This is a genomic window from Bradyrhizobium sp. SZCCHNS1022, assembly GCF_032484835.1.
Taxonomy (GTDB): Bacteria; Pseudomonadota; Alphaproteobacteria; order Rhizobiales; family Xanthobacteraceae; genus Bradyrhizobium.
Genome location: NZ_JAUETT010000006.1, coordinates 114,146 through 171,636, shown reverse-complemented (window position 1 = coordinate 171,636; position 57,491 = coordinate 114,146). Strand labels below are relative to the sequence as shown.

The 57,491-nt window shown below is 62.9% G+C and carries 51 protein-coding genes, 1 tRNA gene and 4 pseudogenes (2 of these 56 running past the window's edge); 45 read left to right on the top strand and 11 right to left on the bottom strand.

What is annotated here, in order from left to right; translation table 11 throughout:
* Positions 1 to 487, bottom strand: partial view of a lipoyl(octanoyl) transferase LipB gene (gene lipB, locus QX071_RS28865; protein ID WP_315705758.1) — the 5' portion only. 236 nt of this gene lie to the left of the window's left edge; the window shows 487 of its 723 coding nt (coding positions 1–487); the start codon lies at positions 485 to 487; its stop codon lies off the left edge, out of view.
* Positions 488 to 551: 64 nt separating this feature from the next.
* Here lipB and QX071_RS28860 point away from each other — a divergent pair, with 64 nt between their 5' ends.
* The 4 genes from QX071_RS28860 to QX071_RS28845 all read left to right on the top strand — a co-directional run bounded on the left by QX071_RS28860 (position 552) and on the right by QX071_RS28845 (position 2,325).
* Positions 552 to 794: a FliM/FliN family flagellar motor switch protein gene (locus QX071_RS28860; RefSeq protein ID WP_315705759.1), complete on the top strand. Its 243-nt coding sequence runs from the start codon at positions 552 to 554 to the stop codon at positions 792 to 794.
* Between the two features lie 136 nt (positions 795 to 930).
* Positions 931 to 1,015: transfer RNA gene (locus QX071_RS28855), tRNA-Leu, on the top strand.
* Positions 974 to 1,993: a N,N-dimethylformamidase beta subunit family domain-containing protein gene (locus tag QX071_RS28850; protein WP_315727928.1), complete on the top strand. Its 1,020-nt coding sequence runs from the start codon at positions 974 to 976 to the stop codon at positions 1,991 to 1,993. The genes QX071_RS28855 and QX071_RS28850 overlap by 42 nt, the downstream gene beginning before the upstream one ends.
* The gene (locus tag QX071_RS28845) at positions 1,945 to 2,325 is read left to right on the top strand and encodes a DUF3363 domain-containing protein (RefSeq protein ID WP_315705795.1); all 381 of its coding nucleotides are present in this window, start codon (positions 1,945 to 1,947) and stop codon (positions 2,323 to 2,325) included. The genes QX071_RS28850 and QX071_RS28845 overlap by 49 nt, the downstream gene beginning before the upstream one ends.
* A gap of 232 nt (positions 2,326 to 2,557) precedes the next feature.
* Here the strand turns inward: QX071_RS28845 and QX071_RS28840 are convergent, their stop codons facing one another.
* Positions 2,558 to 3,664, bottom strand: coding sequence for a Fic family protein (locus QX071_RS28840; RefSeq protein ID WP_315705796.1), 1,107 nt, complete (start codon positions 3,662 to 3,664; stop codon positions 2,558 to 2,560).
* Positions 3,665 to 3,877: 213 nt separating this feature from the next.
* Here QX071_RS28840 and QX071_RS28835 point away from each other — a divergent pair.
* Positions 3,878 to 4,905, top strand: a pseudogene (locus QX071_RS28835) (type IV secretory system conjugative DNA transfer family protein); the annotation flags it as partial.
* Here the strand turns inward: QX071_RS28835 and QX071_RS28830 are convergent.
* Together QX071_RS28830 and QX071_RS28825 are read right to left on the bottom strand one after the other, a co-directional pair.
* A pseudogene (locus tag QX071_RS28830) lies at positions 4,906 to 5,295 on the bottom strand (hypothetical protein); the annotation flags it as partial.
* A gap of 179 nt (positions 5,296 to 5,474) precedes the next feature.
* Positions 5,475 to 6,671 (bottom strand): acetyl-CoA C-acyltransferase, encoded by a 1,197-nt coding sequence (locus QX071_RS28825; protein ID WP_315705797.1) that lies wholly within the window; start codon positions 6,669 to 6,671, stop codon positions 5,475 to 5,477.
* 252 nt (positions 6,672 to 6,923) lie between these two features.
* Here QX071_RS28825 and QX071_RS28820 point away from each other — a divergent pair, with 252 nt between their 5' ends.
* A complete protein-coding gene (locus QX071_RS28820) occupies positions 6,924 to 7,553 on the top strand; it encodes a TetR/AcrR family transcriptional regulator (protein WP_315705798.1) in 630 nt (209 codons plus the stop codon).
* An 846-nt stretch (positions 7,554 to 8,399) separates the two neighbouring features.
* Here the strand turns inward: QX071_RS28820 and QX071_RS28815 are convergent.
* Both QX071_RS28815 and QX071_RS28810 read right to left on the bottom strand, forming a co-directional pair.
* A complete protein-coding gene (locus QX071_RS28815) occupies positions 8,400 to 9,851 on the bottom strand; it encodes a coniferyl aldehyde dehydrogenase (RefSeq protein ID WP_315705799.1) in 1,452 nt (483 codons plus the stop codon).
* A gap of 82 nt (positions 9,852 to 9,933) precedes the next feature.
* Entirely contained in the window at positions 9,934 to 11,499 is a 1,566-nt protein-coding gene (locus tag QX071_RS28810) for a choline dehydrogenase (RefSeq protein ID WP_315705800.1), read from the bottom strand.
* 218 nt (positions 11,500 to 11,717) lie between these two features.
* Between QX071_RS28810 and QX071_RS28800 the strand changes: the two genes are divergently transcribed.
* From QX071_RS28800 to QX071_RS28785, 4 genes are all read left to right on the top strand, one after another.
* On the top strand, positions 11,718 to 11,870 hold the full coding sequence (locus tag QX071_RS28800; protein WP_315705801.1) for a hypothetical protein: 153 nt from the start codon (positions 11,718 to 11,720) through the stop codon (positions 11,868 to 11,870).
* A gap of 172 nt (positions 11,871 to 12,042) precedes the next feature.
* Positions 12,043 to 12,873, top strand: a complete 831-nt coding sequence (locus QX071_RS28795) for a helix-turn-helix transcriptional regulator (RefSeq protein ID WP_315705802.1) — start codon at positions 12,043 to 12,045, stop codon at positions 12,871 to 12,873.
* Between the two features lie 449 nt (positions 12,874 to 13,322).
* The gene (locus QX071_RS28790) at positions 13,323 to 14,522 is read left to right on the top strand and encodes an ABC transporter substrate-binding protein (RefSeq protein WP_315705803.1); all 1,200 of its coding nucleotides are present in this window, start codon (positions 13,323 to 13,325) and stop codon (positions 14,520 to 14,522) included.
* 135 nt (positions 14,523 to 14,657) lie between these two features.
* The gene (locus QX071_RS28785) at positions 14,658 to 16,460 is read left to right on the top strand and encodes an AMP-binding protein (protein ID WP_315705804.1); all 1,803 of its coding nucleotides are present in this window, start codon (positions 14,658 to 14,660) and stop codon (positions 16,458 to 16,460) included.
* An 11-nt stretch (positions 16,461 to 16,471) separates the two neighbouring features.
* Here QX071_RS28785 and QX071_RS28780 read toward each other — a convergent pair whose 3' ends face one another.
* Complete coding sequence (locus tag QX071_RS28780; RefSeq protein ID WP_315705805.1) at positions 16,472 to 16,978, bottom strand: helix-turn-helix domain-containing protein; 507 nt, start codon at positions 16,976 to 16,978, stop codon at positions 16,472 to 16,474.
* 231 nt (positions 16,979 to 17,209) lie between these two features.
* Between QX071_RS28780 and QX071_RS28775 the strand changes: the two genes are divergently transcribed.
* From QX071_RS28775 to QX071_RS28750, 6 genes are all read left to right on the top strand, one after another.
* A complete protein-coding gene (locus QX071_RS28775; RefSeq protein WP_315705806.1) occupies positions 17,210 to 17,842 on the top strand; it encodes a 2-hydroxychromene-2-carboxylate isomerase in 633 nt (210 codons plus the stop codon).
* 424 nt (positions 17,843 to 18,266) lie between these two features.
* The gene (locus QX071_RS28770) at positions 18,267 to 19,004 is read left to right on the top strand and encodes an SDR family oxidoreductase (protein ID WP_315705807.1); all 738 of its coding nucleotides are present in this window, start codon (positions 18,267 to 18,269) and stop codon (positions 19,002 to 19,004) included.
* An 11-nt stretch (positions 19,005 to 19,015) separates the two neighbouring features.
* Entirely contained in the window at positions 19,016 to 20,197 is a 1,182-nt protein-coding gene (locus tag QX071_RS28765; RefSeq protein ID WP_315705808.1) for an acyl-CoA dehydrogenase family protein, read from the top strand.
* Positions 20,198 to 20,220: 23 nt separating this feature from the next.
* Positions 20,221 to 21,351, top strand: a complete 1,131-nt coding sequence (locus QX071_RS28760) for an acyl-CoA dehydrogenase family protein (RefSeq protein WP_315705809.1) — start codon at positions 20,221 to 20,223, stop codon at positions 21,349 to 21,351.
* Between the two features lie 15 nt (positions 21,352 to 21,366).
* A complete protein-coding gene (locus QX071_RS28755) occupies positions 21,367 to 22,554 on the top strand; it encodes an acetyl-CoA C-acyltransferase (RefSeq protein ID WP_315705810.1) in 1,188 nt (395 codons plus the stop codon).
* A 22-nt stretch (positions 22,555 to 22,576) separates the two neighbouring features.
* Complete coding sequence (locus QX071_RS28750) at positions 22,577 to 23,581, top strand: nitronate monooxygenase family protein (RefSeq protein ID WP_315705811.1); 1,005 nt, start codon at positions 22,577 to 22,579, stop codon at positions 23,579 to 23,581.
* 323 nt (positions 23,582 to 23,904) lie between these two features.
* Here the strand turns inward: QX071_RS28750 and QX071_RS28745 are convergent, their stop codons facing one another.
* Both QX071_RS28745 and QX071_RS28740 read right to left on the bottom strand, forming a co-directional pair.
* On the bottom strand, positions 23,905 to 24,708 hold the full coding sequence (locus tag QX071_RS28745) for an SDR family oxidoreductase (RefSeq protein WP_315705812.1): 804 nt from the start codon (positions 24,706 to 24,708) through the stop codon (positions 23,905 to 23,907).
* Positions 24,709 to 24,711: 3 nt separating this feature from the next.
* Positions 24,712 to 25,173 carry a tautomerase family protein gene (locus tag QX071_RS28740; protein WP_315705813.1) on the bottom strand — a complete coding sequence of 154 codons (462 nt, stop codon included), beginning with the start codon at positions 25,171 to 25,173 and terminating at the stop codon, positions 24,712 to 24,714.
* Positions 25,174 to 25,297: 124 nt separating this feature from the next.
* Between QX071_RS28740 and QX071_RS28735 the strand changes: the two genes are divergently transcribed.
* The 14 genes from QX071_RS28735 (at position 25,298) to QX071_RS28670 (ending at position 40,456) form a co-directional block, all read left to right on the top strand.
* Entirely contained in the window at positions 25,298 to 25,891 is a 594-nt protein-coding gene (locus QX071_RS28735; protein WP_315705814.1) for a TetR/AcrR family transcriptional regulator, read from the top strand.
* Between the two features lie 477 nt (positions 25,892 to 26,368).
* Positions 26,369 to 27,538: an iron-containing alcohol dehydrogenase gene (locus QX071_RS28730; RefSeq protein WP_315705815.1), complete on the top strand. Its 1,170-nt coding sequence runs from the start codon at positions 26,369 to 26,371 to the stop codon at positions 27,536 to 27,538.
* 482 nt (positions 27,539 to 28,020) lie between these two features.
* Complete coding sequence (locus tag QX071_RS28725) at positions 28,021 to 29,199, top strand: alkene reductase (protein ID WP_315705816.1); 1,179 nt, start codon at positions 28,021 to 28,023, stop codon at positions 29,197 to 29,199.
* A gap of 40 nt (positions 29,200 to 29,239) precedes the next feature.
* On the top strand, positions 29,240 to 30,403 hold the full coding sequence (locus tag QX071_RS28720; RefSeq protein ID WP_315705817.1) for an acyl-CoA dehydrogenase family protein: 1,164 nt from the start codon (positions 29,240 to 29,242) through the stop codon (positions 30,401 to 30,403).
* 135 nt (positions 30,404 to 30,538) lie between these two features.
* On the top strand, positions 30,539 to 32,050 hold the full coding sequence (locus QX071_RS28715; RefSeq protein WP_315705818.1) for an ABC transporter substrate-binding protein: 1,512 nt from the start codon (positions 30,539 to 30,541) through the stop codon (positions 32,048 to 32,050).
* Positions 32,047 to 33,066: an ABC transporter permease gene (locus QX071_RS28710; protein WP_315705819.1), complete on the top strand. Its 1,020-nt coding sequence runs from the start codon at positions 32,047 to 32,049 to the stop codon at positions 33,064 to 33,066. The genes QX071_RS28715 and QX071_RS28710 overlap by 4 nt, the downstream gene beginning before the upstream one ends.
* On the top strand, positions 33,063 to 33,929 hold the full coding sequence (locus QX071_RS28705) for an ABC transporter permease (protein ID WP_315705820.1): 867 nt from the start codon (positions 33,063 to 33,065) through the stop codon (positions 33,927 to 33,929). Before QX071_RS28710 ends, QX071_RS28705 begins: the two co-directional genes overlap by 4 nt.
* Complete coding sequence (locus tag QX071_RS28700; RefSeq protein WP_315705821.1) at positions 33,926 to 34,924, top strand: ABC transporter ATP-binding protein; 999 nt, start codon at positions 33,926 to 33,928, stop codon at positions 34,922 to 34,924. Before QX071_RS28705 ends, QX071_RS28700 begins: the two co-directional genes overlap by 4 nt.
* A complete protein-coding gene (locus QX071_RS28695) occupies positions 34,921 to 35,709 on the top strand; it encodes an ABC transporter ATP-binding protein (RefSeq protein WP_315705822.1) in 789 nt (262 codons plus the stop codon). The genes QX071_RS28700 and QX071_RS28695 overlap by 4 nt, the downstream gene beginning before the upstream one ends.
* Positions 35,710 to 35,732: 23 nt before the next feature.
* Positions 35,733 to 36,308, top strand: coding sequence for a helix-turn-helix domain-containing protein (locus tag QX071_RS28690; RefSeq protein ID WP_315705823.1), 576 nt, complete (start codon positions 35,733 to 35,735; stop codon positions 36,306 to 36,308).
* A 251-nt stretch (positions 36,309 to 36,559) separates the two neighbouring features.
* Complete coding sequence (locus QX071_RS28685; protein ID WP_315705824.1) at positions 36,560 to 36,691, top strand: hypothetical protein; 132 nt, start codon at positions 36,560 to 36,562, stop codon at positions 36,689 to 36,691.
* Positions 36,692 to 37,446: 755 nt separating this feature from the next.
* Positions 37,447 to 37,767 carry a hypothetical protein gene (locus QX071_RS28680; protein WP_315705825.1) on the top strand — a complete coding sequence of 107 codons (321 nt, stop codon included), beginning with the start codon at positions 37,447 to 37,449 and terminating at the stop codon, positions 37,765 to 37,767.
* 119 nt (positions 37,768 to 37,886) lie between these two features.
* A complete protein-coding gene (locus QX071_RS28675) occupies positions 37,887 to 39,512 on the top strand; it encodes a 3-(methylthio)propionyl-CoA ligase (protein ID WP_315705826.1) in 1,626 nt (541 codons plus the stop codon).
* Positions 39,513 to 39,592: 80 nt separating this feature from the next.
* The gene (locus QX071_RS28670) at positions 39,593 to 40,456 is read left to right on the top strand and encodes an alpha/beta hydrolase (protein ID WP_315705827.1); all 864 of its coding nucleotides are present in this window, start codon (positions 39,593 to 39,595) and stop codon (positions 40,454 to 40,456) included.
* Positions 40,457 to 40,569: 113 nt separating this feature from the next.
* On the opposite strand, the gene QX071_RS28665 is transcribed toward QX071_RS28670, so the two are convergent.
* Positions 40,570 to 41,622, bottom strand: a complete 1,053-nt coding sequence (locus QX071_RS28665) for an AraC family transcriptional regulator (protein ID WP_315705828.1) — start codon at positions 41,620 to 41,622, stop codon at positions 40,570 to 40,572.
* 389 nt (positions 41,623 to 42,011) lie between these two features.
* Here QX071_RS28665 and QX071_RS28660 point away from each other — a divergent pair, with 389 nt between their 5' ends.
* The 12 genes and pseudogenes from QX071_RS28660 (at position 42,012) to QX071_RS28605 (ending at position 52,601) form a co-directional block, all read left to right on the top strand.
* A complete protein-coding gene (locus QX071_RS28660) occupies positions 42,012 to 42,857 on the top strand; it encodes an enoyl-CoA hydratase/isomerase family protein (RefSeq protein ID WP_315705829.1) in 846 nt (281 codons plus the stop codon).
* Between the two features lie 2 nt (positions 42,858 to 42,859).
* Positions 42,860 to 44,086, top strand: coding sequence for a CaiB/BaiF CoA-transferase family protein (locus QX071_RS28655; protein WP_315705830.1), 1,227 nt, complete (start codon positions 42,860 to 42,862; stop codon positions 44,084 to 44,086).
* A 28-nt stretch (positions 44,087 to 44,114) separates the two neighbouring features.
* The gene (fahA, locus tag QX071_RS28650; protein ID WP_315705831.1) at positions 44,115 to 45,437 is read left to right on the top strand and encodes a fumarylacetoacetase; all 1,323 of its coding nucleotides are present in this window, start codon (positions 44,115 to 44,117) and stop codon (positions 45,435 to 45,437) included.
* Positions 45,434 to 45,943, top strand: coding sequence for a (2Fe-2S)-binding protein (locus QX071_RS28645; RefSeq protein WP_315705832.1), 510 nt, complete (start codon positions 45,434 to 45,436; stop codon positions 45,941 to 45,943). Before fahA ends, QX071_RS28645 begins: the two co-directional genes overlap by 4 nt.
* Positions 45,940 to 48,339, top strand: coding sequence for a xanthine dehydrogenase family protein molybdopterin-binding subunit (locus QX071_RS28640; RefSeq protein WP_315705833.1), 2,400 nt, complete (start codon positions 45,940 to 45,942; stop codon positions 48,337 to 48,339). Before QX071_RS28645 ends, QX071_RS28640 begins: the two co-directional genes overlap by 4 nt.
* Positions 48,336 to 49,193, top strand: coding sequence for a xanthine dehydrogenase family protein subunit M (locus tag QX071_RS28635; protein WP_315705834.1), 858 nt, complete (start codon positions 48,336 to 48,338; stop codon positions 49,191 to 49,193). Before QX071_RS28640 ends, QX071_RS28635 begins: the two co-directional genes overlap by 4 nt.
* A 59-nt stretch (positions 49,194 to 49,252) precedes the next feature.
* Positions 49,253 to 50,428 (top strand): CoxG family protein, encoded by a 1,176-nt coding sequence (locus QX071_RS28630; RefSeq protein WP_315705835.1) that lies wholly within the window; start codon positions 49,253 to 49,255, stop codon positions 50,426 to 50,428.
* Positions 50,429 to 50,564: 136 nt separating this feature from the next.
* Positions 50,565 to 51,380 carry a crotonase/enoyl-CoA hydratase family protein gene (locus QX071_RS28625; protein ID WP_315705836.1) on the top strand — a complete coding sequence of 272 codons (816 nt, stop codon included), beginning with the start codon at positions 50,565 to 50,567 and terminating at the stop codon, positions 51,378 to 51,380.
* 102 nt (positions 51,381 to 51,482) lie between these two features.
* Positions 51,483 to 51,589, top strand: a pseudogene (locus tag QX071_RS28620) (IS630 family transposase); the annotation flags it as partial.
* Between the two features lie 60 nt (positions 51,590 to 51,649).
* On the top strand, positions 51,650 to 51,922 hold the full coding sequence (locus tag QX071_RS28615) for an ABC transporter substrate binding protein (RefSeq protein ID WP_315705837.1): 273 nt from the start codon (positions 51,650 to 51,652) through the stop codon (positions 51,920 to 51,922).
* A gap of 83 nt (positions 51,923 to 52,005) precedes the next feature.
* Positions 52,006 to 52,301 (top strand): annotated as a pseudogene (locus QX071_RS28610) (NAD(P)/FAD-dependent oxidoreductase); the annotation flags it as partial.
* 87 nt (positions 52,302 to 52,388) lie between these two features.
* On the top strand, positions 52,389 to 52,601 hold the full coding sequence (locus tag QX071_RS28605) for a hypothetical protein (protein WP_315705838.1): 213 nt from the start codon (positions 52,389 to 52,391) through the stop codon (positions 52,599 to 52,601).
* A gap of 255 nt (positions 52,602 to 52,856) precedes the next feature.
* Here QX071_RS28605 and QX071_RS28600 read toward each other — a convergent pair whose 3' ends face one another.
* On the bottom strand, positions 52,857 to 53,657 hold the full coding sequence (locus QX071_RS28600) for a DeoR/GlpR family DNA-binding transcription regulator (RefSeq protein ID WP_315705839.1): 801 nt from the start codon (positions 53,655 to 53,657) through the stop codon (positions 52,857 to 52,859).
* Between the two features lie 273 nt (positions 53,658 to 53,930).
* Between QX071_RS28600 and deoC the strand changes: the two genes are divergently transcribed.
* From deoC to QX071_RS28585, 3 genes are all read left to right on the top strand, one after another.
* Positions 53,931 to 54,926, top strand: a complete 996-nt coding sequence (gene deoC / locus QX071_RS28595; RefSeq protein WP_315705840.1) for a deoxyribose-phosphate aldolase — start codon at positions 53,931 to 53,933, stop codon at positions 54,924 to 54,926.
* A gap of 10 nt (positions 54,927 to 54,936) precedes the next feature.
* The gene (locus QX071_RS28590) at positions 54,937 to 57,321 is read left to right on the top strand and encodes an aldehyde dehydrogenase family protein (protein ID WP_315705841.1); all 2,385 of its coding nucleotides are present in this window, start codon (positions 54,937 to 54,939) and stop codon (positions 57,319 to 57,321) included.
* Between the two features lie 165 nt (positions 57,322 to 57,486).
* Positions 57,487 to 57,491: the beginning of an RbsD/FucU family protein gene (locus QX071_RS28585; RefSeq protein WP_315705842.1), read on the top strand. 454 nt of this gene lie beyond the right edge of the window; 5 of the gene's 459 nt are visible here — the first part of the coding sequence; it begins with the start codon at positions 57,487 to 57,489; its stop codon lies off the right edge, out of view.

Genomic DNA, 57,491 nt, shown 5'->3' with positions numbered 1-57,491 from the left:
TCGCGGCGATCTTGTCCTCGTAACCGTCGCCCTTGTCCGGGCGCTTCACCCAGACGCCGACACGGTCCTCGCGCCGCTCGCCGCGCACGTTGAACGCGGCGAGCGTGCGGATGATCAGTTCTTCGAGCGCCGCCACATAGGCGCGGACATCGGGCCGTCGCCGCTTCAGGTCGAGCATTACATAGGCCACACGCTGGCCGGGACCGTGATAGGTGACCTGGCCGCCGCGGCCGGTCGAAATCAGCGGGAAGCGCGAATCGAGCAGGTGCTCGGCCTTGCCCGAGGTGCCGGAGGTGTAAACCGGCGGGTGCTCCAGCAGCCAGACCATCTCCGGCGCCTGGTGGGCCGCGATCGCAGCCACGCGCGCCTCCATGAAGGCGGCGGCCTCGGCATAGTCCACAGGCGCGTCCGAGATGCGCCATTCGACCGCGTCCGCAGAGCGGGCGGCAAAGGTCGTCAGGTCGAGGTTTTCGCGGCTGTTAACCATTGGCTAACCGTAACATGGTGTTCTCTCGGGCAGGAAATCCAGTCGTGACTTCGGTGGTCTTGCAGTGTCAACCCTCGATAAAGTGACCGTCGACCTCATGGTCGTTCTCGGGACCTCCAGCATGCCCATCCACCAGGTTCTGCGCCTGTCGCGCGGCGCCATCATCGAATTGGACGCGACCGAAGCCGACGAGGTCAAGGTGCTGGCCAACAATCTGCCGATCGCCAGCGGCGTGGTCCTGGTCGACCGCAACCGCATCGCGGTCGAGGTCAAGCAGATGCTGCCGAAATCCCCCGGCGGCGCGTAGGCGAGGAAAACCTCCACAAACCTCCCAATTGGGGAGAAGCAGGCCTTGTGGCCCCTGCACCGATTTGTTACATCGGCGCCACTGATCCGGACCGGCCCTGAGGCTGGTTCCTGGGGCCGGTTTCGGCCTTCCCTTCGCGCTCGTGGCGGAATTGGTAGACGCGCTGCCTTGAGGTGGCAGTGGGTAACACCGTGGGGGTTCGAGTCCCTCCGAGCGCACCACCCCCACGTTTAGGGTTGGAATCCTTATACTTTTTTCCGGAAGTTGCTGATCGGCGTCACGCCGACGCGCTGACGGACTGCAATTGGAAGGCGACCAAGGTCGTTACGCTGCCGCGCGAGCTCAAAAGTGGCTGCTATGCCATACGGCTGCGTTCCGGTAGCGGTGAGAGCCTCAGCGAGGAGCACGTTGTTTTTTTCGTGCGACCGGAAAAGCCGCGGGCGCGTATTGCATTCCTATTTCCGACGTTGACCTATCTTGCGTTTGCGAACGAGCGCTTGAGCTTCGACCATCCCGAACGCGAGGCATTGACCGGTCAGCCCGCCGTGCTGTCAGAGATCGATATAGAGATGTACAGGCGAGTCGATTTCGGTCGGTCGACCTACGATACGCACGCCGACGGCAGTGGAGTTTGCTACAGCTCCTATCACCGTCCAATCATGAACATGCGGCCGAAATACAGGATGCCGAGCCTCGACGTGCCAATGGGATTGGCTGCGGATCTCTCCGTCATCGCGTGGCTCGATCGGAGCGACTTCGAATACGAGGTTCTGACCGACGAAGACCTGCATCGCGATGGACCGGCGGCATTGTCGCCGTACGCCTGCGTTATCAGCGGTGCTCGGCCCGAATACTACACCGAGCGTATGCTGGACGCGACCGAGGACTATATCGCCGGCGGCGGCCGATACATCTATGCCGGTGGCAACGGATTCAACGCCACGGCAGGTCTTCGCGATGGCGAACCGTGGGTCGTGGAGTGTCGCCGCCGCGATGATGGATACAAGCCGTGGATATCGCGCTACGGCGAGCACTACATGGCCACGGACGGGATGCGCGGCGACCCGTGGAAAGTGCTCGGACGGGCGACCCAGAAGCTGGTCGGGATCGGCCTAGCGCCAGGACGCCGGAGGCGCTCGGCCCTGCCGGAATGGGCGCAGACGTCGAGACCGCGCTGCGGGCCAAACGGCAATGGTTGATCGAGCAGGGTCTGGCCCGTGAGCACGAGGGCCAAATGCGTTACGCGCGCGATCTGCTACGGACGCTGGAGACGATCGAGCTTCGTCGGGCAGCCGCTGACATAACTGTCCAAACCGGGCTTGAACGTCTGGAGGTTGGAACCGGCGACAGCATCAGCGGCGTCTGCAGGCGAATGCTGACACTCAACAGTGGCCGGTTTGCTTTGATCGAGCGCTCCCACGACTTCGCGCTGGTGCCGTGGCGGCCGGTGCTGGAGCGTGCGCGCGGCCAATTGGTCACCGGCCGCGTGGGCGGGGAGGGGATATTCTGGTCCGTCGGGATCAAACGCTAAAGGACGCTGGGTGTTGCGGGAGCGGGTTCAGTTTCCCCTGAAGCCGTTCGCGCAAATCCTTCCGAATGTCGCACAAGGTGCTGCGATTATTGCTGGTTATGCCATTCTCTTGCGAAGATCGTATAACCCGCGCGCGCGTTTTGGATCCTATCTCCGCCGGCTTGAGGTGGAGCCTCCGCTCTGATGCCACGCCCGAGCTTGCGTCCGATCCCGCGTCCCTTTGCGATTGGCCTCAGGAGGAGACGAGGGAGTAGCTCGTGCTCCGACCGCCACCTGGATCCTTGACGAGGACGTCCTGATCAACAAGGCCCTGAATGTCGCGCAACGCCGTGTCAGGCGAGCATTTCTCGATTTTCGCCCATTTGCTCGATGTGAGCTTACCATCGAGACCGTCCAGCAAGCGGTTGAGCATATCCCGCTGCCGATCGTTGATCTGGATTGTGGCGTGCCGTTTCCAGAAATCCGCCTTTTCGAGCACGGCTGCGAGAATGGTTTCGGCTTCAGTGAATGCGCGGTCGAGACAGCCCAGGAACCACTCGAGCCAAGGCGTGATGTCGAGGCTGCCCTTTTGCGTGCTCTCCAGCATGTCATAGTAGGTCTTGCGTTCCGCCCGGATCTGCGCCGACATGCTGTAGAAGCGCTGCGGAATCCCTTCCGAGCGGGCAAGCGACATGTCCGCGATGGCGCGGGCGATACGGCCGTTGCCGTCCTCGAAAGGATGGATCGTCACGAACCAGAGATGGGCGATCGCTGCCTTGATGATCGGATCGATCTTCTCTTCGGCGTTATACCAGTCAAGAAGCCCAGCCATTTCGGCGTTGAGCTTTGCGGCGGGTGGTGCCTCGTAATGGACATGCTCGCGTCTGTAGTCGCCGGAGACCACCTGCATCGCTCCCGCCGAGGCGTCGCGCCAGGCTCCCACGGCGATCTTCTTCATATTGCTGCGGCCAGTTGGAAACAGAGACGCATGCCAGCCGAACAGCCTCTCTGCCGTGAGTTCGGTTTTGAATTTCTGGGTGGCGTCGAGCGTCATCTCGACGACGCCTTCGACGTTGCGATCAGCGGACGGCAAGGCGCCCGCGTCCATGCCGAGCCGACGGGCGAGTGACGAGCGCACCATGTCCTTGTCGAGCTTCTCTCCCTCGATCTCGCTGGACTTGAGAACCTCCTCGGTGAGGGTGGTGAGGGCGGCTTCCTCCTGCTGGGGGAAACCAAGGGCCTGCATGCGGCCGATGAGTTGCCCCTGCCGCAGCCGGACAGCTGCAAGCTGCTTGGCCAAGGCAGTGGCATCCCAGGAAAACCGAGGCCATTCAGGCAGCTGATGGATATAGACTGTCATTCTCCGCATTCCTTGCGGAGAATATGGAGGTCTATCCCCGCATCCGCAAGAGTATTCTCCGCAAATCTTGCGGAGAATAAGGTTGGCATTCTCCCGCGCGATCGGCCTGAGAACGGTATCATAAAACCGTAGCGCTCCCCCTTGCGGTTCAGCAAGGCCCCGCGGACTCCGCCGGGAAAGAGGGACGACAGCGGGATCCGCTCCGCTCAGCGAATGTTTCCAGCAAAGATCTGTGTCGGTCAGATCACGATCGTGTTCGGGATCGTCATCGCGTCAAGCTGGGGCGCAACGCAGTGGACGGCAGCAGCTCTCGGATTTCAGGACCGGCTCGGTGCGCCCTGGTTCGTCATCGCCGATTATCCGGTCTATCTGCCGTGGCGATTGTTCGAATGGTGGTTCGCATACGACGCTTACGCGCCCGAGATTTTCGAACGGGGTGGTGCGATCGCGGCTGCAGGCGGGGGAGCCGGCGCGCTGTTCGCAATCCTCAACTCGGTCTGGCGTGCGCGACAGAACCAACTGGTCACGACCTACGGCTCGGCGGCTGGGCCAGCGCTGGCGAAATTCGGGCCGCTGGCCTGTTCGCTGCCAAAGGCGTGTTCCTCGGACGATTTGATAACAACACCTGTGTCATGATGGGCCCGAACACGTCATGTGCTTTACGCCGACGCGCTCGGGCAAGGGTGTTGGCCTTGTCCTGCCGCCGCTGCTGTCCTGGACGTCGTCGGCGGTGGTGCACGACATCAAGGGCGAGAACTGGGAACTGACGCCCGGTTGGCGCTCGACCTTCTCGCATTGCCTGCTGTTCAATCCCACCGACCCAAGAAGCGCCCGCTACAATCCGCTGCTTGAGGGTCCGTAAGGGGGCGGCCGAAGTTCGCGACGTCCAGAACATCGCCGATATCCTGGTCGATCTGGAAGGTGCGCTCGAACGCCGAACGCATTGGGAAAAGACCAGTCACTCGCTTCTGGTCGGCGTCATCCTGCACGTTCTCTATGCCGAAAAGGAGAAGACGCTCACCCGGGTCACCGAGATCCTGGCCGACCCGGCGCAGTCCTTCGAGAAGACGCTTCGGATCATGCTGGCAACCAATCACCTGGGGGCCGAAGCCGAACCAAAAGCGCATCCCGTCGTTGCCGCGACCGCGCGGGAGCTTCTCAACAAGTCCGAAAATGAACGATCGGGCGTGCTCTCGACCGCCGTCAGCTTCCTTGGCCTCTATCGTGATCCCGTCGTGAGCCGGCATCACGAGTAGATGCTCGGTGGTGCCGTGCTCGCGCTCCCGAATGAGCGCCGCGCCCGTCAGCACGATCGAGAGCATCGTGATGTTGGACATCAGGTTGTTGATGGCGCCGAACCAGGCCTGCTTGAGCTCCTGGTTGAAGCGCGCCCGGAGGTCCAGATCCACTTGCGGTGCGTCTGCGCTGCGATATCGCCTGAGGACCTCGCTGACCTCGCTGGCGAGGATCGACTGAATGTAGCTTGCGCCGGTAAATGCCTGTGATACGCGCGTCGCATCGATGTTGAGCTGAAGCGCGGGAGATTTCTTCGCCCGCAGGTCGCGCTGGAAGTTCGGCGGAGTGTCGAGCGCGAAGGTGTCGATGCCATTGTCCATCCGCGGATCCATCTCCGGTTGGGTGAGGGGGGCATAGCGCTTTCACGCGCCTTGAGTGGAATAGGAACGTTTAGGGGCGCATATCGAAGGTTCCCCATATTGCTGCGAATGCCAAGCAGCATATAACTAAAGAAGAATATGCTTCCTCCCAAGCCGAATTCGCGTCGGATGCGGACCTCCTCGACGTCCCCAGATCAGCGGACGATGCGTTCGACCGCGATGGCGGTTGCCTCACCGCCGCCGATGCAGAGCGAGGCGATACCGCGTTTCAGATTCTGCGCCTCCAGCGCATGCAGCAGCGTGACGATCAACCGGGCGCCGGTAGCGCCGATGGGATGACCGAGCGCGCAGGCGCCGCCGTTGACGTTGAGCTTCTCCCGCGGAATGCCAAGATCCTTCTGCGCCGCCATCGCTACAACGGCAAATGCTTCGTTGATCTCGAACAGGTCGACATCGCCCACGCTCCAGCCGACCTTGTCGAGCAGCTTCCGTATTGCCGGGATCGGCGCCGTAGTGAACCATTGCGGCTCCTGGCTGTGGGTGGCGTGGCCTTTGATCTCGGCAAGCACCGGCAAGCCGTCGCGATCGGCGAGCGAGCGCTTTGCCAAAATGAGCGCGGCGGCGCCGTCGGCATTGGCCGAGGAGGCGGCCGGCGTGATGGTGCCGTTGGCGCGGAACGCCGGCTTCAGGCCGGGAATCTTGGCAGGGTCCACTTTGAGCGGATGCTCGTCATTGGCAATGATCCGCTGCCCGGCCTTTTCCGTCAGCGTGATCGGCACGATCTCCGCCTTGAACGCGCCGCCCTCGACCGCCTTTCGCGCGCGGGTCAGCGTTTCTATGGCGTAAGCGTCCTGGTCGGTGCGGGTGAACTGATAGACCTCCGCGGTGGCCTCGCCGAAATCGCCCATCGATCGGCCGGTCTCATAGGCGTCCTCCAGCCCGTCCATCATCATGTGATCGATGATCCGGTCGTGCCCCGCGCGATAGCCGGCGCGCGCTTTCGCCAGCAGATAGGGCGCGTTGGTCATGCTCTCCATGCCGCCGGACAACACAATCTCGGCGGAGCCGGCCTTGATGATGTCGTGAGCCAGCATGGTCGCCTTCATGCCGGAGCCGCAGACCTTGTTGACGGTGGTGGCGCCGGTGGCGTCAGGCAATTTGGCGCCGCGCGCAGCCTGGCGAGCGGGGGCCTGACCCTGTCCGGCCGGAAGCACGTTGCCCATAAACACCTCGTCGACCCGCTCAGGAGGGAGTTTCGCACGTTCCAGCGCGGCGCCGATCACGTGGGAACCAAGCTTGTGGGCGCTGAACGGCGATAGCTCGCCCATGAAGCGGCCCAACGGTGTCCGGACGGCGGACAGGATGACGACGGGATCAGTGGCTGCGGGCATGACGAGTTCTCCACTACAAGCGCTGTTGTTTATATGACGATAGTCATCTAAATTGGATCGTAATGCAATGAAATATTGCCGCCTCATGAGAGAAGCGCCGTTTCTGATTTGCCCACAGGACAGGGTTAAGGGAGCAGGGACAAAACTGGGCCCTTGGGTGAATTGCACAGGTCACTAGTTTGCGAACGTGGTGCGAGTTCCCATGCCTTGGAGCCGTTGCCAGTCGCTTTTGGAGTCTTCACGGAGCTGGCGATGCGTTACGCAAAGGATCACAAACGTCAAACCCATAACCGGATCGTTGAACATGCCTCTTACGGTCTGCGGCAAACGGGTGCTCAAGCGTTAAGTGTTCCCGACTTGATGAAACTCGCAGGTCTCACACATGGCGGCTTCTATAGCCACTTCGATTCGCGGGCCGCACTCGTCGCAGAAGCGATTGCTTTCGCAATGGATCAAACTATTGAGCGTTTGAAACGGTTGACGAACGAGAGTGTTAACCAGGAGCCCTTTGGTGCAGTTGTTGCCGATTATTTAAGTCCGCGGCATCGGGACGATCCTGAACGCGGTTGCGCGCTTCCAGCGCTCGCAGCTGATATCGGGCGGTCAGACCCGCGAGCGCGGCAGGCATTTTCCCGCAAGCTGGATCAAATGATCGACATCATGGCTAAGACGCTTCCAGAAGAGTCACCCCAAGACGCCCGTCAAATAGCCACGGGCGCCATCGCAGCCATGGTAGGTTCAATCTTGCTCTCGCGTGCCGTCGATAGCGCAAAGGCGTCCAGCAAGATTCTCGATGCCGGTCGCAAGACCGTTGGCTCACTTGGAGTTCGAAAACCCCGTAGCGCCAAAGCTTCTGTCGAACCAAATGGCTCTTTAGACTGAAATTGAAGACGGATCCGGCAATTGTCGAAGCCGTTTCCCGATGATGGTTGTTATGCTGGCGCCGGGGCGATTCCGTCGTGCCGGAAGTGCTTCGCAGCCGCTCTTTCCGCAGGTGTGAGTTGCAAAGCCCTTGAGCCGGCAAAACCGCGGTTCTGAAGTTCGCCAAAAGCCATTGCGAATATCCGCGCCGACATTCTCCCCGGACGGGGGCTGTAGTCGGGTAGCTAAGCGCCTCTGGACCTCGAAATGGATCGGATCGCCAAGGCTTGACGCCCTGGTTAACGACGGGGCCGCTCGATAAGCCTTTGCAGCTTGTATCGCTGTCGGGGTGTAACGGCCCTGGCTCGAACGTCCGACAGCTCGCAGACCGCGGATCAGGCAGGCCACGGCTATCACGGGCGCTCGGGTGTTCAGCTAGCGCCGGAATGCTTAGCCTCCCGCAACGTCGGCGGGGCTTTCGGCAGCTGCCAACAGATCAATAAACCGTTGGAAAATACGACGCATCGATACTTGGCGTCCTCTGCGGTCGCAACGAGTTTGATCGTTCACCCGTGCGTTCGATGAGCAGGTGCATAAGAAGGCCGCAGTTTCGTGCATGCCGCTTTCAAGCACACGCTGCGGGTCGCGATTCGGCATTGGTATCCGCCTCGTGCCCGGAGTTGCCTAACAAAGAAGCCGACCGGACGTCCAAGCTGACGGCCATGCCTTTGAGGAAGCGCCCAGCGGCAGGAGCTGAACCCGACCTTCTCGGTTCGCACGGCTCTGGCAGACCGTGACGCTTCGCAGGGGCTGCAATCGTTTGTTCCTCGCGGTCCCGCTGCGCGCCAGCACAGCATCAGTCGGTCGCTAGCCCTTTAGGAGGCCGCTCATGATCTTGCGATATTTGGGGCCATAGGGAGGTCGAAACATCGCAATGATCTCGCTTCCAGTCTGCCGATACACGGCCTTCTCATGCGAGAACTCGATGAAGCCGCGATGTCCATGATACGCGCCCATACCGGAGGGGCCGATCCCCCCGAACGGCAGATCGGGCATCGCAATGTGCCAGAAGATGTCGTTTATGGTTACGCCTCCTGCGTGAGTCCGCTCCAGCAGCATTTCGCTCTCGATCTTGTCGGAGCCGAAATAGTACAGCGAGAGCGGTCGAGGCCTCGCGTTGATCATGTCGATCGAGTCCTCGAATGTCCCGTAGCGCCTGATCGGCAGGACGGGCCCGAAAATCTCCTCCTGCATCACCGTCATGTCATCCGTCGCGTCGACGACCAGGGTTGGCGGCATTCGCCGGTGTTGCTGTTGCGAGAAATTCTCCTTTGCCGGATTGATCTCGACAATTCGGGCACCCTTCTTCCGTGCATCGTCAATCAGCAACTGCAATCTCTCATAGTGACGCTGGGTGATGACGGACGTGTAGTCCGGGTTATCCTTGAGGGTTGGAAACATATTGGCCACCGCCGTCGTTGCAGCCGTGATCAATGGCTCCACTTGGTCGTCGGGCGCAAGGACGTAATCCGGCGCGACGCAGACCTGCCCGGCGTTGATCATCTTGCCCATCATGATGCGGTTTGCCGTCTTGGCGATGTCCGCGCTTCGGCCGATGACAACCGGACTCTTGCCGCCGAGCTCGAGCGTGACTGGCGTCAGATTGTCCGCCGCAGCACGCATCACATGGCGTCCGACATTGGTCGAGCCAGTGAAGATCAGATGATCGAAAGGCAGGCTAGTGAATGCGCTCGCGATTTCGGTGCCACCGAGAAACGTCGAAATTTCATCTTCATCGAAATAGCTGTCGAACAACTGCGCCACCAAGGTTCCCGTCGCAGGAGTGTATTCGGACGGCTTGAGCATCACTCTGTTGCCGGACGCGAACGCGGCTGCTGCCGCGTCCATCATCAATTGCAGCGGGAAATTCCACGAGGTGACGATGCCAATCACACCCTTGGGCTGGTACCTAACGGTAGAACGCGCGCCGAGCAGAGACAGGATCGGTGGCGATACCTTGCGTCGCTGAGGCCGCATCCACTTCGCTACATTCTTGTGCGCCTCCCGGAGCGGCTGCACAGAGCCCACGATATCATACAGCATCCCCATGTCGCGAGAGCGGGCTCCGAAGTCGGTGTTCATGGCATCAAGCAGCTCGTTCTTGTGCGTCAACACCATGGAGATCGCGCGCGCGAGGCGGTCTCTGCGAAGCGATAATGACGGAGGACCAAGGCGCGTCTGCTCGCCCTTTTGGCGGTCGAGAGTGGCCTGCAGTCGGGCCCTTGTCTCTTCTGTGGAGGGATTTGCCGTCTTGTTCATCGTCGTTGCCTCTCGTTCAAATCGGTTTGCTCACGAGTGTCAGAGATCGGGGGGCGATACATCGCGGAAGTTCGCGATTGCACTAGTTCGGCGCAACCGCTGTGGCCGACGCGAAGCGATGGACCTGCGCGCGTTGGGAGACTACGGCGTCCTCAGCAATCGGCGCCTCCTCGCGCGGCAATGGCGATCGTCCGCGCACCATATCTGCCGCCTTCTCAGCGATCATGATCGTTGCTGCGTTCGTATTGCCGCCGACGAGTGTCGGCATGACTGAGGCATCCACGATGCGTAGCCGCCTCACGCCGCGGAGCGTCAGATCCGGTCCGACCGGCGCCTTTGCGTCCGCACCCATGCGTACGGTGCCGACAGGGTGAAAGATGGATTGCCCTGTTCGACGCGTCCATGCGTCGATTTCGGAGTCGGTCTGTACATCGACGCCGGGATGTACCTCGGGCCCGCGATACATTCTCAATGCGTCCTGCCCAACAATCTGGCGAACCATGCGGACGCCGTCGCGGATCGTGCGCCGATCCACCTCCGATGAGAGGTACCGTGGATCGATGATAGGCGCGGCGAAGGGATCGCAGGCCGCCAGGCGCACCTCGCCACGGCTCTCGGGGCGCAGCTGACAGACGTGAAGACCGAAGCCATGGCAATCGGTTCTAAGCGGTTTATGATCAAGGAGCATGACATTCGCAAAGTGTATCTGTATGTCCGGCCGATCCAGTTCTCTGCGGGATTTGAGAAATGCGCCCGCCTGGACGTGATTGGTGCGTCCCTGGCCGGTTCTGAACAGAAAATATTCCAGTCCCAGCAGAATTTTGCGATGCCCTCGGATGAACGAATGGGCGGTGATGGGCTTGGTGCATTGGTAGCTCATCACCACGTCGAAATGGTCCTGCAAATTCTGCCCTATCTCGGGCGCGTCATGGACGACGGAGAGTCCATGCCGCCGCAACTCGTCGGCAGGACCGATGCCGGAAAGCATCAGCAGTTGCGGAGTCTGAAATACCCCGGCCGAGAGGATCACTTCGCGTCGGGCGCGTACGGTCTTCACGACTTTCATGGGACCGGACGCGTATTGCACCCCGGTTGCCTCTCCGTTCTCGACGATGATCTGCATCGCCTGGGCATGCGAAAAGACGGCAAGATTCCTGCGCTCCCGTAGGGCCGGTTCGAGATAGGCTGATGCCGCGCTGCAGCGCTCGCCGTTCTTGATCGTGAGGTGGAAAGGCCCGAGCCCTTCCTGCTGATATCCATTGAAGTCGCGGGTGACGGGATGGCCGGCCTGTCGTCCGGCGTTGATGAAGGCGCGGTAGAGGGGATTGCCGTTCGGGCCACTGGAAACCCAGAGAGGTCCGCGATCGCCGCGCCAAGTATCGCCGCCACTCTCGTTATGTTCGGATCGCTTGAAGTACGGTAACACGTCGGCATAGCCCCAGCCAGTAAGGCCGGACTGCCGCCACTGGTCGTAGTCGCGCGCGTGACCGCGCACGTAGAGCATGCCGTTGATGGCGGACGATCCCCCCCAACCTCGTCCACGCGGCTGATACAAGCGCCGCGCATCCAACCCTCCTTGAGGGACGGTTTGGAACATCCAGTTGGCCGATCCCTTCTGCATGAAGATGTCGCCGACGGCCGCGGGCATCCTCAGCTTGATGGACTTGTTTCGCCCCCCCCGCCTCCAGAACTGCAACCTTGACGTTAGGATCTTCGGTCAGACGGTTGGCCAGAACGCATCCCGCACTCCCAGCCCCGACGATGACATAGTCGAACTCTGTCCCGTATTTCGGCATCCTCTCGCCTCCACCCAACTGGCTTATTGTTTTGCTAGACTGCATCGCGACGTTGCGCGGCATTCTTGATGTGAAGAGTGACAAAGAAAGTGCGGCCGTACATAGCGAACATTCGCTATTGGTGACCTGGCCGGACGATGCCTCGGCCTACGGCAAGGCTGTGGAAGGGCGTCGCGCGAAGAGCGCAAGCGGCGGCCTTGCCATCACCTCCGGCTGCGACTAGGCTTGGTGACAACGTCAAGCAACCCGCTGACGCGGGTTGGCTAGATCATCGGGGAAGCGATGCCGCTGAAGTGGTGTAGCCGACTGCATGTTCATGCCGGCCCGATCTTGCGACAGAAGAGCAGGTGCAGTCTCGGGTGGTATCGCTTCATTGCCGACGAAGGAGCGTGGTCGTGGACGGGGAGGCAGCCTGTTATCTGAAGCAGCAAGCGCTGCGCGCGTCCTTGCTCGATAGCCGCGGTGCCATCTCTTTCGCGCCGGCGCGGGACCTCGCTGCACATATGTTGCTGGCGATCGATGATCTGACGCTGGCGGGAAATATTGCGGCGCAATGGTTGCAAGAGCGAGTGCAGGGCGAGCGCGTCGACGGCAATATCGGCAGTCCTTCCGACGCCGTTTACGTCTGCGGACGCTGGGAAAGCGTTTCCGCGGCATCCGATGCATGGAGCGCGAAAGGGGCGACACTCGATAACACCGATCCCGGCATGCGATATCTTTGGAAGGCCAACGGCCCGCTGATCCTGGAAGCGGTCTCCAGCGAGACGGCGATCAGCCCAGCCGCACGTGCTGCACTGCTCGCCACCGGCACCAAGGCGAAAATGATCATGCCGATGAGGACCGCTGACGGAAGGCCGTTCGGGCTGATGTCCGTTGACAGGCTCACTGTGGCCAGCCGGACATGGGACATTGCCTTGGTCGATCTGTTCAGGTCGGTCCTGCATGAGGTCGTCTCACCAATTCTCGCAGCGGCGAAATCGTTGCACGATGACCAAGGTTCGCCGCCACGTGCCTTGAACGAGATATCGATACAACTGACGGAAGCGGAGATCCGCGTCGCGCGTCTTGCTGCCAAGGGGCTGGGCTACAAAGAGATCGCCAGAGACCTTCAGCGCTCGGTTCACACGATCGACCATCAGTTGCGCAGCATCAGAACGAAGCTTGGCATTTCAACCCATGCAAGGCTTGTCCAATTCCTGTCACGTCAGCTGCGCTTCCGGGCGTAGAATCTAGCCGGCCTCATCCGGCGCCCGGTTCATGTGGAGGCGCGGCCCGGCAGCGCAAAGGCCGTGGGCTCGTCGGGTCGCTGCGCATTGGCGCTTCTCGACCGGCGCGCCAGGCCGCCGAACTCATTCCAACTTGACTAGTTTCCACGCCGAGGCCTGTGAAGTCGCAGACGAGTTCAATAATGGAATGGGCTGTTCTCGGCGGAGCGAGCCGCTGAGAAGTGTGGGCACAGGGATTCTGCCTGCGCATTACCCCGCTCGCGAGGACGCAAATTCTCGTGGAGCCGGTGTTACATGGCTTTCCACGTACGAGAGCAGCTGGCTCACCTCCTCAAGTCGCGCAGCCAGCGGATGCTTGACGAGTTCTAAAAAAGAACCGTATATGACAGGAAGAAGACGCCACAACAAAGCGACCGCGGCAACAAAGGCGAGCGGCCAGGGAGGAGAACATGTCTGTGAAATGGAGTGTCCTTGCGCTTGCGGCGTTGTTGCTGTGTCAGCCCGCACTCGCGGCCGACGAGCCCGGCGTATCTGCGACCGAGATCAAGATCGGCGGCGTCTTTCCATTCAGCGGACCGGCATCTTCGCTCGGTCTGGTCGGCAAGGGGCTGATGGCTTACGTCCAATCCATCAATGACCGCGGTGGCGTCAGCGGTCGCAAGATCAATTACATCGCCTATGACGACGGCTACAGCCCGCCGAAGGCGGTCGAGCACGTTCGGAGACTCGTCGAGAGCGATGAAGTCGCCTTCCTGTTCGGTCAGCTTGGCACGCCCGGTGTCTCCGCGACGGCAAAGTACCTGAAAGGCAAAGCTGTACCCAGCATTGCGATCATAAGCGGGTCGTCCAAGTTCACGGAGGTTGCAAGCTATCCGCTGATCACTACGGGGCTGGTCAGCTACGACACCGAAGGGAAGATCTACGCGAAATATCTGACCAGGGCGCTGCCGAACGCCAAATATGCCATCCTCTATCAGAACGATGACCTCGGCAAAGATTACGTCAATGCGTTCAAGACCTTTCTCGGCGGTGAGTTCGACAAGAAGATCGTGACCGCCTCCTACGAGGTGACCGAACCCACGGTCGACTCGCAGGTCGCCAACCTGAAGAATTCCGGCGCAAAGGCCCTGGTGATCGCAGGAACGCCGAAGTTTGCAGCCCAGGCCATTCGTCAAGCCTATATGCTGGGTTGGAAGGCGACGGTCATCGTCAACTTTCCTTCCGGATCGGTTGGAGGAACGCTTGCCCCAGCCGGTCTCGACAAGTCAGTCGGCGTGATCGTCGGGAGCACCAACAAGGACGTTCTCGACGAGACGTACAAGGACGACCCTGCGATGCAGGCATATCGTGCGTTTCTCGACAAGTACTTGCCGGGTGTCGATATCACCAACGGCAGCTACTTGACCGGTTACCAGCAAGGTATCCTGCTCGAACAAATCCTCAAGCAATGCGGGGACGATTTGTCCCGCAAGAACATTCTTGCCCAGGCCAAGAACCTCCGCGATTTCGTCGTCCCGACCGCGCTGCCCGGAATTAAGGTCAATACCAGCGAAGCCCAGAATATGATCTGGACGCAGATGCGTCTGCAGCGATGGACAGGCACGACCTGGCAAGCATTCGGGGACGTGCTCGATACCAGGTCGGAATGAGTCCATACGGCCAAATTGACCGACCCGGCTCCGAGCTCGTCCGGCTCCGGGGCCGGCGGGTTGCCGGCCACCGACCTCAACAGAGATCCAGGCACGCGAGCCCGCGGCCTTTCCGCAGATTCAGGAGTTATTGTCATGTCGACGGGTTCACTGACGTTTGCGCCTAGGGAGGTCTCGATCGAGCGTCGCGCCGGGGGCACGCTGATCCTGCGCTCGCCCATCGACTGGAGTCCGTGCGACTGGCGCGTCACCGATTTCCTTCCGCGCTGGGCAGAGGCCGCTCCCGATCGGGTATTGCTTGCGCAGCGCAATGCGAACGGCGATTGGGACGAGATCACCTATCGCGAAGCGTGGGCGCAGGTTCGGGCCGTCGGGCAGAGCCTGATCGACATGGGTGCAGAGCCCGGTGACAAGCTCGCTGTTCTCTCCGGAAACTCGATCGAGAACGCCGTGATCTCGTTTGCGGCGATGTCGATCGGGGCGGTCCTGGCGCCAATCTCGCCAAACTACTCGCTGATGCCGGGCGGGATCGCGCGGCTCATGGACATCGCAAAGGTGCTGCGGCCGACCTTCGTCTTCGTCCAGAGCGGGCGTGACTTCTCCGCGGGCCGAGCGATCCCTGAACTGGCCGCAGCGACCTGGATCAGCGTCGATGGCGCGCCGAAGACGGTGCCGTTCCGGCCCCTGACGGCCACGGCCAGCAGCGAAGACTTTGAGGCTGCATCTGCCGCCGTATCTTGTGATGCGGTTGCAAAGGTCCTCTTCACATCCGGCTCCACGGGACTGCCAAAGGGCGTGCTCAACACCCACCGCATGATGGCGAGCGCGCTGCAGATGGGAAGCCTGCTCGCGTCGCCTTCGGAGGCGCCGGTTCAGGTCGAGTGGCTGCCATGGCACCATACCATGGGAAGCAACGTTATCCTGCATGGCATTCTCAGGAACGGCGGGACCCTCTACATCGACGACGGCCGCCCGCTGCCGCAGCTTTTTCACAAGACCATTGCGAACCTGAAGGAGATTTCGCCGACGGCCATGTTCAACGTGCCCGCCGGCTACAACCTCCTGTGCGACGCGATTGAGAAGGACCGCGAGCTTGGAGCCCAGGTGTTCAAGCGGGTGGACCGAATAACCTACGCCGGCGCAGCCATCTCGCAAGCCACGCTCGAGAAGCTTTATCGGCTGACCTCGGAGATAATCGGGCGGCGTATTCCCGTGATGTCGGGCTACGGCACCACCGAAACCGCGCCGACGATCAGTTCGACGCACTGGGCCACGGACCAGCCGGGGGAGATCGGTCTTCCCGCGCCGGGTCTGGAACTCAAGCTGATCCCACTATCCGATACGTTTGAGGCGAGGGTCAAGGGGCCCAACGTCACGCCCGGTTATCTCGAGAGACCAGACCTGACGGAAATGGCCTTTGACGAAGAGGGGTTCTATCGCATCGGCGATACCGTCTCGTTCATCGATCCGGAGAAGCCGGAACTCGGTCTTCGCTTCACGGGCAGGATTTCCGAGAACTTCAAGCTCGCGAACGGCACCTGGGTTTCGATCGGGAATATGCGCGCCTCGATCCTGGCGGCCACGCGCGGTGTATTGCTGGACATCGTCGTTGCCGGAGAGAACCGAGAATCCTGTGCGCTGCTCTGCTGGCTGAACCCGACCGAAGCGGCGCGGATCTCAGCGAACCCGTCGGCGGATTTGACCCGCGATCCGGCCGTGGCTCAATTCCTGAAAGATCGCTTTCAGGAGTATAATGAAACGATCGGAAGCAGCGAGCGAGTCTGTGCCTTCTTGCTGCTGAAGGACCCGCCGTCGATGGCGGCGGGCGAAATCACCGACAAGGCCTATGTCAATCAGCGCGCTGTGTTGAAGAATCGCGCTGAACAGGTGGACTTCTTGTACTCGGGCGAGGCGGGCCGAGACGTGGTACGGATGTGAGGGACGCTGCCTCAAGCGGTTCGGGATCGGGATTTCGCCTTTGGCCCCTCGGAGGCCTTTGTCGCCGGGGCAACGCGGGCGCCTGGACCCGGGTGGGTATGGACCTCTTTGGCGGAGAGCGGCTCCCCGCATTCGGAACAGACCATGACCGGGTCGAAATCCTTGCCGCACTTGCGGTGTTCGTGCAGCACCGGCCGGCCCCGTTCGTCCACCATGTGGGTGTCGCCCCAGTGCACGATCGCCATCATGATCGGATATAGGTCGAGTCCTTTTTGCGTGAGGATGTATTCGTAACGTCTCGGCTGGTAGGGAATACGGCGCAGAATTCCCTGCCGGACCAACTTCTTCAGCCGTTCGGCCAGCAAATGGCGGGTGATTCCGAGCGCCGACTGAAATCCCTCGAAGCGGCGCGTGCGCAGAAAGCATTCGCGCAGGATCAGAAGCGTCCAGCGATCGCCGATCACGCCAATCGTTCGGGCCATCGAACATGGCTCTTCCTCGAGCTCTTTCCACTTCATGCAGTCTCTCCAGCCGTCCGGGCAGGCGCCCCTCGAATCCGCGATGTGACGGGCCAAGCCGTGCATTCTAGATAGGTACTGAAACTCAAACAATCCCCTGCCAAATAACCGTCAAAAACCGGCATCCGGGTCGATTTGACAGTTCTATTTTAGAACTATAGAAACGGGACGAAAATCCGGAGATCTCTGATCGCCGGCACCAGCCAATGCAAGCTCTGGGAGAGAATGGCCATGTCGCTGAGGGTGGAATTCCAGTTCGATTTCGGCAGCCCGAATGCCTATTTGGCGGAACTCGGCATTCCCGCCATCGAGCGGCGGACCGGCGTGAAGTTCGAGTACGTCCCGGTCTTGCTCGGCGGCATCTACAAGGCGACCGGCAACATGTCGCCGTTCGATTCGCTTCGCGGCGTCAAGAACAAGCCGGAGTATCAGGCACTCGAGACCCAGCGGTTCATCCGTCGGCACAACATCACGACGTTTCGTCAGAACCCGTTCTTTCCGGTCAATACCCTGATGTTGATGCGCGGCGCCGTCGCGGCGCAGTTCGAAGGCGTATTCGAGCCGTATTTCCGTGCCGCCTATCATCACATGTGGGAAGAGCCCAAGAAGATGGACGATCCGGAGATATTCCGCAGTGCATTTGCCTCGTCCGGGATCGACATCGACAAGCTGATTGCACGCGCGCAGCAGGATGACGTCAAGAAGAAGCTGATCGATCTGACCAGCAACGCTGTCAGCCGCGGCGCATTCGGTTCACCGACGTTCTTCGTCGGCAAGGAGATGTTCTTCGGCAAGGACCAGCTCCGGGACGTCGAGGAGGCGATCCTCGAGCAGACCGGGCAATCCAAGCCTGCGACGGCCTGAAATCGCGCATTCACGGCGAGCCGGCGAGGCGGGGGGGCTAAGCCGCATTCTTTTCGGCGACGCTAAAAGCCCGTCGATCGAGCACGCTTGTCCTTGGCCCGGAAAGTCTTGCGCGTGCCGCGCTCGGCCGCGCGCCGGCTTGCCGGCTGCTGAATTCACTCTCAGTCGCTTCGTGGCTTGTTGTGCCGGCTTCGTGCGTTCGCCCGGACTGCAGATTGACAAGTTCTAAAAAAGAACGTTCAATCGCGTGCAGTACACCGCCGCAAAGCCGGCGCTCAGCATCGGGAGATCGGAAATGACTGGGCGCTCAGCGGCGGCTGAAATCGTCGGCGGCCGGATGATCGTGGATCAGGAACACCAATCGGCTGACGTGTTGCGGGCTCGGCTGCAGATTCGAACAGTTTAACCTCGCGGGAGATGGCCCTTGCCAAAGAGAAACGCGACCGCCGCCGTGATCGGCGCGGGTGACTATATCGGTGCCGAGATCGCCAAGAAGTTTGCCTCGGAAGGCTTCACGGTGTTCGCCGGACGCCGCAACGGGGCCAAGCTAGAGCCGCTCGTGAAGGAGATCGAGGCGGCAGGCGGCGAGATTCACGCGCACTCGCTCGATGCCCGCAAGGAAGAAGAGATCATCTCTTTCCTGAACGACGCCGACAGGCACGCCCCGCTGGAGGTCTGCATCTTCAATATCGGTGCCAACGTCAATTTCCCGATTCTCGACACCACCGAGCGTGTCTTCCGCAAGGTCTGGGAGATGGCCTGCTATTCCGGCTTTCTCGCTGGCCGTGAAGCCGCGCGCCTGATGCTGCCCCGCGGCAAGGGCAACATATTCTTCACCGGCGCGACGGCGAGTCTGCGCGGCGGCAGCGGCTATGCAGCGTTTGCCAGCGCGAAGTTCGGCCTGCGTGCGGTGGCGGAGGCGATGGCGCGCGAGCTGGGGCCAAAGAACATTCACGTCGCTCATCTCATTATCGACTCCGGTGTCGACACCGAATGGGTGCGGCAGCGCCGCCTCGAGGCGCTCGGGCCCGGCGCGCTCGACAACCCCGACCTCCTGATGCCGCCGGCGTCAGTCGCGGGCGCCTATTGGCAGCTCTATCAGCAGCCGAGGAGCGCCTGGACGTTCGAGATGGAAATCCGTCCCTTCGGCGAGAAGTGGTAGGGGCAGGTTTCATGGAGCTTGCACTTTCTCTCGAGGACGCCGCTTTCCGCGACGAAGTGCGCGCCTTCATCGCCGAGAATTATCCGGCGGAGATGCGCGTGCCAAATCCGGAGACCGATCTGACCAAGGATCAGATGCTGCTGTGGCATCGCATTCTCTACAAGAAGGGATGGGTCGCCCCGCTTTGGCCGAAGGAGTATGGCGGCCCCGGCTGGTCGATCACTCGTCGGTTCATCTTCGAGCAGGAGACGACGCGCGCGGGAACGTTGCCGCCCTTGGCGTTCAGCGTCACCATGGTCGGGCCCGTCATCTATACCTTCGGCAGCGACGCACAGAAGAAGAGATTCTTGCCTCGTATCCTGTCCGGCGAGGACTGGTGGTGCCAGGGTTACTCCGAGCCCGGCTCCGGCTCCGATCTCGCATCCGTTCGCACCAAGGCGGTGCGCGACGGTGACCATTACATCGTGAACGGTCACAAGACCTGGACGACCCTTGCGCAGCACGCCGACTGGATCTTCTGTCTGGTCCGGACCGACCCTGCGGCAAAACCGCAGTCCGGCATCTCCTTCCTACTGATCGACATGAAGTCGCCGGGCGTCACCGTGCGGCCCATCATCACCATCGACGGCTCGCACGAAGTCAACGACGTGTTCCTGGAAGACGTCCGCGTTCCGGTCGAGAACCTGATCGGCGAGGAGAGCAAGGGCTGGACCTACGCCAAGTTCCTGCTCGGCAACGAACGCACCAGCATGGCCGGGATCGGCCGCTCGACCCGCTACATCGCGCGGCTGAAGAACATCGTGAAGGCCGAGATCCCGAAGAGCGATCCGCAGCATCAGGAGTTCATGAGGGACATCGCCCGCGTCGAGCTCGACGTGTTGGCGCTGGAGGCGACCGAGCTTCGGATCGTTGCGCAAATGGCGCGCGGCATCGATCCGGGGCCGGCCGCATCGCTGTTCAAGATTCGCGGCACCGAGATCTTCCAGAACATCACCGAGCTCACCCATCGGGCGATCGGCAATTACGGCCTGGCCATCCGCGAGCCATTCGTCAGCACCAACCATTTCATGCCGGGCCCCGACTACGGCCACACGGCCTCGGAGAAATACCTCAATGCGCGGAAGCTCTCGATCTACGGAGGCTCGAACGAGATCCAGCGCAACATCATCGCCAAAGCCGTGCTCGGCCTCTAGCGACAGGGCAGGAAGAGGATCGGATGGACATCCAGTTGACCGAAGAGCAGGAGTTGCTGCGATCGAGCGTCCAGCGACTGCTGCGCGACCAGTATGATTTCGAGGCTCGGCGCAAGATAGTCGCAAGTGAGGAGGGCTGGAGTCGCAGGCAATGGGAGTCCTTCGCTGAGCTCGGTCTGCTCTCCGCCTCGTTCTCGGAAGAGGTCGGTGGCCTTGGCGGCGGGCCGCTCTCGACCATGATCACCATGCAGGAGTTCGGCCGGCACCTCGTCGTCGAGCCGTTCCTGGAGACTGTCGTGCTCGGCGGAGGCCTGATTGAGCATCTTGGTTCGCAGGAGCAGAAGAGCGCCTTCATCCCGGACATCATGGCCGGAAAGACCATCCTGGCCCTGGCGTGGACGGAGAAGGGGGCGCGGTTCGATTTCGCGGGCATTGCGACCGTCGCGCGCCGCGAGGGGCAGGATTACGTCCTGACGGGCGAGAAGACCGCCGTCCTGGCCGCGCCTTGGGCCGATCACCTCATCGTCTCGGCGCGGACCTCGGGTGATGCCGGTGACGCCGGCGGCATCAGCCTGTTCGTGATCGATCGCCGGGCGGCAGGTCTCGAGCTGCGGGGCTTCAAGACCATCGATGGCCGCCGTGCCGCCGAGGTCAGCCTGCGCGGAGTGCGGGGAACCTTGCTCGGTGGGGAGGGCGAGGGCATCGCAGCCCTCGAGGCCTGTCGTGACCGCGCCATCGGCGCGCTCTGTGCAGAAGCGGTCGGCGCCATGGGTGAGCTGAACGCCGCCACGCTGGACTATTCGAAGACCCGCAAGCAGTTCGGCGTCACGATCGGCAGCTTCCAGGTGCTGCAGCACCGCATGGTCGACATGTTCATCGCACATCAGGAGGCGCTGTCGCTGATGCAGCACTACAGCCTCACTCTGGCAGCCGGAGAGGCCGACACCTCCCGCCTCGCGTCCGGCGCGAAGTCGAAGATCGGCTATGCCGGCCGATTCATCGCCGACCAAGCGGTCCAGATTCACGGCGGCATGGGCATGACGGACGAGCTCAACGTCGGCCACTACTTCAAGCGGATTACGTCCATCAACATTCAGTTCGGGGATCCCGCCTATCACGTGTTGCGCTACGCCCAGCTCGAACAGGCGGCCTAAGGAGAGACATCTGTCATGACGGTCGAAGCAGTCATCGTATCCACCGCGCGCACCGCAGTCGGAAAGGCCTACCGCGGCGCACTCAACAACACCGACGGCCCGACCATGGTCGGTCATGTCATGGCCGAAGCCGTCAAGCGCGCCGGGATTGCGCCCGGTGAGGTCGAGGACGTCGTCGTGGGGTGCGCCATGCAGCAGGGCACCACGGTCATGAACGTCGCCCGCAAGGGCGCGATTCGTGCCGGCCTGCCGGTGACGGTGGCCGGCACCACCATCGATCGCCAATGCGCCTCGGGCCTGCAGGCAATTGCGGTCGCCGCGCGTTCGGTGATGCTCGATGGCGTCGAGATCGCGATCGGCGGCGGCATCGAATCGATCAGCTTGGTGCAGAACGAGCACATGAACCAGTTCCATGCCGTCGACGAAGAGCTGATGGCGATGAAACCCGAGATGTACATGTCGATGCTGGAGACGGCTGAGGTCGTTGCGGAACGCTACGGAATCGGCCGCGACAGGCAGGACGAATATAGCCTGGAATGCCAGCGCCGCGTCGGCGCGGCCATCGAACGGGGGCGCTTCGACCAGGAGATCGTTCCCATCACGACCAGGATGGCCATTCTCGACAAGGACACCAAGCAGGTCAGCTACCGGCAGATCACGCTGGCCCGGGACGAAGGTCCGCGCCCCGACACCACGGCCGAGGGACTCGCGAAGATCAAGCCGGTGTTCGAGGGAAAGACCATCACGGCCGGCAATGCCAGCCAGCTCTCGGACGGCGCATCGGCCTGTGTGATCATGAGCGACAAGGTCGCGGCCAGGAAAGGCCTCGAGCCGCTTGGCATCTTCCGTGGCTTCGTTGCCGCCGGCGTCGAGCCCGATGAAATGGGAGTAGGTCCGGTCGCCGCGATCCCGCGGCTCCTCCAGCGCCACGACCTGAAGATCGATGACATCGATCTTTGGGAGCTGAACGAGGCCTATGCGGTCCAGGTGATCCATTGCCGCGACAAGCTCGGCATCGATCCCAGCAAACTCAACGTCAACGGCGGTGCAATCGCGATCGGGCATCCCTACGGCATGACCGGCGCGCGCCTCACAGGCCACATCCTGATCGAGGGGCGGCGGCGCAAGGCGAAGTATGGCGTGGTGACCATGTGCATCGGCGGCGGCATGGGCGCCGCCGGCTTGTTTGAAATCCTTCACTGACGGGGAAAGCAGGAGATCTATCGTGAAAACAGCGATCACAGAACTGTTCGGCATCCAGCATCCGATCGTCCAGGGCGGCATGCATTATGTCGGCTTCGCGGAGATGGCCGCCGCAGTATCCAACGCCGGCGGGCTTGGCGTCATCACGGGCCTGACGCAGAGGACGCCGGAGCTGCTGGCGAAAGAAATCGCGCGTTGCCGCGACATGACGGACAAGCCGTTCGGCGTGAACCTCACGTTCCTGCCGAGCTTTACGGAGCCGCCTTATCCGGAATATATCGCCGCGATCAAGGAAGGTGGCGTCAGGATCGTGGAGACCGCGGGCCGCAGCCCGGAAGCATACATGCCGGCGCTCAAGGCCGCGGGCATCAAGGTCATTCACAAGTGCACCTCCGTGCGGCATTCGCTCAAGGCAGAGAAGATCGGCTGCGACGCGGTCAGCGTCGACGGCTTCGAATGCGGTGGTCACCCCGGCGAGGACGACATCCCGAACATGATCCTGCTGCCGCGCGCGGCCGATGAGCTGAAGATTCCGTTCATCGCCTCGGGCGGCATGGCGGACGGGCGCAGCCTCGTTGCCGCGCTGGCGCTGGGCGCGGCCGGCATGAACATGGGGACGCGCTTCGTCGCCACCAAGGAGGCGCCGGTCCACGACAACGTCAAGCAGGCGCTGGTCAAGGCAACCGAGCTCGATACCGTCCTGGTGATGCGCTCGCTCCGGAATACCGAGCGGGTGCTGAAGAACAAGGGCGTGGACCGCTTGCTCGAGGTCGAGCGCGAGAAGGGCGCAGGCCTGAAGATCGACGATATTCACGATCAGGTCGCCGGGGTCTACCCGAAGGTGATGGTGAACGGCGAGATGGATTCAGGCGCTTGGAGCTGCGGCATGGTCGTCGGCCTCATTCACGACATCCCGACCGTGAAGGAGCTGATCGACCGGATCATGGCGGAAGCCGAGAGCCTGATCCGTAGCCGGCTGACGGGCTTCCTGGAGGGTGACATCACGGGCGCGCGGAAAGTCGCGTAAGCGCCGAGCCCATCAGGACACGTGAAGACGCCCCGCCGTGGCACCCCGGCGGGGCGCTCGCGTGTTCGGCGTCCGTCATCGTCCGATGCGTCGCGAGCTTCGCGGCGCGCGTCTCGTTATGTCTGGAGCCCCATCGCCTGATGCCGGCTCAACACGCTTGATCCTGCGCTCGGCAGCAATGCTGCTTGCCGAGCGCAGGTGACCATTGCGAGCGTGCTCTCGTCTCGCATGGAAGCCTTTTTGTCACGCCTGAGGAATTCGAGGCCTCGGCGCCAGTTGAGTGGCTGGCGCCGAGACGCCGCAGACTGAGTGCGCCCGCTCTGTCAGCCAACCTGCTTGGCGTAGCGCGCCGCCGGTCGGCCGGACTGCGTCAGCGCGCGGATCAGCTCGCCGCGGGCGGCTTCGTAGGCTGTCCACGCCGACAGGTCCTGCAGCGCGGGAAGGCAGATCAGCTCGTCCTGATCCAGCGCCGTCAGCGCCGTGTCGACCAGTTCCTCCGCCGTCATGAATAATTCGTCGGGGAAGGGCGCTTGCTTCAGGCCGGAGGCTTCGAAAAACTCGGTGCGGACCGGGCCGGGAAGGACGGCCTGGATTTTCACCTTGGTGTTCGCCAGCTCACTCTGGAGCGAGCGGGTGAAGTTCAGCACATACGCCTTCGAACCTGAATAGCCGGCGCCGGTCGGGGTCGGCATCAGCGCGATGATCGAGGCGATGTTGATGATCGTGCCTCGGTCGCGGCGCAGGAAACCAGGCAGCGCCGCATGGGTCAGGCGCGTCAGCGCCTGCACGTTGATCTTGATCAGGTTGTCGAGCGCCGAGGCGGACACCTGAGCGGTCAGGCCGAGCGCGCCGAGGCCGGCATTGTTGACGAGAAGATCGATGTCCTCGCGCCCCTCGATCAGCGTGGCGACGCGGGACAGGTCGTTGCTGTCGCCGAGGTCGGCCGTCACGATCTCGACCGTGACATTCGTCTTGGCGCGAATGTTGCGAGCGGTCTCTTCGAGACGCTCGCGGCGGCGCGCGACGAGGATCAAATGATAGCCGCGGGCGGCGAGGCGCTCCGCATAGGCGACGCCGATTCCCGACGACGCGCCGGTGACAACTGCGAAACGCTGGTGATCACTCATTGATCAATTCTCCGATTGTGCGGCTGGAGCCGGGTCTTGGATGGGGTAGGGCACCGGCTTGTTCTCCTGAACCCAGAGCTTCTCGTGGTCGGAATGCGGTGGTGGCGGCGCGATGCCCTGGATCTGCCAGAGATCGAACGGGGTTTCGTCGATGTGGATTTCCCAATCGAATCCCCTGTCCTTGATGTAGGGAGCGAGAGCCATTTCGGCCCAGCTCAGCCATTTGGCTTTCCGCTCCTTGGCATCAGGCGGGAAGGACCGGGCGATATGGTCGACCCAGATCCGAACGAAATTGCTCGCCTCTTCGCCGCCCTTGTAGAACGAGTCCGGCGCCACCTCCTGAAACACGACGATGACGTAGAACTTCGGGAGCCCGCGATAGCAGCCGGTGATGCGCTCCGACAGAGCGCGCTTGTCGTCGGCGGTGAACGCTCCCACCGGATGATAGATCTTCCAGAACGGCATGAAACCTCCCTCGCGGCCCGTGGGGACCTATTATGATGATAATCATCATCATTGTTTCAGCGGTTGTCAATCTCCATTGATGACGTCTATCATTGTTATGGAATGGTACCGGAGGGATGATCGGGTGAGGATTACCGAGAGCCAGACGCTTAAGAACAGGCAGAAGGTGGTGGCGAAGGCGGCCCGGCTGTTTCGCGAGCGCGGTTTTGACAATATTTCCGTGGGAGGGCTGATGAAGGCCGCCGGCTTCACCCATGGCGGCTTCTACAATCATTTCGAGTCCAAGAGCGCGCTGGCCGGCGAGGCGCTCGCGCATGCGTTCCACGAGATGGAGCGTGTCCGCGAGACCATGCCGGGTCGCGAAGCTTTCGTGAGATCCTATATGTCGGACGCGGCCCGCGACGCGCCCGGAGCGACCTGTCCGGCCGCGTCGCTGGCTGGCGACATCGCGCGGCAGCCGGACGCCATCAAGAAGGTCTTTGCTGAAGGCATCGAACGCATGATCGACTGGGTGCAGAACGCGTCGTCGGCGACGCCCGTGGCGCGCGAGGAGGCGGTGGATTTGATCTGCCGCATGGTCGGGGCGCTGATGCTGGCCCGCGCCATGCCGGCGTCGAGCGATCTCGGGCGCGAATTGCTCACGACCGAGACGGAGCAGTGTCTGGTCGACCTCCCGAGATCTGGCGGCGAACATCGCCGCCGGCGCAAATCGTCGTGATGTGACTGCCAAGGGTCGCCGATGACCTTTGGTCGACCCGACGGCGCCTTGACAGCGTCCGCAGGCGCGTTCGCACGAGCATTCATTCGCAGCCCACCTGGATCACTGCATGGCAGGTCCGGGCCGCGGACTTTGACGTTGCGGCGCCCGTCATTAATAGTTCGATTTTTGAACTTACATGTCACCCGTGCAAGATCGTGGGTGACATTCATCGGTCGTCGTCCGTCAATTTCGTGCAGGTGACCCATATCGGAGGCCCACCCAGAGTTGACTGGTAGGACATAATGACGGTTGCTTGACGAGTTTTAAAAAAGAACTTTAAATGACTGGCATTGATATCGGTGCCAGCTGCAAGGCTGGGCGCCGGAATTCGGACGCCTTGCTCGTGACTGTCGCTTGGCCGACAGGCGGGAGAGGTCCGCCAGAAGCGACGGAGCACCGTTGCTCTTACAAACGATAACAAACAAGGAAACGTCCATGACCAGGGTGGGACTGCATCAATATCCTCCGATGGAGCAGGTCATTTTCGGCAAGCCAGCGGGCATCGCGCTGCGCGAGGAAGCCGAGCGGAAGGGCGCGCAGCGCGTCTTCCTGATCGCAAGCCGGACGCTGAACACGACGACGGACGAGATCGACAAGATCAGGTCGGCGCTGGGCGAACGCTATGCGGGCACTTTCGATCAGGTGCCGCAACACACCACGCGGGATTCGGTGGTCGAGGCCGCCGGCCATGCCGCGCAAGCGAAAGCCGACCTCGTTGTGGCGATCGGCGGTGGCTCTGTGGTCGACGCCGCCAAGATCGTGCTGATGTGCCTCGAGCACAGCATCACGGACGCGTCCGGGCTCGATGGTTTCGAGCTGGTCTCGACCCCCGAAGGGCCGCGTCCGGGGCCGTTCCGCAATCCCAAGGTGAGGATGATCGCCATCCCCAGCACGCTGTCGGGCGGAGAGTACAATGCCGGCACGCTGGTGACCGACACACGTCGCAAGCTCAAGCAGATCTTCGTGCATCCGCTGATGATGCCGATCTCGATCATTCTGGATCCGGCCATCACGGTGCACACGCCGAGAACCCTTTGGGTCGGATCGGGCACCCGGGCGATGGACCACGGCATCGAGGCGGTTTGCTCGCCCCGTGGCAATCCGCTGGTCGAGAGCGTCTGCCTGCGCGGTCTCCGCTATCTCTATGATGGTCTGCTGGCCTATGCCGACAACGCGGACAATCTCGAAGCCCGCCAGATGTGCCAGCTCGGATCCTGGCTGTCGGCCTTCGGGCTGCAATGCCGCGTGCCGATGGGAGCCAGCCACGCGATCGGGCACGTTCTCGGCGGGACCTGCGACGTGCCGCATTATTTGTGCACGGCGGTGATGATGCCGAGCGTGCTGAAATACAACAAGCCTGCGACCGGCGCCGCGCAGAGGCTCTTGGTTGAGGCGTGGCGCGAACCGGAGGCTGACGCCAGCGAGGTGTTCGCGCGCTTCATCGCCCGCCTCGGATTGCCGACGCGGCTGGTCGATGTCGGCGTCGCGGAGGATCGCTTCGGCCTGATCGGGAACAACGCGATGCTGTCGGTCTTCACGCCCGCCAACCCGCGAGCGATCAAGGGGCCGGACGACGTCGTCGAGATTCTTCGGCTGGCAGCATAGAGCGCGCGGCCTTCCCGCCGATCGACACGCGCTGCTCCACGCTGCCCGCGAATGCGTCGGTGGCGTGGGGGTGGCGGAGGTCGGCGCCGGGACTCTTTCCCCGACGCCTTGCATATCGAGAGTGCCCGGGCGCGGGAATGCGGCTTCCAGGTCGCTCCGGGGGCATGCCGCACGCGGCGAGCGACGACAAGCCGCCGCAGCAACGTCGGAGGCGAAGGACGCGGCGACGACATCCGAGCTGCCGGCCGTTCTTCTCGGAAATGCGGCCGTGGTGTTGTCGTTCAGAACTGATTGGACAGACCTTGGGGTGAATTGCAGGGGCGGGCCGTTCGTATGCTCTGCTCATCGGACTGTGTGCGTAGAGAGAGAATTCGTCTTCGAGCCGGTTGTCGGAGGTCATATCTTCTGCGGGCGTCTCCCAAATAAAAATCCCCCTCCACTTCCCGACGCCTTCCAAAAGAGAAAGAATGGTCTGTCTACTTTTGGAGGGCGTCGTGAAGCTGCTTGAACCCGTCCGGCTCGGCCGGCATGTTCTGAAGAACCGCATCGTTATGGCGCCGCTCGCCCGCGCTCGGGGAGACGAGCGTCGCGCGCCGAAAGACATCGTCGGCACCTATTACAGTCAGCGGGCGACCGCCGGGCTGATTGTTACCGAGGCTTGTCATGTCTCGCCGACGAGCGCCACCCGTGCGCGCGCCACCGCGAACCACGACGCCCATCAGACGCTAGCCTGGAAGCAGGTGGTGGACGCCGTGCATGCGGCGGGAGGAGTCATCTTCCAGCAGATCTATCACGTCGGGCGCAAATCACTCTTGTCCGGAATGCCCAGCGGGCAGCAGCCCGTGGCGCCATCGGCGATTGCCGCTTACGGCGGGATCATGAAGGAGGAGGGGCTCGAAGAGTTTCCCGTGCCGCGCGCGCTTGCGCTGCATGAAATTGCGCCGATCGTTGACGACCATCGCCGCGCGGTGCGCCGCGCTGGCGAGGCGGGCTTCGATGGTGTGGAAATCCTCGCAGGCAATGGCTTTCTGATCGATCAATTCTTGCGCGACTCCACCAACAAGCGCACGGACAGCTACGGTGGCTCGAAAGAGAACCGCGCGCGTTTCCTGCTGGAAGTGGTCGATGCGGCGGTCGCCGAGCTCGGCGCCGACCGCGTCGGGGTCCGCCTGTCACCGCATTTCCGCGCGGATCATATCGACGACTCCGATCCTGTGGGCACGTTCTCCTACGTCGTATCGGAGTTGAACCGGCGCGGCATCGCCTACATCCATCTGCTGGAAGGCACCGGCTACGACAATTCCGGCGATATTCCGTTGTATCAGCGGCTGGTGAAGAAGCCGTCGGCGGGCGGCGGCGGGGCAGGGCCGCGCAGCGGCGAGCCGTTTCTGGCGCCAATCCTGCGGCCACTGTTCCGGGGGGCGCTGATCCTGAACAGCGGCTATACGCGCGACAGCGCGGAGCAGGCCGTGCGCAGTGGCGCCGCGGACGCGATTTCGTTCGGCCGCCTCTACATCTCCAATCCCGACCTTCCGGAGCGCATCCGGCTGAACGCGCCGCTCGCCGAGCCGGACACCGCGACCTACTACACCAACGGGCCCGAAGGCTACATCGACTACCCGTCGCTCGGCGACCGCGTAGCTCAGGTCCCCGCGGCCTGACGATTTGACGTCTTCAGCTCAGCTCCGAAAGAATACACCCATGCTGTCTTTATCCGGTACGCCGTCCGACCCGATCCTGACCGATCAGTTGCTGTCCGAACTGCGTCAGGAGTTTGCCGCGACCGCCGCCCAGCACGACGCGGATGGAAGTTTTCCGTTCGCCAATTTCAGGAGGCTGGCCGAAGGCAGGCTGCTGGCACTGACCGTCCCCAAGAGCTTCGGCGGACTCGGCGGCGGGCTTTCCGAAGCCGCGCGTCTGGTCGCCGCGGTCGGGGCCGGCGAGGCCTCCACAGGGCTCGTGCTGCAGATGAACTGCATGATGCATCATCTGCTCGGGCGGCGTCAGCCGCCCGGCTACGACGCGATCGCGCGCGCGGCTGTCGCAGGCACCGGCACGGTGAACGCGCTTCAGGCCGAGCCGGACCTCGGCTCGGTGGTCCGCGGCGGACTGCCCGGTACGGTCGCGTCGCGATCTGCCGACGGGACGTGGCGGATCAACGGCCGCAAATCCTACGCGACCGGCAGTCCGATCGTCGGATGGTGGCTGACCTTGGTGCGCACCGACGAGGATACGCCGCGCGTCGGCACCGTCATCGTGCCCGCGGATTCGCCGGGCATCAGCGTGGTGCCGAGCTGGAATCACGCCGGCCTGCGCGCAACCGCCAGCCACGAACTGCGGTTTGACAATGTGGTCCTGCCGGCGGGCGTCGATCAGGCGCTGTTGCCGGCCGGTTCGCCGGAACAGGTCGCCGGTCGCGCGCTGGTCGACGAATGGTTCTGCCTGCTTACGGCGGCCTTGTACGACGGCATCGCGAGGGCGGGGCGGGACTGGCTGCTGCATTTCCTGCATTCGCGCGTTCCCAGCAATCTCGGCCAGCCGCTCGCCACGGTGCCGCGCCTGCAGGGCGTCGTCGGAGAGATCGAGTCGCTGCTGCTGATCAATCGCTCGCTGATCGACGACGCCATCCGGCGCGCGGAGGCCGCATCGGGGCCCGATCAGCTTCGCGCACAGCTGGTCAAGCATGTGGTCACCAACAATGCCGTGCGCGCGCTCGAACTCGCGCTGAGCATCACCGGCAATCACGGCCTTGACCGCGCCAACCCGCTGGAACGGCACTACCGTGACGCGTTGTGCGGGCGAGTTCATGCGCCGCAATCCGATTCTATTCTGACCAACGCCGGACGTGCCGCCTTGGCGGCCTGACATTCCGCTTCATCTCCAGAGAGTCCCATGATGCCCTCGACTGCCTGCTTTCGTGCGTGGACGGATCGGCGAACCGTGTGTGCGATGCTGATCGGCTTAGCGCTCGCGCCCGCCTTGGCGCGGGCGGAGACGCCTGTGGGGGGAGGCACCCTCATCGCGGTATCGAATCCCGGCGAGCCGAACGTTCTGACCACCGGCGTGGGGCAGGCGGGAGCGGTCCTCGCGGTGTCCTCGAAGATCTTCGACGGGCTGCTCCGCTACGGCGAGAACTTCGCACTCGAACCAGAACTCGCGACCGCCTGGGTGACCAGCGCCGACGGCAAGGAAATCCGGTTCACCTTGCGGCCGAACGTGCGTTGGCACGATGGCGTTCCGTTCACGTCTGCCGATGTGAAGTTCAGCTTCGAGCAGGTGTGGATGAAGGTCCATCCGCGCGCACGCGCGACCTTTGCGGCGGTCGAAGCGGTCGAAACGCCCGATCCGCTGACCGTGGTGTTCAAGCTCCGCAATCCGTCCGGCGTGATCCTCAGTGCGCTCAACAGCACCGAATCCACGGTGCTGCCGAAGCATCTTTACGAAGGCACCGACATTCTCACCAATCCGTACAACGTCAAACCGGTCGGCACCGGCCCGTTCCGGTTTGTCGAATGGGTGCGCGGCGAACGCATCGTGCTGGAGCGCAACCCCGATTATTGGGATACCGGCAAGCCCTATCTCGATCGTGTCGTCTATCGCATGATTCCGGACGCGACCGCGCGCTACGCCGCGTTCGAATCCGGGGCCGTGCATCTCGGGGTGCATTCGCCGATCTCGATCAACGATCTGACGCGGGCCGAGAAGAACCCGGCACTGCGCGTTGAGTTTCGCGGCTATGAATGGCTGGGTTCGTCGATCGTCGCTGAGTTCAACGTGCGCCGTCCGCCGTTCGACGATGTCCGGGTCCGCCGGGCTGTGGCTCACGCGATCGACCTGCAGGCATTCTCGCGCGTGACCATGCGTGGCATCGGCAAGCCGGGTACGTCGCCCGTGCTGTCGTCGCAGTCCAAGTTCTTCGTCGAGAGCGGCCTTGCGAGCTATCCGTTCGACCGCGCCAAGGCCGAGGCGCTGCTGGACGAAGCCGGGTATCCGCGCAAGGCCGACGGCAAGCGTCTGGAGATCACGCTCGACTGGCTGCCGTTCGGCGAAAGCTTCCTGCGCTTCGGCGAATTCCTGAAGCAGTCGCTGAAGGCGGTGGGTATCGAGGCGACCTTGCGGAGCCAGGATCTGCCGCAGTTCTTCCGCAGGGTCTATTCGCTCAACGACTTCGATTTCATCGTCACGCACCATTCTGGTTTCGCGGATCCGCAGATTGGGCTCGATCGCGTGTTCTGGTCGAAGGCGATCCTGAAGGACGTGCCGTGGTCGAACGGATCGGGCTATGCCAGCCCGGCCATGGATCGGCTGATCGAGGCCGCGCACATCGCCGCGACGGAAGATCAACGCGTCGCGCTCTACAAGCAGGTGCAGGCGCAGGCCCAGCTTGACGTTCCGCGGTTCACGCTGGCGGAAAACCGGCAGTACACCATCGTGTCGGCCCGGGTCCGAGACCTCGATACCGGGGTCATCGGCATCTATGATTCGCTCAAGAACACGTGGTTGGCGCCATGACATCCGCGGCGCCGGTTGCGGCGGGACCATCGGCGCGGCCGCATTCGACCGGCCGCTATGTCGGCCTGCGTCTGCTGCAGATGGTGCCGACATTGCTGCTGATCCTGATCACGGCTTTCCTGTTGCTCAAGCTCGCGCCGGGCGATGCGGCTCAGGTGCTGGCGGGAGACAGCGGCGGCGGCGACGCTGCCTATCTCGAGACCCTGCGCCAGCGCTTCGGGCTCGACCAGCCGATCGCGGTTCAGCTGTTGCTGTACGCTCGCAATGTGCTCACGGGCGAGCTGGGATTCTCGTTCCGCAACAATATGCCGGTTGCCGAGTTGATCGTCGCGCGGGTGGTGCCGACGCTGCTGCTGACCGGGCTCGCGCTGTTGGTCGCCGTCCTGCTCGGCGTCGCCGGCGGCGTCACCGCGGCGCTGACACGGGGCCGGCTTGCCGACAGGCTGATCGGAGCGGTCGCCTTGCTGCTCTACGCGACGCCCGGCTTCCTGCTCGGCATCGGCCTGATGATCCTGTTCGGCGTGGTGCTGTTGTGGCTGCCGACCGGCGGCTATGCCGATGCGAACGGAGCTGCGGAGGGATGGGCCCATGCGGGTAGCGTGGCGCGCCACCTGGTGCTCCCCGTGGTCACGCTCGGGATGCTGTATGCGGCGATCTACAGCCGGTTCACCCGCAGCGCGATGATCGAGATCTATGCCCAGGACTATATCCGGACCGCGCGCGCAAAAGGCCTCGGTCCCGCCCGCATCGCGTGGCGGCACGGCGTGCGCAACGCGCTGTTGCCGTTGGTGACGATCATCGGATTGCAGGCGGGCTCGCTGCTCAGCGGCGCGATCGTGGTGGAAACCGTGTTCGCCTGGCCCGGTTTGGGACGTCTGGCGTTCGAGGCTGTGCAGCAGCGCGACTATAACCTGCTGTCCGGTCTCGTTCTGTGCACCGGCGCACTGGTCGTGATCACGAACCTGATCGTCGATCTGCTGTACGCGACGCTCGATCCTCGTGTGCGCCTGCGATGACGCTGATCTCCGACATCGCTGCGCCACGGACGCTGCTGCGCCTCGATACGCTGCGGCGGCTGCCGTTCGCGCTGCGCTCGGGCCTCGTCATTCTCACGGCCGAACTCGTCATCGCCGTCCTGGCCAATTGGCTCTATCCTGGCGATCCGTTCGATCTTGCCGGTGCGCCGTTCCTTGCGCCGGGCGACGATCCGCAGTTTGCGCTCGGCACCGACATTCTCGGGCGCGACATTGCCGCGGGGCTGGTGCACGGGGCGCGGATCTCGCTGATCGTCGGCTTTTCCGCCACGGCGCTGGCGGTGACGGTCGGGACGACCGTCGGGCTGCTGTCCGGCTATCTCGGCGGCTGGGTGGATCATGTCCTGATGCGCGTGACGGAGCTTTTCCAGGTGATCCCGCATTTTCTGCTCGCGATCATCCTGGTCGCGATCCTCGGGGCGCGGATCGAATTCATCGTTCTGGCGATCGGCCTGACGAGTTGGTCGATGGTGGCACGGCTGGTGCGGGCGGAGACGCTGGCGCTCCGCGAACTCGACTATGTCCGCATCTGCGTCGCTATGGGCGGCGGCCCGGTGCGCGTGATGCTCACGCACATCCTGCCCAACGTGCTGCCGCCGATCATCGTGGCGGCCTCCATTCTCACGGCGCTCGCCGTGCTGACCGAGGCCGGACTTGCGTTCTTCGGTCTCAGCGACAGCAATCACATCAGTTGGGGAGGGATGATCGGCGCGTCGCGCGACGCGCTGCTGACGGCACCCTATATGACACTGATTCCGGGGGGCGTCATCGTCATGACCGTCATGGCGCTCAGCATGATCGGCGACGGCTTGACCGCGTTGCTGCGCCGCGGAGACGGCGCGTGAACGCGGCTCCGGTTCTCAGTGTGCGTGATCTGAAGGTTGGCGTGCGCGGCGCTCGCGGCGAGGTCGACGCTGTGCGTGGTCTCGATCTCGACGTCGCCCGCGGCGAGACGCTGGCGCTGGTCGGCGAGTCCGGCTGCGGCAAATCGTTGACGGCGCTCGCGCTCGCAGGCCTGCTGCCCGACGGTGCGCGGATCAGGTCCGGCACGATCGTGCTCGGCGGCGTCAGCATCGAGGGACTGCCGGAACGGCAGCTTCGCCGTCTGCGCGGGCAGCGCGTGGGTATGGTGTTTCAGGATCCCATGGCGGCGCTCAATCCGGTGCTGACCATTGGCGAACAGATCGTCGAGGCGATCCGTGCGCATCGCAGTCTCTCGCGCGCGCAGGCGCGCAGCGAGGCGGAGAGCCTGCTCGCACGGGTGCGGCTTCGCGAGGGCGCGCAATTGTTGCAAGCCTTTCCGCATCAGCTGTCAGGCGGGATGCGACAGCGGATCCTGGTCGCCATCGCGATCGCCAACCGGCCTGACGTGCTGATCGCCGACGAACCGACCACGGCGCTCGACGCCACCGTTCAGGCCGAGATTCTGGCGCTGCTCGACCAATTGCGACGCGACAGCGGCATGGCTCTGGTCCTGATCACCCATGATCTCGGCCTCGTCTCGCGCTGGTCCGATCGGGTCGCGGTGATGTATGCCGGCCGCGCCGTAGAAACCCGGTCGGCCGCGACGCTTGCCGACGCCGCGCATCCCTACACCCGCGCGCTGCTGGCCGCCCGGCCGCGCCGCCGTCCGCTGCGTGGTCCGCGACTGCGTCTTGCGGAGATCACCGGCCGCGTGCCGCTTCCCGGAGAGGCGATCAGCGGCTGCGCCTTCGCGGATCGTTGCGCCGCCATGACCGCATTGTGCCGCCGGCAAGCGCCGGAGACGCAGCGCCTCGGCGATGCCCGTGTCGCCTGCCACCATCCGTTTGCACCGAGCCGGGAGGTTGCCCTGCCATGACCCCGGCGCTGGCGCGAAGCGAGCCGCTGCTGCAGGCGGACGATCTGTCGGTCACGTTCGCCACGGCCGGGCGGCGCGTCGAGGCCGTCCGCGGCGTGTCGCTCGCGGTGCATCGGGGCGAGGTTCTGGCCGTGATCGGCGAATCCGGATCCGGCAAGTCGACGCTGGCCCGCGCCATCCTCGGGCTGACCCCGCCGCACAGCGGGACGCTGCGGCTGGACGGCGAAGTGGTGCCGCTCGCCGTCACCGCGCGCAGCAGGGTTCAGCGTCGCAAGCTGGGCATGGTGTTTCAGGATAGCGCTGCCGCCTTCAATCCGCGGTTCTCGGTGGCACGGATCCTCAACGAACCGATCCGGTTGCTCGGCGGCGACGCGGGCAGGGGCGCGGCTGAGGAACTGCTCGACGCGGTCGGTCTGTCCGGCGCATTGCTGGGGCGGCGTCCGCATGAACTCTCCGGTGGCCAGCGGCAGCGCGTTGGGATCGCCCGCGCGCTCGCGGGCAATCCCAAGGTCCTGATCTGCGATGAGGCGGTCTCCGCGCTCGATTTGTCGGTGCAGGCGCAGATCCTGAACCTCCTCGCCGAGCTGCTGCTGCGCCGCGGCCTCGCAATTCTGTTCATCACCCACGACATCTCGGTTGTTTCCTATCTTGCCGACCGGATTGCCGTCATGCATCAGGGAACGATCGTGGAATCCGGAACGGCAAGCGCGGTTCTCGATACGCCACGGGCGGCGTATACGCGGACCTTGCTGGCCTCCGCGCCTGACCCCATCCTGAGAGGCTAGCTCCGTCACGATTGGATTAGCTCATGGCCCGAGACCTCCTGCCTCCGATCGCCGAGCACATCATCGACGTCGCCGGCGGCCTGTTCTATCGTGAAGGCATCAACGCCGTCGGCATCGATCGCATCATCCGCGAAGCGGATGTGGCCAAGGCCACAATGTACCGCCATTTCGAGAGCAAGGACGATCTGATCGCGGCCTGCCTGACCCGCCGCCATGCCGCCGTCGTCGCGGCGCTCCAGGACGGGTTGCGTCGCTCGCGTGCGAAGGGGACCGACAAGGTCCTCACGATATTCGACCTGCTTGCGGTCAAGGCGCGATCCGAGACGTTCCGCGGCTGCGCGTTCATGATCGCCACGGCGGAGAGCGGTGGGTCGGAGACCGTGCGGAACATCGCGCGCGAGCACAAGGATGCGGTACGGGCGATCTTCTCTGATCTTCTTCCGGTCACCTGGTCGCATCGCGACAAGGTCTCTGCGCGGCTCAATCTGCTGTATGATGGCGCGCTCGCTCAGATCCTGATCTATCAGGATGGCTGGGCCGTGCGCACTGCGCGCGATTGTGCAAAGGTGATCCTGGAGGACGCTGCGCGCACAGCCTAGTTGGCTGCGGGCCCTGGGCGCAGGCGGCAGGCCCTTCGGCACGCCCCGGTCGAGGACAGGTCTTCCGGCCTCCTCAATCCGCGGAAGATGGTCGAAATTCCGGGAGAAGCAAGCTGATATCAGCTTCCCAGGACAGTGCATCAGGATGCTGAGAATTGGGACGAGGACCGACGCCAAATCCGCCCCATGGCTGTGCGGGTTCAAGTCCTGCATCACCCATCATCCGGCCGCGGCGTTCATGGATGGCGGCGATGTCCCTCGCCATCTCGTTGAGTGATACCGGCTACCGGCCGCCCCGCGAAGCGGTCGAGCTCGGCCGGTCGGAGTTTGCCCCGATCGTCGCGATGTGTGTCCTACCGACGGGTCCGGAGCACGTCGGCTAAGAACTCCTTTCGCGTGCTCCCACGTCCACGACTTCTTCGGCTTCTCGGCGTCGATTCTCATCTGCGTCTCGATCGTCGTGCTGGTGGCGACGGCGGCCAGGTCGTGCGCCGGTCCGCGCCGGGCCATCTTGGCGATCCGGGCGGCACGGGACCGCACCCCGTCGACGCTGAGGCCACCTACGTCGTCTCCCCCCTCAACGGCGGGTCCGAGGTCGCATCTATACTGCTTGCCGTGGAGGATCATGCATTTCGAACGATGGACGCGGCGCGCGCTCGAATTGGGAGCTTAGAGGAATTCGTTACGAGTTAACTGTCGGAGGGAAGCTAAAAACGCGCCTGGTTCAACCTGTCCAGCAGCAGCGCTTCCGGGAGAAATGGCGCGACAGCCAGATGCAATCAGAAGAGTGTTTGCCGAAGGGCTCGACCGCATGATCACATCGGTCGCAGATCGGTTACCGGAGTGAAAGCCAAGCTATTCGCTGCAGCAAGGGTTGGCGCACCGGAGCATTGGTCTGCAATCCAAACAGGCCGAATTTCCCTGCGTTGCGTTCCCCTTGACGGTCGATGACGATCAACTTTGCCGGTGGCGGCATGAGAGCCTCCAGGAGTGGCCGGCTCGCGCCAATGGATCTGCAAATTGGCATGAAATCACCTTCCGTTTTGAGATTATTCTTCGATAATTACCTCAAAATAGCAAAGGCCGCCGACGGAGTGGACGGGGCCAAAGCGCCGTCGCCGGTCAGGAGGAAGCAGACATGAACATCGATCGGCAACGGCTTGCGACCCATTCGCGCCATTCGCAAGGGGCTCGCTCAGGCTGCCTGAAGCGTCGGGAATGTAGATCTCTTCGAAGTCAATTCAATGAAGCTTTCGTCACCGCCGCGTTTACCGATCGTGGCGAACCGAAGATTCATGCGTCGAAATTCAATGTCGACGGGGACGTTGCCGCGCCTAACCATCCGATCGGCGCAACCGGCGCGATCCTGATCAACAAGGCGGCGTGCGCGCTCGAATGGACGCAGGGTGGTGGTTTCGTTGCGCCCAGGCCGAGAGAGGGGGATCGGGCTTTATTTTGAACGCCTGTGCTTTCAAGCGTTACCGACCCAGGCCCATTTGGCTTGTTCAGAGTTTCGAACGCTGTCCTTGCCTAACCAGAAAAGGGGATGCGATGTCCCAATACCCAAAGAGCCCTGTCATGGGCCAGATGATGAGCCAGCCTTTGCTCGTCTCGAGCATCATCCGGCACGCTGACCGCTATTTCGGCGGCAACGAGATTGTCTCGCGCCGGGCCGAAGGCGATATCCACCGCTATACATATCGTGACTGCCACGAGCGCGCGCGCCAGATGGCCAACGCGATCGAAGCGCTGGGAGTGAAGATAGGGGATCGTGTGGCCACACTGGCATGGAACGGCTACCGCCACCTGGAGTTGTACTACGCCATCTCGGGCTCCGGCGCGGTGATGCATACGATCAACCCCCGCCTGCACCCCGAACAGATCGTCTACATCGCGAACCATGCGGAAGATCAACTCCTGTTCTTTGACCTGACTTTCCTGCCCCTGGTCGAAGCCGTGGCTTCGCAGTGCAAGACGGTCAAGGGCTTCGTGATGATGTGCGACCGCGAGCACATGCCGCAGGCGAGCATGGTAACCAACCTGCTGTGCTACGAGGAGCTGATCGCCGCGGCGTCCGACCGCTATGAGTGGCCCCTGTTCGATGAAAATTCCGCGTCGAGCCTGTGCTACACTTCGGGCACGACAGGGAATCCGAAAGGCGCGTTATACTCCCACCGCTCGACCGTCCTGCATTCCTACGCGTCGGCGATGCGAGATGGACTGGATGTTTCCGCACGCGACGTCGTTATGCCGGTGGTCCCGATGTTTCACGTCAACGCATGGGGCCTGCCATACTCGGCGCCGATGACCGGCGCCAAGCTGGTGCTGCCCGGCGCGGCGCTGGACGGTAAATCGCTCTACGAATTGTTCGAGCAGGAAGGCGTGACATTTGCCGCTGGCGTGCCTACCATCTGGCTTGGTTTGCTGACGCATCTCGGCCAGAACAACCTTCAGTTCTCGACCTTCAAGCGCACGGTCATTGGTGGCGCCGCCTGCCCGCCCGCGATGATGAAGACCTTTCGGCATCAATATGGCGTCGACGTCGTGCATGGATGGGGCATGACCGAAATGTCGCCGTTGGGTACGACCGCCACGTTGCAGAACCATCACTTGAGTCTGCCGGATGCTGAGCAGGAGGCCATTCTCGAGAAGCAGGGGAATGTCATCTTCGGAGTTGACATGAAGATCGTCGGGAACGACGGCAAGGAGTTGCCCTGGGACGGCAGGACCTTTGGAGACCTGCTGGTCAAGGGGCCGTGGATCGTCAGCGGTTACTTCAAGGACGAGGGTGGCGATGTGCTGGAGGACGGCTGGTTCCCTACGGGCGACGTCGCCACCATCAGTCCGGACGGCTACATGCGGATCACCGACCGCAGCAAGGACGTGATCAAGTCAGGAGGCGAATGGATCGGCACCATCGAACTGGAGAACATCGCGATGGCGCACCCTGCGGTGGCGCAGGCCGTCTGCATCGGCGTGGCTCATCCGAAGTGGGATGAGCGCCCCCTGCTGGTTGTGGTGCCAAAGCCGGGAGCGGACGTCAGCAAGGAAGAACTGATCCGGTTCTACAACGGCAAGATCGCCAAATGGTGGACCCCTGATGACGTGGCTTTCGTCGAGTCGCTGCCGATCGGCGCCACCGGAAAGGTGCTGAAGAACCGCGTTCGCGAACAATTCAGGAGCTTCAATCTGCCAGCAGCTTGACCGCATCAATGCGAGAAAAACAGCAGCCGATCAGCCCTTGCGCACTGATACGAGTGCGCAAGAAATCTGGAGGAACCACAATGACCAGTTCAGCGCAAGACGGCAACAATCGCTCCGAGGAACCCACCTATCTGAAAATTTCCGACAAGCTCAGCCTGCGCTATCAAAAATCAGGAGATGGTCCGCCGCTGATCCTCCTTCATACCATCCGTACGCAGCTTGAATATTTCCGACATCTGGCGCCGCTTCTCGCAGAGAAGTTCACCGTTTTTGCCGTGGATTTGCCGGGCCATGGTCATTCTTCCGTCGACACGTCAGCGCCCTACGATGAGTCTTACATTCGAAACGGTATTGTGGCCTTTCTGAAGGCCATGGATCTGCGTAATGTGACCCTCGTTGGCGAATCGATCGGAGCCGTCATTGCCTTGACGTCGGCCGCCGATGCGCCCGAGCGAATCCGTGCGGTCTACGCACTCAATACCTACGACTACGAGACGCGATACGGAGACGGTATCCGCCGCGGCAACTGGTTTGCAAACCTGATCATCGGAAGCTTGCAAGTCCCGGTCTTCGGAGCGATTGGCGCCGCGATCGCCACCCCTTGGATGATTGGCAAGATTATGAAGGGCGGATACGCGGATCCTCGCAAATTGCCCGCCGACTTGGTGGTCCTCTTCCACAAGACAGGGGGGCTGCCCAATTTCCACTACGCCGAGCGAAGGGTGCTGGCGGCATGGCGCTCCTGGAGCAACGCGCGCGCGCATTATTCCGCCGTGCGAGCGCCTGTCACGCTCATCTACGGCGACAAGGACTGGTCACGTATTTCGGAGCGAAACCGCACAAAAGACGCGCTGCCAAACGCCCGCATGTTTACGCTTTCGAATACAGGTCATTTCTCGTCGGTCGAGAATCCGACGGCAATCGCGCGCATCGTTTTGTCGTGAAACTGGCGTGGTGTGCGAGGGCGAGCCGTGCTCACGTTGCAGCTGGCTTCGCGCAGAGCGGCCGGGCGAATTTGCTCCGGAGGGGTTGATGACCGTGATCGGATCAGACTGCGTCATCGCAAATCTGCGTCGCGGAAATCGCGTGGCGATCGCCCGGTCCATTTTTTGAAGGCTTTCCGAAAGTTAGACGGGTCTGAAAAGCCAACGCGCTCGCAGATATGTTCGACAGAGAGCGTAGTGCGTTCAAGGTACTCCACGGCGAGCGTCTTGCGCACGTCGTCGATGATCGATTGGTAGGACAGCCCCTCCGATGCCAGTCTACGGTTGAGCGTGCGCAGCGACATGCCCAGATGCGCTGCAATATCATCGATTTTTGCGAAGCGCCCCGGCCGATTGACGAGGGCGGCGCGGATCGAATCGGTCAACTCGGACCCCTGGGGCTGCTCCGACAAGACCTGCTCGCAGAAGCGCTGGCAGACCTTGGCCGCAGCGGGATTCGCGTTGGGCAATGGCAGCTGCCAGATAGATTCAGCAAAGTGCCACTCCATAGCCTCGGCTTCGAACTCGATTGGACAGTTGAAAGTCCGACCATAGGCTCGCCAATGGGGCGGTGCCGGGTAAGGCAACAGCATCCGCAATGAAGGAAACGGCCTCTCAAGCACGCGACTGAGGAAGGTAAGGTTCGAACTACGCCAGAACTCCGCGACGAATGGCAGGAGGTCGCCCAACGATTCTGGGTCGTGACTGCGCAGCTTGATCACGCCGTCCTCCACGCGTGACGTGATCTGCAGCACAGGTCCGGCCTGCCTGAGGTGTCGAAAGCTCAGGTCCAGCGCGTCCCCGAGAGTCCTACTGCTGGCCAAGGCATAGCCGTAGATGCCGAAATCGCTAATGCGCTGTCGAGCCCCCGCGAGCAGCGCAACATCGGATCGTTTCGCGAGACGCTGCGCGTTACGGTAGATGGCCAGACGCTGGTCACGTGTGATAAGCGACGCATCGTCATTGAAGTCCTTGCTTAGTACACCCGTTCCGCTCAGTACGGCGCGCGCAGTGATGCCTTGGCACTGCATTTCTTCGATCAATGCCCTCAACCCGAACAGGCTAAGTTTCCGCGCATGGCGTTCCCCTTGACGGTTGACGAACGTCAGCTTGGGCGGCGTCGACATAAAAGCCTCCGTAAGCGAAGCGAGAGTTGGCGGAATATGACCTGCATATTGGCATGAAATCACCTTTTCTTTCGGATGTCATTCGGCGTTAATCGCCAGACAAAAGAAAATGCTCCGATGGAGTGGGAGCGGTTGCCGGGGGGGGCGGGACGCCAACCGCTCCCTCGAGGCGCCGATCCAATGCCCCGGTGCGGGTCGGGAGGAAACAGGCACGAACATCTTTCAGCGATGCGTACGCGTCCATTGCGGCGATGCGATCCGGTGATCCCACGCCAGCGACGCTGTCGTTCGCAGGCGCGACGCGGAAATGCCCTTCTGCCGCTCCCCCGAGCCGCGCGCGTCCGACCCGTCAGGACGGCGCTGGCACTTCTCGACTCATATAGATGCACATGGAGACATACATGGAAAGTAGAAGCGCTGCGGCTGACGCGCAGGACACCGGGGCCAGCGAGTCTGCGTCTGCTATCTTAGGCGGCATCGTCGGCGGGATCATGCATGGTCGCGTCGCGGTGCTGACTATGCAGTACCCGCCGCACAACCTGTTCGATTTGGCGCTGAGTCAGGCCTGTATCGATGCGCTCGCCTGGGCGGAGGCTCAAGACGCGCGCGCGATCGTGCTGTCGAGTGCGATGCGCCATTTCTCGGCCGGCGCTGACCTCAACGCCATTAAGAACGGTCTGAGCGAGGAGGATGGGAAGCTGATGCTCAAACTGCTGCGCGCGTTTCGTGAGCACCCGGCTCCGATCATCGCCAGCGTGCATGGCGTGTGCGTAGGCGGCGGCTTGGAGATCGCGCTGGCCTGCGACTTCATCGTCGCGACCGCATCGTCGAAGCTGGGCTGCGTCGAGCCGATCGTCGGCCTGCATCCGCTGATGGGCGCCATCCAGCGTATTGCACAGCGCGCGGGGGAATCGCGGGCGAAGGAGATGGCGATGTTCGGTCGCCGCTATGACGCACAGACGCTGGAGCGATGGAATATCGTCAATCGCGTCGTTCCCGATGCGCGGCTTGAGTCGGCCACGATGGTGCTCGCGCAGGAACTTGCTGCCGGGCCGACTGTCGCCCACAGCGCAACGAAGAAGCTGGCCGCAGTGGCCGTAAGCCAGGGCGTCGAGGCTGCCGACACGGCCATGCTGGAGATCCAGAAGGCGGTCTTCGCATCGAAGGATTTCACAAACGCCGTGGCCTCCTACAACGAGCGCGGGCCGGGCTTTGCAATGTTCGAAGGACGTTGATCATGGCTGGAGCTCTTGCAGGCATAAAAGTCGTTGATTTCTCGCGTGTGCTGGCTGGTCCTCACTGTGCGAAAATGTTGCTCGATCTTGGGGCCGACGTCGTCAAGATCGAGCCTCCGGCGTCCGATTTCTCGCGCATGGCCTACCCGCGAAACGGCCAGATGTCAGGCTATTACGCGCAGCAGAATACCGGCAAACGAAACGTCTCGATCAATCTGAACGTTGCCGGCGCGCGGGAGATCGCGTTGCGCTTGTGCGACCAGGCCGACATCGTTGTCGAGAACTTCAGGCCCGGCACCATGGCCGCCTTTGGGCTTGACTACGAGACCATCCGCAAGCGCAACCCGCGCGTCGTTTATGCGTCGATCACCGGCTATGGCCAGAGCGGGCCCTGGAGTTCGCGCATGGCCTACGCGCCCACGGTTCATGCGGAAGCCGGCATCACTGCCAACACCGCCAAACAGTTCGGCGCGTCCGAAGGCGCCTTGCGCACCGACTCGCTCTCTCACGCCGATGTGTATTCGGGGCTTCACGGCGCCATCGCCATTCTGGCGGCGCTGCGGCACCGCGACCTGACCGGTGAAGGACAATATATCGATATCGCGATGGCGGCGGTTATGCTGTCGGTCAACGAGCGGGTGCATTACGACCTCTCCGACATCGATCTCGGCGACGAGACGCCCGTGCTCGGCGCGACCGACTGCCCCTTTTTCGTCGGACCCGGCGGCGAGACCTTCGTCAGCTCGATGAGCTTGGTCGGTAGTCTCTCGTTCCCGCTGTGGCTGATCGCGATGCGGCGGCTGGACATGGCGAGCGACCCGCGCTTCCTCACGCCCCAACTGCGCAAGCAGAACCTGGCGGCGCTTCACGACATCGTCCAGCAATGGATCTGGACCTTTGCCGACATGGCCACGCTGGATGCACAGCTGGATCTGGCCAAGATCGCGACCGGCCAGGTGCGCCACGTCAAGGAGATCGCCGCGAGCGAATGGGCGGCAGAGTGGTCTGCCGTCGAAAAGGTGTCGGATCGGGCCGGGGGCGAATGGAGGCTGCCAGGGCGCCCCTGGCGCTTCAGCCAGACAAGCGGCGAGGCAACGAAACCGCGGCTTCCGGCGCTTCAGGGAGAGCACAACGACGAGGTTCTCGCGGAACTTGGATTTAGCGCCGCCGAGATCGAGGCGCTTCGTGTGGCCAAGGCATTGGTTCAACCGAACCGAAATTCAGATTGAGCGCGCGTCGGCGGTACTGGAAACCATCATGACCATAATCATTGATCACACGCACGACCCGCGCGCGGAAAGTTGGGTGAGCAGCGCCAACCATTGGAGCGCCGAGTTTCCAATCCAGAATCTCCCATTGGGAGTCTTTTCCCCGGGCGGGGAAGCGGCGGCAAGGATTGGCGTCGCTATAGGCGACCAGATTTTGGATTTGGCCGCAGCAATGGACGGCGGTCTGTTGCCGGGTCTTCACGATCTGTTCGCGGCGCTACGCAGTGACCGGCTCAACTTGCTGATGTCGAGCGGCGCGGCAGCCAGGCGGGCGTTGCGTCATGCCGCCTTCGACCTCTTACGCGCCGGCCACGACAGCATCGCGACGGCGTCCAGCTTCCTGACGCCCATGAGCGCCGCGCGAATGCATTTGCCGGTGCGTATCGGGGACTTCACGGATTTCTTCACGTCGATCCACCATGCCCGTCGCACGGGAGAACTGTCGCGCCCCGACGATCCGGTGGCGCCCAACTTCAGGCATATGCCCATTGGCTATCACGGCCGGGCCTCCAGCGTGGTCGTGAGCGGGACGCCTTGTGTGCGCCCCAGGGGACAGGTCACGCCGCCTGCGGCGGCGGCGCTTGCGGTCCAAGACTACGGGCCGGCGCAATGGCTCGACTTCGAACTCGAAGTGGGGTGTTTCGTCGGTGCCGGGAATCCCCTTGGCGCGTCGATCTCGATCGACGATGCCGACGACCATATTTTCGGGTTTTGTCTGGTCAATGACTGGTCGGCGCGCGACATTCAGATTTGGGAAAGTTTTCCCTTGGGGCCTTTCCTCGCCAAGAGTTTCATGACGACGGTGTCGTCATGGGTGGTCACGCCGGAGGCGCTGGCCCCGTTCCGTGTCGCCGCGCCGACGCGGGGTGACGACGAGCCGCCGCTGCCCGCGGCGCTCACGTCGCCCAAGCATGCCGCGCAGGGCGGCCTCTCGATCTCGTTGCAGGTGCTTTTGCAAACGCCTGCCATGCAGGAACGAGGCATGGCGCCGGCAGTGCTGGCTAAGCCGCAATTCGGCGAGCAATACTGGACGCTCGCGCAAATGCTCACGCACCAGACCAGCAACGGATGCAATCTGCAGACGGGCGATTTGTTATCCAGCGGAACGGTCTCGGGCCCTGAGCGAGAAAACAGCGGATGCCTGGTCGAGCTCAATGCTGGGGGCAAGAAGGCCTTGTCGTTGCCCTCTGGTGAAACGCGCCTTTTTCTTGAGGATGGCGACACCGTGTGGTTGCGCGGCGAATGTCATCGGGACGGCTATAAGTCGATTGGATTTGGTGAGTGCATGGCCCAAATCAAGGGGACAACATGATACGCCAAAAGCTGACGCTCGCCGTCAACGGAGCGCCAGTGAGCGCTGAGATCGAACCGCGCGAGCTGTTGGTGCATTTTCTGCGGGACCATGCCGGGACGGGAACGCACATTGGCTGCGACACGTCGCAATGCGGGGCCTGCACGGTTCAGATTGACGGCAAGACGGCCAAGTCTTGCACGGTTCTGGCTGTTCAGGCCCAAGGCCACAACGTGACGACCATCGAGGGGCTGGGCACGCCGAAAACGCTGACGCCGCTGCAGCAGGCCTTCATGGAAGTGCACGGGCTGCAATGCGGGTTTTGCACGCCGGGGATGATCTTCGCCGGGCAGGCGCTGCTGGACCGCGTCCCGAATCCGACCGAGGAACAAGTGCGCGAGGCGCTGCATGGCAATCTATGCCGCTGCACCGGTTATCAGAATATTGTCAACGCGGTCCTGCTGGCTGCGGGGCATAGCCAGCAGGCGGCCAGCGCATCGGCCGAGCTCAACGGGGGTATGCAATGAACAAGCTCCGCGATGCTACGTTCGATGCTACGAAAGTCTCCTATGTCGGGCGATCCGTCACCCGGCGCGAAGATCCCAATCTCCTGAGCGGCCGCGGCCGCTACACCGATGATATTGAGATCAAGGGGCTGACCTGCGCCATGGTGCTGCGCTCGCCCCATGGCCATGCAGTGATCAAGTCGATCGACACCTCGGCGGCATTGGCCATGGAAGGCGTTGTCGGTATCCTGACCTATGACGACCTGCGCGGCAAAGTGGGCGACATCCGCCCCAACTGGGTGGTGGGCGAGGTCCACATCCCGGCCCATCCCCCGCTGGCCGATGGACGTGTGCGCTACGTCGGCGAAGCGGTCGCATTCGTTGTGGCCCAGACGCGCCAGCAGGCTGCCGATGCGCTCGAGGCCGTCGTCGTCGATTACGACGTGCTGCCAGCCGTGGTGGACGAGGAATTGGCCCTGCGGGACGGCGCGCCGCAACTGCACGCCAACGTGCCCGGTAACCTGCTGAGCACCTACCGGGCCGGCGGCGGCGACTACGCAGCCGCAGCCGAACAGGCCGACCATTTAGTGCAGGTGCGGCTGGTCAACAACCGGCTGATTCCCAGCCCCATCGAGCCGCGCGCGGTGCGCGCGGTGTTCGATGCGTCCGACGAGAAGCTAACCTTCTATCTGCCCTCGCAAGTGCCGCACATGTCCCGGCGCTGGCTGGCCGAAACCCTGGGCTGGCCCGAGCACAAGATTCGTCTGGTCGCGCCCGACATTGGCGGCGGCTTCGGGTGCAAGATGCACTTCTACGCCGAGGAAATCCTCGTTGCGTTCGCCGCCAGGCATTTCGGCCGGCCGGTCGGTTGGACCGAGACGCGCAGCGAGGCCCATATGGCCACCACTCACGGCCGTGCGCACACCGAATACGTGGAAGCCGCCGTTCGGAAAGACGGCCGAGTGCTTGGGATCAAGATGCGCTCGCTGGCCAATCTGGGTGCCTATCTGTCAAACATGGCGACCGGGATCCCGACCATCAACACGGTGTCATTCGCCTGCGGCAATTACGACATCCCCGCCCTGGACGGAGAGATGCGGCTGGTGACGACCAACACCACGCCGGTGGACGCCTACCGCGGCGCCGGGCGTCCGGAAGCCGCCTACCTCATCGAACGCACGATGGACGCAGTCGCCGCCGCACTTGACATGGACCCGGTCGAACTGCGCCGCATCAACCTGATCCGCAAGCACCAGTTTCCCTACCGCGCCTACGGACACCCGCTGTTCTTGTGGGACTCCGGCAACTACGAGGGTTGTCTTGAGGCTGCCGTGAAGGCGATCGGCTACAACGAGTGGCGCGGGAAGCAGGCGGCGCTTCGGGCTCAGGGGCGGTATATCGGCGTGGCCGTCACTTGCTACATGGAGCTAGTGGGCATGGCCAGTTCGGTCGTGCTCAATTGGATCGGCTTTAACCGTGGCGGTTGGGAAAGCGCGCTGCTGCGCGTCCATTCGGATGGAAAAGTCACGTTGTTCTCGGGGTCCATGCCGCAGGGCCACGGACACGCCACGAGCTATGCGCAGATCGTCTGCGACGTTCTGCAGTTGCCGCTGGACGATGTCGACGTAGTGCAGGGTGATACCGACCGGGTGCCCGTCGGTCACGGCACGTTCAATTCCCGCTCCATGGTCGTGGGCGGCTCCGCAGCCCACAATGTCGCGCGGAAAGTGCTGGCAAAGGCCAAGCTTATCGCAGCTTCCATGCTGGACTCGGAGCCGGATCAAATCCACCATGCGCAGGGCGTGTTCAGCGTTGTCGGCGAGCCGCAGCGTAGCGTCGGCTTCGGCGACGTTGCGCGCATGGCCTATGTGGGCTCCAAGCTTCCGCTTGGCATGGCGCCCGGTCTCGAAGAGACGGTGTTCTACCAACCGGAAGACATGGTGGTGCCGTTTGGCAGCCATGCTGCAGTCGTCGAGGTCGATATCGAGACGGGCGAGGTGACGATCCTCGACTACGTCGCGGTGGACGACGTCGGCAATCTCATCAACCCCATGCTTTGCCACGGCCAGATGCACGGTGGGATCGCCCAGGGCATTGGCCAAGCGTTGTACGAAGGCGCTGAATACGACGCGACCGGGCAGCTCTTGACGGGTTCGCTGCTCGATTACGCCGTACCCAAGAGCGACCAGATCCCGCCGATGCGCGTCAGCTTCCAGGTGACCCCGACCAAAGCGAACCCGCTGGGAGTCAAGGGCGTCGGCGAATCCGGCGCCGTCGGCGCACCGCCGGTCATCGTCAGCGCGGTTTGCGACGCGCTCAAGAGCTTTGGTGTCAAGCACATCGACATGCCGCTCACGCCTCCCAAGGTGTGGCGCGCCATCCGTTCCGCACAAGCTGAACAGAGGAGCAACGCATGATTCCGGCGGCATTCGGATACGTGCGACCATGCAGCTTGTCCGAGGCCCTGGCCCAACTCGTCGAATCGGGCGAGGGTGCCAAGTTGATCAGCGGCGGGCATTCGCTGCTGCCCATGATGAAGCTGCGGCTGGCGGCTCCCGCAACCTTGATTGACATTGCCGGACTGGCCGAACTTCAGGGCGTCACCGTCGGCGAGAACGAGGTCGTTATCGGCGCCGCGACCATCCACGCCCAGCTCGAACACCACGCCGAGGTGGCCAAGGCCCTGCCGCTGATTCCCGCCGTAGCCCACCTGATCGCGGACCCCATCGTCCGCAATCGCGGCACCTTGGGCGGCTCGCTCGCACACGCCGATCCTTCGGCCGATTGGCCTGCCGCCATGTTGGCCCTCGACGCGAAGATCGACGTCATCGGGGCGAAAGGCGCACGTTCGATTCCGGCTGATGCGTTCTTCAAGGGCCTGTTTGAAACCGATCTTGCGCTCGATGAGATACTCGTGCGCGTGCGCATTCCGGTGATTCCGGGCCGGCGCGTAGCTTACCGCAAGTTCCGCCATCCGGCCTCGGGTTACGCCGTCGTCGGCGTGGCCGTAGTGGTGGATTTTCAGGCCGAACGCTGCGCCGGAGGGCGGATTGCCGTGACTGGCTTCGCCGACCATGCCTTCCGCGCCAGCAGCGCCGAAGCCGCATTGGCAGGCTACGCCGGCCAACCGGACCAGGCGGAACGTTTGCTGGACCTGGCGTTCACCGGGACCATTCCGCTGGAGGACCGCTTCGCGGACGCCGACTACCGCACGCAGCTCGGCCGGACGATGCTTCGCCGCGCGCTGGCGGACGTCATGGCCAGCGATTGATCAGCAAGGCGACAAGGAGATTCGTTCAACTTCTTTTGGGGGACCTGAGGCCTGACCGTATGGAAATCATTGGAGAAAGACTGATCCCCGCGCCGATTGGCGCCACCTGGGAGGCGCTCAACGACCCCGAGGCGCTCAAGGCGTGCATTGCGGGGTGCGAGTCGCTGGAAGCCGTGGAGGCGGATACGTTTGTGGCCGTGCTGGCTGCCCGGGTGGGACCTATCAGCGCGCGCTTCAAGGGCATGGCGAGATTGAGCAATATACAACCGCCGAACAGTTATGAGGTGACTTTCGAAGGGCAGGGCGGGATCGCGGGTTTCGGCAAGGGATCGGCGGAGGTCTCGCTCACGGAACAGGGCTATCAGACGCTTCTGCGTTACTCGGCCCGAGCCCAGGTGGGTGGTCGCCTGGCGCAAGTCGGATCGCGCCTGATCGATGCCGCGGTAGGGAAAATCACCGAGGATTTCTTTTCGGCGTTTGAAGCGCGATTGAAGGCGGCATCGGGCAATGAAGCGGCGAACGAAAATTCCGTCCTCCGCCAGTCCTGGGCGTTCGTGCCTTCTCACCAGAGCCAGAGCAATGCCGCGTCGAAGAACGCCGCGCTGGTCTCGCCGCCAGTCCATGCCTTTTTGCGGCCACCCCTGACTCAGACCTTGGTGCACGATGCCAACGTTCAGCGCATGGCCGAGGCGCCGGCAAGGCGACGCCTTGTCAGGAGGGCGACGCCGATCGAGCTCGTCGGAGAAAGATTGATCGACGCGCCGTTGTTCGTGACGTTCAATGCGCTCAACAATGTTGAAGTGCTCAGGCGCTGCATTCCAGGATGCAAGAGACTGGACCAGGTGCGGGCGCACGTGCTGGAGATCGAGCTGGCGATGGGCGTCGGGCCGCTCAGCCTCGGCCTGGAGGGCACGATTCAAGTGAGTGACGTTCATGTGCCGACCAGTTATGTGCTGTCGTTCAAGGGCAGGCGCGGCACCAAGGGCTCGGGCAAGATTTCGCTGACCGAAGAGGGCAGACAGACCCGCGTGCGCTATGTGCTCCAGGCCGAGATCAGCGGTCATTTGGCCAGAGTGGGTTCGCGGTTGAACGAAATGGTTGCCGCGATCCTTGTCAGGATCTTCGTCTCGGCGTTCAAGGCCCGCCTGCGGGCGGAGGCGGCGGAACTGTCCACTGGTCGGAGCAAGATCGGATCGCCGGCTTCCAAATTGGGGGCGGCATCGTCTGGTGATTAGGGCAATGGTAAAAAGTCCTTGTGCGCCGGACATCCCATTCGTTTGGCTTGTTGGCTCAGTGTGGGGGTGGCGACCGCGCGTCAGATTTTAGCCTGCGATCCTCCATTTCTCCTGCATTGCGAAAAGGCCCATCTTCATGAAGGAAACCAAATTGAGCGATCAGCGAGTCAGCATCAGTGTGGATGACGACGGCGTTGCGGATGTCGCCATGGTTCGGGCCGACAAGATGAATGCGCTGGACGACGCGATGTTTGAGGCGCTTGCCTCCGCAGTCGACCGCCTGCATGCAGACCGGTCGGTGCGCGCCGTCGTCCTGCACGGCGAGGGGCGCGCCTTCTGCGCGGGGCTGGACAAGAGCCTGTTCGATCGGATTGTCGCCCAGGGCGCGGCCGCGATGGGCGATCTCGCCGAACGCACGCATGGCCTCGCCAATCTCTGGCAGCAAGTGTCGTGGGGCTGGCGGGAGCTGCCTGTGCCGGTGATTGCCGCGGTGCACGGTGTCGCATTCGGCGGCGGCCTGCAGATCGCGCTGGGCGCTGACATTCGCTACTTGCATCCCGAGGCGAAGCTCTCCGTGGCTGAGACCAAGTGGGGATTGGTGCCCGACATGGCGGGGTGCGTGATTTTGACGGAGCTCGCGCGTGCGGATGTGGTTCGCGAGTTGGTCTTTGGCGGCCGGGTGGTTTCAGGTGTTGAGGCACTCGCTCTCGGTCTTGCGACACGAGTAAGCGATGACCCCTTGAAGGAAGCTCGCGAGCTTGCGCGGCGGATCGCTGCCCACAACCCGGAGGCCGTTCGTGCAGGCAAACGCCTGCTCAACGCCGCCGCTCCTGTAGACGCCGGGCGGGTGCTGATGGTGGAGTCGTTAGAGCAGCAGCGGCTTCTCGGCAGCTCCAACCAGATCGAAGCCGTGCGGGCCGCAACGGAGAACCGTACGCCCGAATTCCGGTGACGACATCGCGATGCGGTTCGCGCCCCGTCAGAAGTCGTCCACGATTGCCCGTGGCGCGGATGCTGAGCGCCTCGACGGTCTCGCCTGGGTCGAACTGATGATGGCGCCAAACTCCTCTATCTGTCCCCCACCGTCCCGACTTCAATCCGATTGAAAATGCCTTCGCCAAGCTCAAGGCGCATGTGCGAAAGTCCGCCGCGCGCACCCTCCGAGGAACAGGATTGGCTGGACGGAGAGCAATCACCCGTCGGCCCCACCTTGCCAACCTCATGCTTGCCGTCCTGGTTGAGCTGGGCGCGATAACTCTGTTTCCCGAGTTTGCAAAGGTCGGCGGCTTCATGGCCTCCGGTACGAACCTTATCGATCTACTTTATCAAGCAGGCGTTCTGGTCGGGAAGGTTCTTGATGAGACAAAGGCTGAAGACTTGCCGGTCGAGCGGCCGTCGCGGTTTCAACTCGTAGTCGTTCTTAAAACGGCCAAAGCGCTCGGCCTTACCATTCCAACTTCGCTGCTTTTGCGTGCTGACGAAATCGTCGAGTGAGCTTCCGCGGACGGAATGCGATTTCGATGCCGATCAAGGCCAAGGGCGGTGAAACGACTCTGAACAAAACGTGGCGGGAATAGGCGACCATCCGCCTCACCCATGGGCGCGCGGTGGAGCTGCTCCCGGCGTTGAAGCAGAGCCAGATCACGGCGACTTGGGCGAGCTATATCGATTCTACGCCGGATGGAGTGCCTGCCATCGGCGAGCTCGCCGCGCTGCCCGGCCTGATTGTAGCGGCCATGGCTTCGGCATCGCCCCCGGCACCAGCCATCTCATCGCCGATCTTGTCACCGGCGCCACGCCGATCGTCGATCCCGAGCCCCACGAGCCCGCGCGTTTCGCGCGGCATGAGTCCAAGAAGGTCGCAGACTTCTGACGATCGGATGCGACTATGCGAGCGTCTGCCGGAAATGACGTCAGCCGGCTGACCTCACCGGATATCGATCGCTGCGCGAGAGGCGCGATGCGCGCCTTCACGATCGTCGCACCAGAATTCAACGTGTTCGAAATTCAAATCTGTTGCCGTGACGATGTGACCATCCGTAACAACCAATCGCGACGAGGACGGCGTGCGGTTTTGGGTAGCGTTCTTGAAACGTCTCGCAAAACAATGATGCCATCCTTCCCAAAACGGTTTGTCAGCCCGCTGATTTTGTTGGCTTCCCCGCTTCCCTAGCGGGAGCCAGCCAGGTTTGAACCTGCTCGTCCACCCATTTTCCGGCGACGAATTGCGAAGGAGCGGCGGCCTTCGGCGAACTATCGAGACTGACGTTCCGAGTAAGGTTCGCCGGCAGGAAAACAGAGCCTGGGGGCGCGATGTAGCGCCCCCGCTACCAATCGTGGCGATTTCTACGCCAAGCTACGACTGTGATTTTTGCCGAAGATGCGATGACCTCAGCGGCGCGGCAATTTGCCATGCGAAACGACGGCTTCAGCCCGTCCTGGTGACATACTCGACAGGGAGATGCTTGAATGGCTTGCGGTGTTCGCGCGATACGGCGCCACCAATGATGATTTTGGAGAACGCATGGAGGTCGGCGAAGAAGGCCGGCTTTAGGCTGTCGAGCTTGCTCGCATCGGCAACCAGAATGCTTTCGATCGCTGTTGCCATCGCCGCCTGTTTGACCGCCGTCTCATGAAAATTCGAGCAGCTCGCGCCCCGGGCCGCATGTACGCCGCCCGCCGAGATGAAGGCCTTGTTGATGCCGAGCCTGCGCAAATAGGACAGACCTTCTTCCGATGAGAAGGACTGCGATGAGGGATGATAGAGCCCGCCCACCAAAATCAGCTGCGTGGCGGGACGTCGCGTCACCAGCGCCGCCACGTTCATCGAATAGCAGATCACCGACAGCGACATGCCCTCCGGCAGCACCTCTGCGAGCGACTGCATCGTGGTGCCGCAGTCGATGAAGATGGTGTCGCCGTCCTGCAATGACGCCACCGCCGCGCGACAGGCGAGGCGCTTGTCATGGGTGTGCTGATCGATCTCCTGCTCGAGCGTGTACTTTGCCGCGCTCGGCGCGGCTGCATTCACGACATGGCCGCCAAGGCAGACCAGCGCGGCATCGGATGCTGCGAGATCGCGGCGCACCGTCATCTCGGAGACGTTCAGGAGTTGAGCCGCATCCTTCAGATGCAATGCGCCGTTTTCGGCGATGGCGCGCCGGAGCCGTTCCAGGCGCTGGGCGCGCGCGTCGCGCTGAGCTGCCGCGCCGATGGGGAGGTCGACCATGCTTTTCGATAACCTTGCCTTTGCTGGTTGACAATAGTCTCACATGATGTGAAAAATCCAACAAGAAGACGTTACGAATCTAACAAATCCGCCGGACGCAGAGACCGGCAGCATGGGGAGGCGGCGGCAGAGCCTGCGAATGCAGGGCTCGCAGTCGGGCTTCTTCAGGGAGGAAGCCGATGTTTCGATCCAAACATTCAGTGCGCCGCGCGGCCGGGTAGCGGGAGGCTGCGTTTGATGTCGCAGAGCGCTTCGATACCGGAGGCATCCCGCATGCCGTTGCGCGGACACGAGCGGCCGGTCTCGGTCCAGGCCGCCGCCCTCGCTCGCAATGCAGGCCGAGCCCTCGAGCTGGACTGGGTCGACGAAATCAGGGTGAATCTGTCGGCGGCAGAGCGGCGCATCGCGAGCCTGCCGGGCCGGCGCACGGTGAAGAACGAGGCGCAGGCGGCGTGGCTGCTGAAGGCGATCGCCTGCATCGATCTGACCACGCTTAATGGTGACGACACGGCCGGGCGGGTCAAGCGGCTTTGCGCAAAGGCCAGGGCGCCGGTGCGGGCCGATCTTCTCGATGCGCTCGGTTTCGCCGGCCGCAAGCTGCAGACGGGGGCAGTCTGCGTCTACCATCGTTTCGTGGCGACTGCGGTCGAGTCTCTCGACGGCTCCGGCATTCCGGTCGCTGCTGTCTCCACCGGCTTCCCCGCGGGCCTCGTGCCGCACGACGTCAAGCTCAGGGAAATCGAGGCCTCGGTGAACGACGGGGCCGAAGAGATCGACATCGTCATCACCAGGGAGCACGTGCTGACGGGCGACTGGCGCGCGCTATATCAGGAGGTCAGAGACTTCCGTGCCGCTTGCGGGCGGGCGCATCTCAAGACGATTCTCGCTACCGGCGACTTGAAGACTTTGCGCAACGTCGCCAAGGCTTCCATGGTCTGCATGATGGCAGGCGCCGACTTCATCAAGACGTCGACCGGCAAGGAGAGCGTCAATGCGACGCTGCCAGTGTCGCTGGTGATGCTGCGGATGATCCGGAGCTATCATGATCGCACCGGGTTCAAGATCGGTTTCAAGCCCGCCGGCGGCATCTCGACCGCCAAGGATGTGCTCAACTACCAGATCCTGATGAAGGAAGAGCTCGGGCGTGACTGGCTCGAGCCTTCGTTGTTCCGCATCGGTGCGTCCAGCTTGCTCGCCGATATCGAGCGTCAGCTCGAACATCACGTCACCGGTCGTTACTCGGCCTTCAACCGTCATCCCTTGGCATGAGGACCCGGCCGTGACCGTCGCACACTACTACGACACGATGGACTACGGTCCGGCGCCCGAGGCAGATGCCGAGGCGCGAGCGTGGCTCGCCAGGCACGAGGCCCGCTTCGGGCATTTCATCGATGGCGCTTTTGCAGTTCCTTCCGACGGCAAGTACTTCACGACGTCGGAGCCTGCCGCCGGCAAGGCGTTGGCGAAGCTCGCGCAAGGGTCTGCTGCCGACGTCGACGCGGCCGTCGCCGCGGCGCGCAAGGCGCAGCAGGCATGGCAGAAGCTCGGCGGCCACGGCCGTGCCAGGCATCTCTACGCGCTCGCGAGAATGTTGCAGCGTCATGGCAGGTTGTTTGCAGTCCTGGAGGCGATCGATAACGGCAAGCCACTCCGCGAGACGCGCGATATCGACGTTCCGCTCGCGGCACGGCACTTCCTGCATCATGCCGGCTGGGCTCAGCTCCAGGAGCGCGAATTCGGCGCCTACGCGCCGCTCGGCGTGATCGGGCAGATCATCCCGTGGAATTTCCCGCTGCTGATGCTGGCCTGGAAGATCGCGCCGGCGCTGGCGATGGGCAACACCGTGGTGCTGAAGCCCGCCGAGTTCACCTCGCTCACTGCGCTGCTGTTTGCCGAACTCGCCGCGCAGGCGGGCCTGCCCATGGGTGTGCTCAACGTCGTTACCGGCGACGGCACCACCGGGGCTGCGCTGGTCGCTCAGCAAGGCGTCGACAAGATCGCCTTCACCGGTTCGACCGAAGTCGGCCGGCTGATTCGCCAGGCCACCGCCGGCACGGCCAAGTCGCTGACGTTGGAGCTCGGCGGCAAGTCGCCCTTCATTGTGTTCGACGACGCCGACCTCGATGCCGCCGTGGAAGGAGTGGTCGACGCCATTTTCTTCAATCAGGGGCAGGTGTGCTGCGCCGGCTCGCGGCTGCTGCTGCAGGAAGGTATCGCGGAGACCTTCCGGGAGCGGCTCGTGCGGCGGATGGAGACGCTCCGTGTCGGCCCGCCGCTCGATAAGGCGATCGATATGGGGGCGATAGTCGATCCCGTGCAGCTCGAGCGCATCAGGTCCCTGGTCGAGACCGGTGTGACCGAAGGTGCGCAGAAATATCAGTCGCCGGGCGCGTTGCCGCCGCATGGCTGCTTTTATCCGCCAACCTTGCTGTGGAACGTGCAGCCGTCGTCGACCGTGGCTATCGAGGAGATATTCGGTCCGGTGGCGGTGGCGATGACGTTCCGCACGCCGGACGAGGCCGTGCTGCTCGCCAACAACACGCGCTATGGTCTCGCCGCCAGCATCTGGAGCGAGACCATCGGGCGGGCGCTTGATATCGCGCCAAAGCTGTTGGCGGGCGTGGTCTGGATCAACGCCACCAATCTGTTCGACGCTGGTGTCGGCTTCGGCGGTTATCGCGAATCCGGCTTTGGCCGTGAAGGCGGCCGCGAGGGCATCTACGAGTATCTCAAGCCAGTGGCTTGGAGCGGACGAAAGGCACGCATAGCGCAGCCCGCGCCCAGCGTAGCTGAAGAGCGCGCAGGTTTTGCGCTACCGCCGATCGATCGGACGCCAAAGCTGTTCATCGGCGGCAAGCAGGTCAGGCCTGACGGCAATTACTCGCGCGCGGTGCTGTCGCCTAAGGGAAGACTTCTCGGCGAGGTTGGCGACGGCAATCGCAAGGACATCCGCAACGCGGTGGCGGCAGCGCGCGCTGCCGAAGCGTGGAGCCGGGCGACGGCGCACAACCGTGCGCAGATCCTGTATTACCTGGCCGAAAACATGTCCGCCCGCGGCGACGAACTTGCCGCGCGTATCGCCGCGATGACGGGAGTTACGGCTGTCAAGGCGAAAGCGGAAGTTGATGCTGGAATCGCGCGCTTGTTCAGCTACGGCGCCTGGGCCGACAAGTATGAAGGTGCGGTGCACACGCCGCCGTTGCGCGGCGTCGCGCTCGCCATGCACGAGGCGATCGGGGTAGTCGGCGTCGCCTGTCCAGACGAGGCGCCGCTGCTTGCCCTCATCAGCCTGGTCGCGCCGTTGATCGCGATGGGCAATCGGGTGGTCGTGGTCCCGAGCGAACGGCATCCGCTGGTCGCGACCGATTTCTATCAGGTGCTGGAGACCTCCGACGTTCCGGCCGGCGTGATCAATATCGTCACTGGCCGACGCGACGCCCTGGTCAAGGTGCTGGCTGAGCATGACGATGTCGACGCGCTCTGGGTGTTCGGCTCCAAGCAGGCCGCAACCGACGCAGAGCGGTTGTCCGTCGGCAATCTCAAGCGAACGCTGGTCGATCACGGGCTGCTCACGGACTGGTACGACGCCGCGGCATCCGAAGGTCTCATTTTGCTGCGCCACGCGGTGCAGGTGAAGAATATCTGGATTCCTTATGGCGATTAGTGACGTGACAGAACGGACCTGAGCATGATCCGAACCAGCGGGAGCCGGTGTTCCGAAAGATCATGCTCCAAAAATCGATGAGATCATGATCCGATTTCTTGTCCTCGGATCATGATCGGGACCGCTGAGGTCCCCGCAATGACAAAACAACAGAAGGGAGGGAATATGCT

Bases quoted from the DNA above. Each gene is read 5' to 3' on its own strand.
- QX071_RS28845 (WP_315705795.1), top strand. From the start codon at position 1,945: ATGGGCGCAGACGTCGAGACCGCGCTGCGGGCCAAACGGCAATGGTTG.
- QX071_RS28840 (WP_315705796.1), bottom strand. From the start codon at position 3,664: ATGACAGTCTATATCCATCAGCTGCCTGAATGGCCTCGGTTTTCCTGG.
- QX071_RS28825 (WP_315705797.1), bottom strand. From the start codon at position 6,671: ATGCCCGCAGCCACTGATCCCGTCGTCATCCTGTCCGCCGTCCGGACA.
- QX071_RS28820 (WP_315705798.1), top strand. From the start codon at position 6,924: ATGCGTTACGCAAAGGATCACAAACGTCAAACCCATAACCGGATCGTT.
- QX071_RS28815 (WP_315705799.1), bottom strand. From the start codon at position 9,851: ATGAACAAGACGGCAAATCCCTCCACAGAAGAGACAAGGGCCCGACTG.
- QX071_RS28810 (WP_315705800.1), bottom strand. From the start codon at position 11,499: ATGCCCGCGGCCGTCGGCGACATCTTCATGCAGAAGGGATCGGCCAAC.
- QX071_RS28790 (WP_315705803.1), top strand. From the start codon at position 13,323: ATGTCTGTGAAATGGAGTGTCCTTGCGCTTGCGGCGTTGTTGCTGTGT.
- QX071_RS28785 (WP_315705804.1), top strand. From the start codon at position 14,658: ATGTCGACGGGTTCACTGACGTTTGCGCCTAGGGAGGTCTCGATCGAG.
- QX071_RS28780 (WP_315705805.1), bottom strand. From the start codon at position 16,978: ATGAAGTGGAAAGAGCTCGAGGAAGAGCCATGTTCGATGGCCCGAACG.
- QX071_RS28775 (WP_315705806.1), top strand. From the start codon at position 17,210: ATGTCGCTGAGGGTGGAATTCCAGTTCGATTTCGGCAGCCCGAATGCC.
- QX071_RS28765 (WP_315705808.1), top strand. From the start codon at position 19,016: ATGGAGCTTGCACTTTCTCTCGAGGACGCCGCTTTCCGCGACGAAGTG.
- QX071_RS28760 (WP_315705809.1), top strand. From the start codon at position 20,221: ATGGACATCCAGTTGACCGAAGAGCAGGAGTTGCTGCGATCGAGCGTC.
- QX071_RS28755 (WP_315705810.1), top strand. From the start codon at position 21,367: ATGACGGTCGAAGCAGTCATCGTATCCACCGCGCGCACCGCAGTCGGA.
- QX071_RS28745 (WP_315705812.1), bottom strand. From the start codon at position 24,708: ATGAGTGATCACCAGCGTTTCGCAGTTGTCACCGGCGCGTCGTCGGGA.
- QX071_RS28740 (WP_315705813.1), bottom strand. From the start codon at position 25,173: ATGCCGTTCTGGAAGATCTATCATCCGGTGGGAGCGTTCACCGCCGAC.
- QX071_RS28730 (WP_315705815.1), top strand. From the start codon at position 26,369: ATGACCAGGGTGGGACTGCATCAATATCCTCCGATGGAGCAGGTCATT.
- QX071_RS28720 (WP_315705817.1), top strand. From the start codon at position 29,240: ATGCTGTCTTTATCCGGTACGCCGTCCGACCCGATCCTGACCGATCAG.
- QX071_RS28710 (WP_315705819.1), top strand. From the start codon at position 32,047: ATGACATCCGCGGCGCCGGTTGCGGCGGGACCATCGGCGCGGCCGCAT.
- QX071_RS28705 (WP_315705820.1), top strand. From the start codon at position 33,063: ATGACGCTGATCTCCGACATCGCTGCGCCACGGACGCTGCTGCGCCTC.
- QX071_RS28695 (WP_315705822.1), top strand. From the start codon at position 34,921: ATGACCCCGGCGCTGGCGCGAAGCGAGCCGCTGCTGCAGGCGGACGAT.
- QX071_RS28690 (WP_315705823.1), top strand. From the start codon at position 35,733: ATGGCCCGAGACCTCCTGCCTCCGATCGCCGAGCACATCATCGACGTC.
- QX071_RS28685 (WP_315705824.1), top strand. From the start codon at position 36,560: ATGTCCCTCGCCATCTCGTTGAGTGATACCGGCTACCGGCCGCCCCGC.
- QX071_RS28680 (WP_315705825.1), top strand. From the start codon at position 37,447: ATGAACATCGATCGGCAACGGCTTGCGACCCATTCGCGCCATTCGCAA.
- QX071_RS28675 (WP_315705826.1), top strand. From the start codon at position 37,887: ATGGGCCAGATGATGAGCCAGCCTTTGCTCGTCTCGAGCATCATCCGG.
- QX071_RS28670 (WP_315705827.1), top strand. From the start codon at position 39,593: ATGACCAGTTCAGCGCAAGACGGCAACAATCGCTCCGAGGAACCCACC.
- QX071_RS28665 (WP_315705828.1), bottom strand. From the start codon at position 41,622: ATGTCGACGCCGCCCAAGCTGACGTTCGTCAACCGTCAAGGGGAACGC.
- QX071_RS28660 (WP_315705829.1), top strand. From the start codon at position 42,012: ATGGAGACATACATGGAAAGTAGAAGCGCTGCGGCTGACGCGCAGGAC.
- QX071_RS28655 (WP_315705830.1), top strand. From the start codon at position 42,860: ATGGCTGGAGCTCTTGCAGGCATAAAAGTCGTTGATTTCTCGCGTGTG.
- fahA (WP_315705831.1), top strand. From the start codon at position 44,115: ATGACCATAATCATTGATCACACGCACGACCCGCGCGCGGAAAGTTGG.
- QX071_RS28645 (WP_315705832.1), top strand. From the start codon at position 45,434: ATGATACGCCAAAAGCTGACGCTCGCCGTCAACGGAGCGCCAGTGAGC.
- QX071_RS28640 (WP_315705833.1), top strand. From the start codon at position 45,940: ATGAACAAGCTCCGCGATGCTACGTTCGATGCTACGAAAGTCTCCTAT.
- QX071_RS28635 (WP_315705834.1), top strand. From the start codon at position 48,336: ATGATTCCGGCGGCATTCGGATACGTGCGACCATGCAGCTTGTCCGAG.
- QX071_RS28630 (WP_315705835.1), top strand. From the start codon at position 49,253: ATGGAAATCATTGGAGAAAGACTGATCCCCGCGCCGATTGGCGCCACC.
- QX071_RS28625 (WP_315705836.1), top strand. From the start codon at position 50,565: ATGAAGGAAACCAAATTGAGCGATCAGCGAGTCAGCATCAGTGTGGAT.
- QX071_RS28615 (WP_315705837.1), top strand. From the start codon at position 51,650: ATGCTTGCCGTCCTGGTTGAGCTGGGCGCGATAACTCTGTTTCCCGAG.
- QX071_RS28605 (WP_315705838.1), top strand. From the start codon at position 52,389: ATGCGCGCCTTCACGATCGTCGCACCAGAATTCAACGTGTTCGAAATT.
- QX071_RS28600 (WP_315705839.1), bottom strand. From the start codon at position 53,657: ATGGTCGACCTCCCCATCGGCGCGGCAGCTCAGCGCGACGCGCGCGCC.
- deoC (WP_315705840.1), top strand. From the start codon at position 53,931: ATGCCGTTGCGCGGACACGAGCGGCCGGTCTCGGTCCAGGCCGCCGCC.